Origin of the sequence: Marinomonas rhodophyticola, assembly GCF_026113935.1 — a bacterium.
GTDB lineage: Bacteria > Pseudomonadota > Gammaproteobacteria > Pseudomonadales > Marinomonadaceae > Marinomonas > Marinomonas rhodophyticola.
Map to the genome: position 1 here is coordinate 285313 of NZ_JAPEUL010000012.1, position 56806 is coordinate 342118.

Below are 56806 nucleotides of genomic sequence, written 5' to 3' on the forward strand. Positions count from 1 at the left end.
CATAGCGCACTGTTAGCCAGTTGCCTTGTAACTTAATGCTCTGAATATCTGATTGCGCTGGAATGGTTTGCAATAAGGCGCTGGAGACATCTGGTTCCGCGTAAAGTGGCGTACTGTTTAAGGTATAGCTTATTCCAATGCGAAACTGCGGATATAGACCTGTGATGTACGTCGTCGCGCTGGACTCGGGTGTGGTTTCTTCTGAAGAAGACTGCCAATACAGTGTGCTGTACACGCCCGCCGCAAAAAACGCGATGTAGGTCGCGGCTCGAAAAGCGGCTTTAGCCACATCTAGCCGAATAGGTTGACTTACTGGCTCATCATAGTATGAGTGTGTTGATTGCGCGTATTCCTCCTCGTCGTCTACGAAGGATTGATAAGGAGGAATATTGGTCGCTTTTTCTTTTGTATTCGTATTATCTGTGTAGCTAAAACCTTGTGTGTTGAAATCTTTTGACGCTTTGAATGCCTCTTCGTATAAGGCTTTGACACGTTTTTCGTTTAGGGTGTTTCGAGCCGCCTTGATGGCTTCGGCGCGGGTTTTTTCATGATGAGCGTTGTTGCGTTTCATTTCCTCATAGGCACGTTGACGCTCTCTGACAAAGGCCGCTTGTTCTTTATCTGTCGCCGTAGAAAAGTGGGTGTAACGATTTTTTGCCGCAGAGCTTTGAGTGTTTTCTTTGGTGAAGGTAAAAGGCTTCCAGTCCGTGACTTGTGCGCTTTGACGAATAGCATTGGTCACATTTTCATAAGCGGCTTGCAGTCGCTGAAAAAGCTCAGTCGTGTCTCTATCTGGGTTTTTGTCAGGATGATAACGTCTAGCCAACCGTCTAAACGCGATTTTTGCTTCCTGCTCACTGGCGGTAGTAGGAATCTCCAGTAGTTGATAATCGTCTATTAGGCTCATGGGATGTCAGCTACATAACCGTTTTTTGTCGTGGTGGGGTGAATATATAAACGCTCAATGCATTATGCACGATTTGTTGGCGTTGACAAAGGCGGAACTGTTTTATCCAAAAGAGTCAGGTAGTCAGTGGGTGACATGGGGCGGTATAGATGATATCCCTGTCCCACTTGGCAGTGCCAACTTTTAATAATTGCAGTATGCCGTCAGACTCAATGCCTTCGGCGACACTGATAATATCGAGGTTTTTACTCAGGTCTATCATGTTACGAGATAAAATTTGACTTTGGGTATCATCGAGTAAGTTCGTAATAAAAAATCGGTCTATTTTCAATTCATCCGTTTCTAAAGCCACAAGATTTTGCATGGAGCTATAGCCGACACCAAAATCATCAATGGCCAGTTTGAAACCAGCCTGATGTAGCTGTTTAACGTTATTGTGTACCAAGGCATTATTTTGAAAAACACTGGTTTCAGTGATTTCTATGGTGAACTTATTGGCCACTAATTGATACTTGCTTAAGTGTTCCAAGATTCGTTGGGCAAAATTTTCTTGTAGTAGGTCTAGTGCTGAAATGTTTATCGACAAGCGTTGTGTGGATAGTGCTTTGGGGTGTTGTGATGCCCATAAAAAAACACTTTCTAATAGTTTATCGGTGAGTTTATAAATAAGGCCTGTTTGTTCTGCAAGTGGAATGAATTCACCCGGTGAAACTTGTCCTATATGGTCATTGTGCCAACGAATGAGCACTTCACCTCCTACAATCTCATTTGTTGAGAGATCTACCTGAGGTTGAATATCAAAATACAAAATGTCGTGTTGGATGTCTTCTGTTAGTAGGGTAATTAAACGCAGTTGATGTGCATGGTTGTTCTTAAGATTGTCGGTGAAAGGAACCCAATTGCCGGAGGAGTAGGTGACAGAATCTTTCGCAATCAGAGCATTTTGATACAATTTATCAAGATCGGTGCCTTGAGATGGGTAAAGAGCACTGCCTATTTTATACTGATGCCGAAAATGAATTTTATTCACCAGCGTTGGATGGTCGAGAGTGTCTTGTATTTGCTGAATTTGCGTTTTGAGTGCTTCTGGCTGGGTGCTGATGAAAACAATATTTTTTGTTGTCATGCGGATGATCTTCATCGCGTTTTTCTTGGACAATGAAAAGGGTAATAATCCGTCCATTGTCATGGTTTGTTGATGCACCTTTAAAATAATTTCACACATAGCGGCATCGGCTTTTGCTGGGCCGAATGCTTGGCTTAATGTTTGGTGGTTCGTTAGGTCTATTATGACTAAGGCTAGTTTTTGGTTAGTTAGGCCTTGCTTTTCTAATTGGGCTGGTAGCTTGTCAAAATAGTAAGTCCGATTGGGCAAATGAGTTGCTAAATCGGTTAAAGCTTGTATTCGGCGGTCGCGTTCCATTTGTTTGGCTTTATCAGCAAACGCGAAAGCGAAACCGAGTAGTTGCACAATACAAGCGATGGGGAAAATGGCTTCTGTTGCAGGGGTGATTGGGAGTATTTTCCAAAAGATAAGCGTATTTAGTATGCTGCCAGTAAGCAAAAAAAACCAAGAGAATAGATAAAACCGCACTGGTGTAAAGCCTTTGTAATAGGCTTTTATTCCCCAAGTGATACATATAAAGAAGAGAAATACTTCGATGAACGCAAAAAGCAGTGCAAATATTTTTACAGAAAAAAGCTGTGTCGCAAGTAAAAAGGCGACAAATAGCCAATCACCGTACTGTTTGATGAGGGTGTTTGGGGCGGGTATCTGCGTTTCTTTTAGAAAATGTATGCTAAAACGAAACAGAATCCATGCCCCCAATCCAAAAACAACAAAGAGGTTGCTCGTGATCCATTGACTGATTGCCTGTGAGAAAATCCATCGGTTAAAACCTGTGATAGTAGAGAGTGAGATAAAGATAATCAGGTTTAATGCTAGGTAATAAATAAAACCAGGTTGTTTCAATAAGATGAAAAGAAAGACGTTATAAATCAATAATATACATAATGTGCTGATAATAAACGTCCAGAAAATCAATTTCTGCGCTTTTTGATTTGTCGCGGTTGAGCTATCCATTAGCTTGATTGGCGTCAGTAGCGGATGGTTGCCTTGTTTACGAATGAGTAGGCTTGTACTGTGTTGATTGGAGAGTGTGATTGGAATCCATATGCCATCATACTGACGGCTGTCTTTGCCCCAGTCTTGTAATGCGCCTCTTTTCCATTGCGATACGAGTTGTCCATCATGAAATAAGTAAAAGTCGAGCTGCTCTATGATGTAATAGCTAAAGGTAAGATAAAGAGTTTTTGTGCTTTCTTGTTCTGTGGCTTTGGGGAAAGTGAGCTTGTGCCAATACGCGTTTTCTGAGAAATTTTGTGATTCAGGATAAAGGTTATCGCTAAATTCATCGCTCAGAAAGGCGGCTTCAGCGGAAGTGGGGGTGATTTCTTTGAAGGTGGGAATGACGGATGGCGTGTATGAGTCGCCTCCAAAAGCATTCTGCACTGACAGCTGAGTCAGTAGTAAAAGACAAAATATAAGGGGATTGGCTGTCATTCCTGATGTGCCTCTTAGGCTTAACTTGGTTGCTGTTAAAAGACTTCACTTGCAATACGGTTGGCTTTCTTAAAATATAGGCGACATTTTTAATCAATGTATACTGTTTAGGATTTTTATGAGCGATAAACTTACTCACTTGGATAGTCAAGGCCATGCGCACATGGTGGATGTTTCTGATAAAGACATCACTAAGCGAACGGCGACCGCTAAGGCTATCGTTCTCATGAAGCCGATAACCCTAAAAAAGTGATAGAAGGTGGCTTACCAAAAGGAGATGTGTTGGCTACTGCACGTATAGCCGGTATCCAAGCGGCAAAGAAGACGGCCGATTTGATACCCCTATGTCACCCATTGATACTGACGAAAGTAACCGTAGATATTAATGTGGTGAGTGATTGTGAGCTTGAGGTGTTATGTACCTGCTCTTTATCTGGTAAAACTGGCGTTGAAATGGAGGCGTTAACGGGAGCCAGTATTGCCGCTTTGACCCTTTATGATATGTGCAAAGCGGTTGATAAAGGGATTGTGATTCAGGCGGTTTCTCTGTTAGAAAAAAAGGCGGCAAGAGTGGTGATTGGAGTAATAACAATGCCTAGTGTTAGAGTGGTTTTTTTTGCCTCATTAAAAGAGCGTATCGGCCAAAATGAGTATGTGGCTGAGATCGCGCTGCCATTAAGTATTGGTGATTTAAAGCACCTATTGGCAAGCCAACTTAATCAAGGCAGTGTGCTGCTTGAAAAGGGAATTCAATCTTCCATTGATTTTGAATTCGCTAGAGACGCAGACATGGTCTCTGAAACCGTGAAAGAGGTGGCTTTTTTCCCACCTGTAACCGGAGGCTAGATGATTCGTGTACAAGAAGAAGATTTTCACGTTGATGAGTTGTATCAAGGTCTCTTGAAAGCCAACAAGACAGGTGCCGTGGCTATGTTTGTTGGATTAGTGCGTCAGTTTTCAGACTTGCCAAAGGCGGTTTGTCATTTTGAGCTTGAGCATTATCCTGGAATGACGGAGCGAAATTTACAAAACATAGTCGATGAAGCCAATAAACGTTGGTCCTTACTTGATGTTTGCGTTGTACACCGCGTTGGCCGTTTATCAGTGGATGATCAAATTGTGTTTGTCGGGGTGAGCGCGGCCCATCGTGCGGAAGCGTTTCAGGCCTGTGATTTTGTTATGGATTATTTAAAGAGCCGAGCGGCGTTTTGGAAAAAAGAGTCTCAAGGCTCCCAAAGCCATTGGGTGGAAGCCAATGGTAGTGATGAAGTGAGCCTAGAGCGCTGGAAAAAGTAATTTGGCGTGTGCGTGACTAATGAGGGCGAAGGGTTTTCTTTCGTCCACTTGCATGACGCTCTCGGTATTCGGTATCAATGTATTTGTCTGTCGTCGCCATGCTCGCGTGCCCCGCGTCTTCTCTGACGTGTTCTTTTGGTCTGGTTTTAACATCTTCAGATATGCCTGTGTGTCGTAACCAGTGAACGGTTGCGACACGCAAATCATCAGCATCGGCACGCATGCCATCTTCACACATACGCTCATAGGCTTTGTCGAAACACAGCTGAACAATATTACGTACTTGCCGTGAGCTGGTCATAGCGCCTTGGCCTCTATTTTTAGGCACTAGAGGGGTGTTTTCAGCAATGGTTGGAAGCATGGGTAAGTCTCGAAAACGACGGTAGCGAATCAAGGCATTGAGCATATCGTCTGATACCGCAACTAGACGTTCTTTATTGCCCTTAGACAGCACTTTAAACCACCAATGCCCATCGGAGTCTTTAATGAAATCTCCCATCACTGGTGCTGATCGTTCGTCGGCCACTAATTCTGAAATTCGCAAATACATCCCCAGTAGGGCGTTCATAATAAACAGAGTGCGTTCGTGATTGACGGGGTCTTCTTCTGCAAGCATTTCAGCGGTTTCAATAACATAGTCCCACTGTAGGTTAGAAATTCGTCGCACTTGCTTACGCGTTACTTCTTTCTTAACAAATTTACTTTTTTGTCTAATTAAAGCAACTGGGTTTTGCTGCGCGGCATCTTCTTGCATAAGAAAACCATAATAAGACGATAGAATTGAGAATGTGGCGCGGATTGCCGCTTGAGACAACGAGTGCAATTTTGTTTTTGGTACGTCACCATTTTTGAATTCCAATTTGCTGACATGGGCCACAAAGGGTCGCCACTCTTTGTTTGCGATTCTTTGTCCCATGTGTAATTTAAAACGAGCAACGTTTTTTATGCCAATCCAACTTTCGGGAGGTGTTATGCAAAAGTGTATAAATTCTTCAATTTGATCGCGTCGCAATTGAGTAGTAGGGCAATTAGCAATATTCCATGACCACAGTAGTAGTCGTTCTACTTCTCGACGATACGAGTTGAAAGTAGCACGGGAGCCGTTGTAGCTATAGATAAAACATAAGGCAAGTTGGAGATCTCTGCGATACTCGGAATCACTAAGTTGAGGTGTCGATGCACTCAGATGAGTAAGAATACTATCAAACTGAGTGAAAGGGTTTGGTAGATTTTCTAAGTTATCGATTAAAGCAAGCGGCGTCATAATCTTTCATATCCAAATTGATGTCCTATATTAACAAAATTTTCGATGTATCCCACTGATTTATCATTCGCTACAAGCCTATCTTTAAAAAGTCGGTCTCAGTTTGTCTTTTTCTTCCTCATTTTTCAGCCTTTATGTCTCATTTATTTTGATTTCATTCTTTTTTATGTGATTTTGATGCAATTTGATACTTATTAATTCGTATTTGGAACAAAGGTGGAAGATAAGGTTTTGGGGTTTTTAAATTAAATTAAAAGACTATTATGAACTCATCGAAACACAATATGAATTGTGAATTAACATCAATATAGAATATCGAGGGAATAAATATGAAAACTTTTTCTAAATCAGCTATTACATTTTTTACTGCTTCTGTTATGGCAGCGTCTGCATTTGCTTCTGAATCAACAGATCGTGTGCAAAGCGCTAAAGGCAGTGTTGAAGCCTTGGGTGTTACGCTTGAAAACATGGGTGCTAACGTCGATACAAATGTCGATTTAAACGGTGCTTACACAGCGGATCAAAAAGCAGCTGTATACAAAGCTAAACACGCTGAACTACAAAGCCAGTTTAATACTTTGCATGCTCAGTCTGCTGAATAATTTAGGCTAAAAATATTTTTAATTATTAATTGAAGAGGGTTATATTATGAAAACGTTAAATAAAGCAGCATTGGCTATACTTGCAGCAACAGTTATGACAACTAGCGCATTTGCTAGTACAGAGGGTGCTACAGAGCGTGTTCAAAGCGCCAAAGGTAGTGTAGAAGCACTTTCTGTTACTCTTGAAAACATGGGGGCTGATGTAGACGCAAGTGTGGATATGAACGGTGCCTATACGGCCGATCAAAAAGTATCAATCTACAATGCAAAGCACGACGAACTACAAGCTCAATTTGATGCGTTACGCGCTCAATCAGCAGAGTGATACTGTGCAGTTCTTACAAAAAAGCCAAACATTTGTTTGGCTTTTTTATTGCTTTAATTTTCTTCTTCTAAATCTTCTTGTTTTTCTGCTTCATTTATTATTTTAAATTCTTCTATTGTATTATTTATGATGCTTTTTTCATTTTCTGTAGCATCTTTCTCTGCTCGGGTTATTAAATACTGAGCAGTCTTGTCTTTTCCTTGGCTGAAATCTAATAGTGCGCGGTAGTTTAATGCCATTGGTATATTGTTTCTGGATTGATAGTACTGAATATTAGCACGCCAAATTAGACGTTTTTCATAGATATAGTCAGATGATACGTTAATGGGTTTTGATTGGGTGGATTGTGCGTATAACATAGAGAAAAGGATGTTGTTGGGAGAAAGTTCTAATTGTCGGTTAATAATAACCAATCCTTCTTCTGCGTTATTTGCAGCGATAAAGCTTAGGGCTTGCAGGTAATCTGTAAACTTATTGTGCTTTTCTAGCTTGTTTAAGAAGCTTAGTGCACGTTCGGGTGACTGGACAATATAAGAAAAGAGTGCCTTGGCAAAGTTTCTGACATCATTGTCTTGGATTCTTTGGTCCAAGTACGCCAATGGTCTGTCTTCTAAGCCAGCTCTGTACGCAAGCAGACTAGCCCGGAAATAATCAAAGTCACTCTGGGGGCGACTGTTTAGTATACTTTCCTGAGTGTCTGTGCTGAATGAATCAGAGAGACGAGAGTTTGGTGATGGGTGGGTGGACAAAAACTCTAATTTTGGTCTGCCTAGGGCTTGTTTAAAAAAGGCTTGAAAGAGTTTGGTCATGCCTTCTGGTGGTAGACCGGCGTTAATTAGGTATTCTCGCCCACGTCTGTCTGCTTCCTGCTCTTGATTTCGACTGTAAGTTAGTGTGTTTTCGGCTTGGTTTGCGATACCACCTAACCATAGTGCAGTAGTCGCATCGCCACCTGCTCCGGCGAGAGCCGCTGCAATCCCAGCGCCTAACATGACTAACGTTTTGCTAAGCTCTTCACTAGAGTGTTTTGTTTGGCGTTCATAATGTCGAAGATCTAAATGGGCCACTTCGTGTGCTAATAATCCATAGAGCATGTCTTCACTGGTGATCATTTCCATAATATCGGAATAGATAAAAAGGTGATTGCCGGGAATGACAAAGGCGTTACTTTGGGTGCTATTGAGCAACGTCATTTCAACAGTGGTATTGTAAAGATTTGTCTGTGGCAGGATATGAGAAAGCGCATCTTTCAAATAGTCGTAAGCGGGTGGGAAATCGATTAAGGCGCGACTGCCATTCAGTTTTCTAAACCAGTGCTGTCCAAGTATGTAAGAGGGATTAGATAATGCCCTCTCGTCCTTGTTGGCTTCAAGATCCGGAAGGTTTGCATTTGACATACTTGAGAAAGTGCTTGTAAAAACAATGGCTAAGATGGTTAAGCTTGTTGTAACGTTTGAAAATAGTCTCATAATATGGCTAATGTATTTTTGAGTAAGTTATAAAATGAACGATCTATACGAAGAGTATGACGTAATCTTGGATGCAAGAGAAGATCGTTGTCCAATGCCTTTGCTAAAGACCAAGATGGCGTTAAGCAGAATGGCTGTCGGGGAGCGACTGTGTGTTATAGCGACAGACTCTGGTTCGTTAAAAGATATTCCTCAATATGTGACCTTGGTTGGATTGTCTTTATTGTCGATGCAGGAAGATAATGCTGTCTATACCTTTGTTATTCAGAAAAGCTGAAACGGATTCGATATGTTTAAAATTGTTGATACGCTGATTAAACGATATTTTTCAAATGAGGAAGTGGTTGTTTTCTTGCTTCTGATGATTGCGACCTTGTGTGTTTTTGCTTTTTGGGGTGGTATTTTAGCGCCGATACTGATTGCCATTGTGCTCGCCTTTCTACTGCAAGGCCTGGTGGATCGATTGCAAAGTTTGGGTCTTGGTCATGTTACTTCAGTGCTTCTTGTATTTTCTGCTTTTATAACCGCATGCGGTGTTTTCATCGGTGTTATGGTGCCGATTATTTGGCGTCAGGCTGTTCGCCTTGTGCAGGATGCGCCCCGCATGTTCACGGATATACGTCATGAGGTACAACTGTTTGCGGAAGGTCATCGGGATTTTGTTAGCGAAGCCGCCATTGATGAGGTGATTAACTCGCTAGCAAATGAATCAACAAATCTAGGGCAATGGCTGGTCTCTTTTTCGATTGCCAGTATTCCATCTTTGTTCTCGTTAATTATTTATTTGGTGCTTGTGCCTCTGGTCATGTTTTTTGCTCAAAGATCAGCAGAAAATTCTCACTTATATGACGTCATGGTTACCAAAAGAAAGAAAAATGATGCGTAATATCGCCCATGAAATGAATGAACAAATTGCTAATTATATTCGCGGTAAGTTCATCGAAATGCTAGTTGTGGGGATCGTAACCTATATTGTATTTTTGGTGTTTGGTTTGAAATACGCTGAATTGCTTGCTCTTTTGGTTGGACTGTCGGTGTTGATTCCATATATAGGCGCAGCGGCGGTGACAGTGCCTGTGGTACTCGTTGCTTTTTATCAGTACGGCACTCAGAGTGAGTTTGTGTATGTTGTGATCGCTTATTTAGTCGTACAAGCTTTAGATGGGAATGTACTTGTGCCTTTGTTGTTTTCTGAAGCGGTGAATTTGCACCCATTAGCCATCATTGTTGCTGTGTTGTTTTTTGGCGGTATATGGGGGTTTTGGGGCATCTTTTTTGCGATTCCCTTAGCCACCTTGGTGAAGGCCATCATTAATGCTTGGCCAGATCAGCAACAGTTGGCCTAACTTTTATCACAGTATATTACTGATAGCCCTTTCTTATTGCTAAGAAAGGGCTTTTTTTAGAGGATTACTTTCGCCAGCAGAATGCTGTATGGAGGAAGAACAACGGTATTGCCGTCGATGTACCCACTGTGTATTGCTTCAGGCAATATCAAAGCAGACAGTTTAAGTTCGACAGGTAAAATAATGTCTTGATTGGCGGTATTAATAGCGACGTAAAGCTGCTTACTCTTATAAGCACGCAGAAATGTCAGTGTGGTGTCATCGTTGTACATAAATTCAATGTCACCATGGCGTAATTCTGCGTGGTTGCGTCTTACATGAAGAAAGTCACGGTAGGCATGCAGAACGGAGTGGCGATTGCCTTCTTGTTCGTTAACGGCCAGTGGACGTTGGGTGTCAGCAATGGGTAACCAAGGCACCGTAGACTGGGTAAAGCCTCCCAGCGTTTCGTTTTTCCATGGAATAGGGGTTCGACAACCGTCACGTCCTTTGAATTCTGGCCAAAAAGCAATACCAAAAGGGTCTACTAGTTGATCTAACGTCAGTTCAGCTTCTGGTAGACCAAGTTCTTCACCTTGATATAAGCAAACGCTTCCTCTTAGGGTTAATAGCATGGCCATGTAGATTTTGCTTTTGGCAATGGCATCGTGGTTTTTTCCCCAGCGAGTTGCTACCCGTTCTACGTCATGATTGCCGATGGACCAACAGGGCCAACCATCTCCTAATCCGGCCTCTATCGTCTCCATGGTATTGCGAATGTGTGTCATTGAAGCATCATGAGTGAGGAGGTCGAACGAGTAACACATGTGTAGCTTATCTTTACCCTGGGTATACGCTGCCATGGTTTCTAAAGCAAAATCGCAACCGACTTCGCCAACTGTGGTGGTATTTGGGTATTTATCTAATAGACTGCGCAAGCGCTGCAGGAAGCCAATGTTTTCAGGTCTGGATTTATCATAAAGGTGTAGTTGATAGGCGTAAGGATTGTCTAGTCTGACACCAATACTTCCTTCTACGACGTCTTTTTTAGGTGGGTTATTTCTTAGCTCTATATCATGATAGTAATAGTTGGCTGTATCAAGACGGAAACCATCAACACCGCGTTTTAGCCAAAACTCGACAGTATCAAGTAGGGCATCGACGACATCAGGGTTGTGGAAGTTTAAATCAGGTTGGCTGTCTAAAAAGTTATGAAGATAATATTGGCGACGGCGGCTGTCCCAATGCCAAGCTGGACCACCAAAAACAGACAGCCAGTTGTTAGGTACCGTGCCATCAGGGTTGGCATCTGCCCAAATATACCAATCGGCTTTCGCGTTATCATGACTGCTGCGTGACTCGACAAACCATGGGTGTTGATCGGAGCTGTGGTTAAGCACTTGGTCTATCATCACTTTAAGGCCATGATGATGAGCAGACTCAATCAGCTGGTCGAAGTCTTCTAGCGTGCCAAAGATAGGATCAACGTTACAATAATCACTGACGTCGTAACCAAAGTCTTTCATCGGAGAAGTGAAGAAAGGCGATAGCCAAATCGCGTCGACCCCCAGTGAGGCAATATAACTCATTTTTTGGGTGACGCCTGGAAGGTCACCGATACCATCGTTGTTTGAATCGAAAAAGCTTCTAGGATAAACCTGATAAATTACCGCGCCGCGCCACCATTCTTGATTCATCATCATGATTCCTTCTCACTGTAATAGGGATGTTTTGGTGTCATTGCTAACAGAATTTCTTAGATTTATAGAGGATTGGTCCCATTCTCTGTCGTGCTTTTTTGACATAATTGCAGCATACTCAATGATTATAATTAATGCATGATTTTTGTTGCTTTATTTAGTGGCAATTTTGTTATTTTTTGGAGCTGTGATGTTCTCTGATAATGCTCGCCCTGTGGCTTGGCCTTTATTCTTTTTTTATTTTTTCTTTTGTGCATTAGTGGGCGTAATGATGCCCTATATCTCCCTGTATTATAAATCGATCGGTTTAACCGCGTCAGAGATTGGTAGGTTGATGTCGACCTTTACCTTGTCTGGCATCTTGATACCGCATTTTTGGGGGTGGCTGACTGCAAAAGTAGGGCTTCCTAAGCGCATATTACAAATTGGAATTTTAGGCTGTTTTATTGCTGTTATCCCATTTAATTGGAATGATCAATTTGAAACCTTGTGGCTATTAACCTGTACGATGGCTTTGTTTTATTCCGCTTTGATTCCGATGACGGATTCTTTGGCAGTGAGGAGTATTCGACACTTAGATGTGCCTTATACTCGTCTGCGGGTTGGTGGTTCAATTGGCTATGTGTTTGCTGTAACGGGAGCGGGCTTTTTAATTGGTCAGTTTGGTGTCGTAATCGTTATTCCTACTATGTGCGTATTTTTAGCACTGGCTGTAGTGACGTCATTTTTCCTTAAAGAGCAGGCCTATGAGGTCCAGACTCAAAAAGCCACTACGTCTTTTTTGGCTTTGGTGAGAACGCCAGAGTCTATGTTGTTTTTTGGGTTAGCGTTTTTGGCATTTATGTCTCATGCACCTTTTAATGTCTTTTTTGCGGTGCATTTGTCGAACTCGGGTTACAGCGGCCAATACATCGGTTTACTAATGGCGTTGGGGGTCGTTATTGAGATCGTATTATTCTTGTTTTTTGGCAATACGATCAAGCGTTTTGACGTGGTTCACATTATTACCTTGTGCTTTATTTGCGGCATGGTGCGTTGGTTTTTAGTGGGATGGTTTGCTTCCGTGGTATGGGTGCTGATTTTTACCCAACTGCTGCATAGTATAACCTTTGCTCTCTTTCATATGGTTTCTATCGAACAGATTCGGCGTCTATTTCCAGAGCGCTTCGCAGGTCAAGGTCAGGCTATGTATAGCGCCTTTGCCATCGGCTTGGGGGCGGTTTAGGAATGGTTGTTGCCGGCTATTTATGGGAATGGATTGGTGGCGCATGGGTGTTTACTTTGGCGTCTTGTGTGAGTGCGTTGGCGTTAGGCATTCTCTTGTTCAGCCAGCGTCGTTAGTGCATTTCTAAGTTTGTGCCGTCGCTTTTTAATAGTTCAATAAAGGCGATGGCGGCACGACTCAATGTTCTTTGTTTGTGATGTATGACACCGAGTTTTCTTTCCACGTTTAAATCAGGCAAGTTTAAGACAACCAACTTTTCATCGACGAGTGTTGAGGGAAGGAGTGACCAACCCCAGCCGATGTTTACTAGCATCGCCAATGTTTCTAGGTTGTTTGTATTCATTCTTACTTTCGGTTTTAGCCCCTGCTTTCCAAAGGCTTGTTCGGCAATTTGTCTAGTAAACGTGTTTTTATTGGGCAAAACGCAAGCATGTTGTGCTAATTCAATAAGAGTTAGGTTCTTATAAAAAGCGAGAGGGTGGTCTTTACTGACGACACAGGTCAGTGGATCAGACCATATAGGCAAGGATTCAATTAATGGGTTTTCTTTGTTTGACAAGGTAATAATCCCTAGCTCTGCTCGACCTTTCAAAACATCTTGGTAGGCTTCTTCAGATTGCACAAATTCAATTTCTAATTGCGCACTGGGGTAATCTTCTTGAAATCGTTTGAGAGATTTAGGTAAACGGTGCAAGCCAATATGATGTCCGGTAGATATGCGCAATTCACCACTGACGTCTTGCATCTGTAATGTCATGCTGCGTTTGATTTCTTGCAGGTCTTCAGCCATTTTTCTAGCTTTGGGCAGCAAGCGAATGCCCGCTTCAGTTAATTGTACTTGCCGCCCGATACGATCAAAAAGTTTTACACCAAGGCTGTTTTCAAGTGAGGCTACTCGTTTGCTAATGGCGGGTTGGGTAACAAAAAGTTGATCTCCTGCTTCTGAAAAAGAGCTGGTCTCGGCAACTTTTATAAACGTAAGTAGTTCCGCGATGTCTATCATTCCAAAAAATTATCCAAAACATGAAAAATATGAATTTGAGTAATTTAAGCCAAAGTTTTAGGATAGCGCAATAGATTTCTGAGGAGAGAGCGTATGTCTGGTAAAACCCTTTATGACAAGTTGTGGGATAGCCATCTTGTTCAGCAACGAGATGACGGCAGTGCATTGATTTATATCGATTTGCAGTTGCTTCATGAAGTGACATCACCACAAGCATTTGAAGGTCTTCGGTTGGCTGGTCGTAAGCCTTGGCGTGTGTCGTCAAGCTTAGCAACGCCGGACCATAACGTACCTACCACTAAGAAAGAGCGTATTTCTGGTGTGGATGGTATTGAAGATCCTGTTTCGAAAATTCAAGTCACTACCTTGGATGATAACTGCAATGAATTTGGTATTACTGAATTCAACATGAAAGACATCCGTCAAGGCATCGTACACGTTGTTGGGCCAGAACAAGGTGCGACGCTTCCTGGTATGACGGTGGTGTGTGGTGATTCTCATACTTCTACCCATGGTGCATTTGGTGCTTTGGCGCATGGTATCGGTACGTCTGAAGTTGAACACGTGTTAGCGACCCAGTGTTTAGTACAAAAGAAAAGCCGCAATATGCTCGTTCGTGTTGACGGTGAATTGTCACCTTGGGTTTCTGCGAAAGACGTTGTTTTGGCGATTATTGGCGCGATTGGGACTGCGGGTGGTACTGGTTATGCCATTGAATTTGGTGGCACAGGTATTCAGTCTTTATCCATGGAAGGCCGCATGACGGTATGTAACATGGCCATCGAAGCGGGCGCTCGCGTTGGTCTGATCGCTGTAGACGATACGACCATTGAGTACGTAAAAGGTCGTCCTTATGCGCCAAAAGGTGAGCATTGGGACATGGCTGTCGAAGCTTGGAAAGATCTTGTGTCTGATAAAGATGCAAAATTTGACGAAGTGGTTGTGTTAAAGGCTGAGGATATTAAGCCGCAGGTTACATGGGGAACCTCGCCAGAAATGGTGATCGCTATTGATGAGCCTATTCCTCGCGCCGAAGATCAAAAAGATCCAGTGAAAAAAGAAGGTTATGCACGTGCTTGGAAATACATGGGGCTTGAAGGTAAGACCATGTTATCTGACGTCATTCTAGACCGTGTTTTTATCGGCTCTTGTACTAACTCACGTATTGAAGATTTGCGCATTGCTGCGCAAGTGGTGAAAGGTCGTAAAGTGGCGTCTAGCTTGAAGCAAGCGATTGTGGTTCCTGGCTCTGGCTTGGTGAAAGCACAAGCAGAGAAAGAAGGTTTACATGAAATCTTCGAAGCCGCTGGGTTAGAATGGCGTGAGCCAGGTTGCTCTATGTGCTTGGCAATGAACGCCGACAAGCTAGGCGCTGGTGAACATTGTGCGTCTACTTCGAATCGTAACTTTGAAGGGCGTCAAGGCTTTGGTGGTCGTACGCATTTGGTGAAGCTCCTGCTATGGCGGCTGCGGCTGCGATTGCTGGCCACTTTGTTGATGTTAATGAGTTTGTTAAAAGTTAGGAGAGAAGAGCATGCGTCCCTTTACTAAACACACAGGTTTAGCCGCTCCTTTGGATTTGGCAAACGTTGATACGGACATGATTATTCCAAAACAGTTCTTGAAATCCATCAAGCGTACTGGTTTTGGTAAAAATTTATTTGATGAGCTTCGTTACGAAGACGAAGGACAGCCAGATCAAGAGTGTGATGGTCGTCCATTGCGCAAAGATTTTGTATTAAACCAAGACCGTTACAAAGGCGCTAGCGTGTTACTGGCTCGCCAAAACTTTGGTTGCGGCTCTAGCCGTGAACATGCTCCATGGGCCTTAGACGATTATGGTTTTCGTTCCATTATTGCGCCAAGCTTTGCAGATATTTTTTACAATAACTGTTTTAAAAATGGCTTGTTACCTATCGTGCTGCAAGCAGAGGAAGTGGATCAATTGTTTGCTGAGGTGGCGCTTCGTGAAGGCGCTCAAATCACGATTGATCTTGAAAGCCAAACCGTGACATCACCTTCTGGTGCAACATTCGAGTTTACGGTTGATAATTTCCGCAAACATTGTTTGTTGAATGGCTTGGACGATATCGGCTTGACGCTACAGCAAGATGCCGCTATTCAGCGTTATGAAGAAAAACGAATGAAAGATGCGCCATGGCTTTTTTTGCCACGCGGTCAATAAATAAAAGATATCGATTTTAAGGATAAGAAATGACTAAAAAAGTATTGGTTTTACCAGGTGACGGTATTGGCCCTGAGATCGTTACGCAAGCGGTTCGTGTACTGGATGCGGTAAATGAACAGTTCTCCCTGAATATTCAACATGAAAGTGCCTTGGTTGGTGGTGCTGCTTATGATGAGACTGGATCTCCTTTACCCGAAACCACGTTAGCAAAAGCGAAAGTAGCCGATGCCATTTTGCTTGGCGCAGTGGGTGGTCCTAAATGGGATAAATTGGATATGTCGGTTCGCCCTGAAAAAGGCTTACTTGGACTGCGTTCCAATCTTGATCTGTTTTCGAATCTTCGTCCTGCTATTTTGTACCCACAGTTGGCGGATGCCTCTAGCTTGAAACCAGAAATCGTTGCTGGCTTGGATATTCTTATTGTTCGTGAATTAACGGGTGGCATCTACTTCGGTCAGCCACGTGGTATTCGTACATTAGAAAATGGTGAACGCGAAGGCTTCAATACCTACGTTTATAACGAGTCTGAAATTCGCCGCATTGGCCGATCTGCTTTTGAAGCCGCTCGTCAACGAGGTAAACGTGTGTGCTCTATTGATAAATCCAACGTGCTAGAAGTGACCGTGCTCTGGAAAGAAGTCATGGAAGAAGTGGCCAAAGAGTATCCTGATGTCCAATTGAGCCATATGCTAGTTGATAATGCTGCGATGCAGCTTGTTCGTGCCCCAAAACAGTTTGATGTAATGGTTACTGGCAATATGTTTGGTGATATCCTTTCTGATGCTGCTGCAATGTTGACAGGTTCTATTGGTATGTTACCTTCTGCATCACTCAATGCTGAAGGTCGTGGTATGTATGAGCCATGTCACGGATCTGCGCCTGATATTGCCGGTAAAGGAATTGCGAACCCATTGGCGACGATTTTGTCTGTTGCTATGATGTTGCGTTATTCTTTAGATGCAAAAGACGCGGCGGATGCCATTGAAGCGGCGGTGAGTAAAGTTCTAGACTTGGGTCTAAGAACAGCAGATATAGCATCAAAAGGATGCGAAACAGTTAGTACGCAAGCCATGGGCGATGCGGTTCTAGCTGCATTAAAAGCTTAATATCACTGTGATATTGGGCATTCATTAGGGATACTGCTCTTGGTATGAGCGGCCCCACAAAAAAAGGTAACGTTAACCATGTCAAAACACACTGTAGGTTTAGTCGGATGGCGCGGAATGGTTGGTTCCGTGTTGATGCAACGTATGATGGAAGAAAAAGACTTTGATCATATTGATCCGGTTTTTTTCACTACGTCACAAACGGGGCAAAAAGGTCCAGAAATTGGTAAAGATATTCCATTGCTTCAAGATGCGAATGATATTGAATCGTTGAAAAAAATGGACATTATTATTACCTGTCAAGGCGGGGATTATACCAAGGCTATTTACCCTCAGTTGCGTAATGCGGGTTGGAAGGGGTACTGGATTGATGCCGCGTCTTCTTTGCGTATGGAAAAAGACGCTATTATCGTGCTTGATCCTGTTAACTTAAATGTAATCAAGCAAGGTTTGTCTAACGGCGTAAAAACCTTTGTAGGTGGTAATTGCACCGTGAGTTTGATGCTGTTGGCGCTGGGTGGTCTATTTGAAAAAGGCCATATCGAGTGGATGACGTCGATGACTTATCAGGCTGCCTCTGGTGGTGGTGCACGCCACATGCGTGAGTTGATCAATCAAATGGGCATGCTGCAGAATTCTGTTGCAGCAGAGCTTGCCGATCCTGCCAGCGCTATTTTAGAGATCGACCGTAAAGTTGCTGAGCAAATGCGCTCGAATACTATGCCTGTTGATCAGTTTGGCGTGCCGTTAGCGGGTTCGTTGATTCCATATATCGATTCTCAGCTCGATAATGGTCAAAGCCGTGAAGAGTGGAAAGCACAGGCTGAAGCGAATAAGATCCTAGGCAATACTGGCGCAATTATTCCTGTAGATGGCTTGTGCGTTCGTATCGGTGCGATGCGTTGTCACAGCCAAGCCTTCACTATCAAGTTGAACAAAGACATCCCTGTTGCGGATATCGAAGGTATCTTGGCACAACATAACGATTGGGTCAGTGTGGTGCCTAACGATAAGCAAGCAACGATGGAGCGTTTAACGCCAACAGCCGCCACGGGAACATTGAATATTCCGGTTGGCCGTATTCGTAAATTGAATATGGGGCCTGAGTATATCAGCGCTTTCTCTGTTGGTGATCGGAGTTGTTATGGGGGCGGCTGGTTCTTTACGTCGTATGCTACGAATTTTGCTCAATGACTAGCTTTATTGAGTAGGCTTGCTAATAAAAAGCGTCAGTCGTTTGTGACTGGCGCTTTTTTTTGCTTGCTAGGTAGCTCATGGCGTGTTGTTATGAAGAATGAAATGCATCGCTTAAAAGAAGAGCGGTATAAATAGATTTTTAGTACAACATTTTAGGAGGCGCAGTGTTGTCTCGATTGCCTAAATGGGTTGAGTATGGCGCGTTTTTGCTTGCGCTTGTTGCAGGTAGTGTTAACGCGGTTGCACTACTGGGCTTTCATCATCAAGCGGTGTCTCATTTATCAGGCACGGCGACACTCATTGGGAGTGTTTTGTTCAGTCAATCGTCAGATGCTTTGTTGCATTTAATCGGGATTCTACTCAGCTTTGTTATAGGGTCGGCGATTTCAGGTTATATGTTGACAGGTAGATCATTAAAGCTCGGGCGATTCTATGATGTCTTGCTAGTGTTGGAGGCTCTATTTTTATTGATCGCGATGTATTTATTGTTAAATAATCATACATCGGGGCATTATCTAGCCTCGGCGGCCTGTGGCCTACAAATGCGCTAGCGACTACTTACAGCGGCGCCATCGTACGAACCACCCATCTCACTGGTATTTTTACTGATTTAGGTATTATGTTAGGAGAGGCTTTACAAGGTAGTTCTAGATCGACGTAAAGCATGTTTATTTATTATTATTGTACTAGGCTTTATCTGTGGCGAGCTTTAGGGTCATGGTTGTTCTTGGCACTTAGTTTTTGGGCTTTATCCATACCGGCGCTTGTCTGCTTTGTGCTCGCTGTTCTGTATCGCTTTGTGGCAACCGCTTCTTAGAGTGAGGCGCAGAAATTTTTCACATTTGGTGATATCGATATGTAGATTTATCGTCTATGGTTAATGAAATGGATGGTTAATGGTGTGTATGATAAGTGTCTTTAAAATATAGTGTATTGAAAAATTTGCTAGATTTTTAGAGTTATGATATTGATGTGTAAAGTGTTTTGAGTAGGAGGGTAGTGGTTTTTGTAAATGCTTGGCTTTGTTCATGATCTTGAGCAAGTATTTACATTATCGGTATTGAAATTAAGTGAATTCATCCATAGATTATAGAAAGGGCACAGAGGAGAGCAGAAAGTAAGTTAATAAAAAACCTGATTACAACAGAAGGAAATTCTCCATGTATACATTGAATATCAGCGGTCACCACTGTCCAATCTGGTGAAGAAGTTCAAGAAGTAGTAAAAGAAAAAATGGATCACTTGTCACGTATTAATAATCATATTACGACGATTAATGTGACCTTAAATACAGAGAAGCATGGGACTCATGAATTAATAGTAGAAGCCAGTGTGCATATTCCTGGTCATGATCTTTTTGCAATGGTTCAAACGGAAAAACAGCTTAAACCTGCCCTTGATATGTTGGTCAGTAAGTTAGAGAAACAGTTGATTAAGCATAAGGCGAAGCCTAAGAATGCTGGTCGACAACACCACATTAACGCTAAGGATGTTGAAAGTCCTATCGAGCGCCAGTTACAGGCTGAATTTGATGAGCTTGTTGAGCGTGAAGTGATTTAGTTAACCTAACCTTATAGGATAAAGCCTCGCTTATAGCGGGGCTTTTTGTGCCTGCTTAAAAAATAGTGTGAAAAAATTCATCACTCTTTTTACAGTTATGTTTTCCTACCATAAGCTGGAAAATAAGAAAGGATAGGCGAAATGAAATTCAGTGCAAAAAAAGCGACGCCCGGTAAGGCATCGCTTTTTTATGTTACACATTATTTAATTGGTAATAATTAAATATTAGTAGCAGGGATAAACTCAACTGGAGCCATTGTCATTGCATCTAATGGTGGTGCGAAGTCTGTTAGGTGTATGCCATCAACCGCTGCTTTGTACTCTTCCAATGTTGGGAAACGTCCCAATATTGTAGAAAGCACAACAACTGGAGTTGAACCTAACAGTGACTCACCTTTCTTCTCGTTCGAGTCTGCTACAACACGACCTTGGAACAATCGAGTCGAAGTTGCAATAACCGTATCACCAGGCTCGGCTTTCTCTTGGTTACCCATGCATAAGTTACAACCAGGGCGCTCCAAGTAAAGGATGTTTTCGTACTTAGTACGTGCTTGACCTTTAGGATTGCTGTCGTCAAATTCGAAACCAGCGTATTTCTTAAGGATTTCCCAATCGCCTTCCGCTTTTAATTCATCAACGATGTTATAAGTTGGTGGTGCAACAACCAATGGCGCTTTGAATGTTACGCTGCCATTTTGTTTTTCGATGTTGCGTAACATTTGAGCGATGATTTGCATGTCACCTTTGTGAACCATGCAAGAGCCAACGAAGCCTAAATCAACCGGTTTATCTTTGTAGAAAGACACTTGGCGAATGACGTCATGTGTATAGCGCTTAGAAACATCATCGTTATTGACATCTGGATCGGCAATCATCGGTTCGATGATCTCGTCAAGATCAACAATAACTTCAGCATAGTATTTAGCGTTATTGTCTGGTACAAGAGCAGGCTGTTCGCCTGACTTGATGCCTGCAATGCGCTTATTAGCAAGATCGATTAGGTGATGAAGTGTTTTGGCTTCATTTTCCATGCCTTTGTCTATCATGATCTGGATGCGTTTTTTAGCCAGTTCTAAAGATTGGATTAGTGTGTCGTCTTTAGAAATACAGATAGAAGCTTTCGCTTTCATCTCGGCAGTCCAGTCAGTAAAGGTGAAGGCTTGGTCAGCCATCAATGTACCAATGTGAACTTCAATGACGCGGCCTTGGAAGACGTTTTCACCGCCAAACTGTTTAAGCATTTGAGCTTGCGTAGCATGGACGATGTCACGGAAGTCCATGTAGCTCTTCATTTTGCCCTTAAAAGTTACCTTGACGGATTCTGGGATTGGCATAGTGGCTTCACCTGTTGCCAGAGCCAACGCAACGGTTCCTGAGTCAGCGCCAAATGCAACGCCTTTAGACATACGAGTATGAGAGTCGCCACCAATGATAATCGCTGTATCATCAACAGTAATGTCGTTCAACACTTTGTGTATAACGTCTGTCATTGGAGGGTAGACGCCTTTGGGATCACGACCAGTGATTAATCCAAATTTGTGCATGAAAGACATCAGTTTAGGAATGTTGGCTTGTGCTTTTGAATCCCAAACAGATGCAGTGTGACAGCCTGATTGGTAGGCACCATCAACACTTGGAGAAATAACGGTAGCCGCCATAGACTCCAATTCTTGAGCCGTCATTAAGCCTGTTGTGTCCTGTGAGCCGACGATGTTTACTTTAACGCGAACATCTGAGCCGGCGTGAAGAGCTTTCTTCGATTTTACGCCTACTGCGTTTTTATTGAAGATTTTCTCAACGGCTGTCATGCCTTGATTGTCTTTAGAGATCTCTTTTGCTGGAGCGTAAACGGTTGGTGCTGTGATGCCCAAAGTTTCTGCCGCAAAGGTTTGAAGTTTCTTGCCGAATACCACAGCGTAGGAGCTGCCGGCTTTCATGAACTCAACTTGCTGAGGTGTAAAAGCGGAAGAAATATCCACTAACATTTTATCGCCGTTGTACAGTTTCTTTTCTTTGGTATTAATCGTTAATACTGTGCCTGTTTCAACAGAATAAGCTTGCTCAAGAACGACATCACCATTAGCGTCAAGTACAGGCTTGCCATTGGCATCCAGTTTTTTCACCCAGTTTTTAAGATCTAGACCAATACCACCTGTCACACCTACCGTTGTCATGAAGATAGGAGAAATGCCGTTTGTACCAGCGACGATAGGGGCAAAGTTTACAAATGGAATGTAAGGACTTGCTTGTTGGCCCGCCCAAAGTGCAACGTTGTTCACACCAGACATACGTGACGAACCAACGCCCATTGTGCCTTTTTCAGCGATAAGCATAACTTTCGCATTTGGGTGTTTAACTTGCAATGCTTTGATTTCTTGCTGAGCTTGTGGGGAGATCATGCATTTGCCATGAAGTTCACGGTCTGAGCGAGAGTGTGCTTGGTTGCCTGGAGAAAGCAAATCTGTAGAAATATCACCTTCCGCTGCGATGTAGGTTACTACTTCGATTTTTTCACTTATATCAGGAAGCTTGGTGAAGAACTCAGCTTTGGCGTAGCTTTCTAGAATGTCTTTGGCAATGGTATTACCCGCTTTGTAAGCGGATGCAATGCGTTCCATGTCAGCTTCGTATAGGAATACTTGTGTTTTCAACACGTCAGCAGCAGGTGCTGCGATAGCCAAATCATCGGATAATGCAAGATCAATTAAGACTTTAACAGAAGGGCCGCCTTTCATATGAGAAAGTAGCTCTAGAGCAAATTCTGGGGTGATTTCTTTTACGCTGGATTCGCCTAAAATGATTTCTTTTAAGAACTGGGCTTTAACAACTGCAGCGCTTGTGGTGCCTGGTAAGGTGTTATAAATGAAAAAAGAAAGAGATTCTTTACGGTGCTCGTGTTTTTCATCTTTGATTTGAGCAATGATTTCAGCAACCAAGTTGCCGTCATCAATGGGTTTAGGATGCAACCCTTGGCCTTTACGATTCTCTATTTCTTGTAAGTACTCTAAATATAAGCTCATTTGCACCTCTGAATAATAATTTACGATAACGTTATGTGCTAATAATGGAATGTAGGTTCACACTGTTTGTCTAATAGTGTGTCTAACTTTCCTGTGTCATTCCTTTGCTTAGCTTTTTCTATACAGATCGTTATTGGCATCAAGGGTTAGATACAATAATGTATCTAAAACAGGTCTTTCGAAATGCCTACAATATGTGTTTAGCATATTGAGTCCCTTGGGCTTTCATTTTCGACTTTACCGGTCGCAATGTTAGAAAACGTGGTTTGATTTAACAAATCAAACCAATCACTATCTTTACCATTTATTGTTGCACTTATTTTATATAAAAAAAGAACTAAAGGCTTACTCTAGGCCATAACAATTTCGAATAGGTGACATTTAGCGGAATTATTCTGATTTAGGCATGTCATCATGTTGCTGAATAATACGTACGACTCTAAAACCCCAATTACTGGCTTTTAATGTTGGCTCAGCTCGATATCGAGTGGCACTTCTACCTACTCTTGGAATGTCAAACCAAGATCCACCGCGCAAAACCCGACTGTCGCACTGGTCAGATAACCACACTTGATTTTTACTGGGCGCACCTTCATAGGAGTCGTGATAACAATCTTCTACCCATTCAGCAACGTTGCCATGCATATCAAATAAGCCGAGTGGATTACTTGCCTGACTGCCAACGGGGGCTGTAGAAACGCCATCCCATTGACTCCCGCAACTGTCACAAACACTGTAACCTGGTTTGACGCTGTTGCCATACCAAAAAGCAGTACTGGAATCAGCACGCGCAGAATATTCCCATTCTATTTCTGTCGGGAGGCGATATTCTTCGTTGGTTTGTTCAGACAGCCAAGCAGTATAGGCTTTAGCATCGTACCAACTCACGTTAATGACCGGACGTTGGCCGCGCCCCCATCCATTGTCTGGTGGTAAGTCACGTCCTGTTGCTTTGGCAAATCGATCATATTGATCAAAGGTCACTTCATGTTTACTGATAAAAAAACCATTGGGAATGTCAACTTCATGGACCGGCTTTTCATTATCGTCACCTATTCTATTTTGATCCCCCATCATAAATGTGGCCGGCGGGATTTTTTCTATCTTAGGAGCTGTACCGCCAGAGATGAGTGGCTCTTCTAGTGTTTGTGGTAGTGCTTCAAATGGTGTGCGCACTTCTACTTTTGGTTCAGGTGTTGGCGCATTCACCGTTTCTTCTTGCCGAGGCTCTGGCCATAAAACGACTGCAGCAATGATTCCTGAAGTCAGTGATGCTCCAGCGATAATCATCGTTTTCGAAGACGTATTGCGAATATAGCGCTTGATAGCGCGTTTTGTGTTTGAGCTGGCGTTAGCTTCGGGTTTGTAAAGGTTTGCCCGCAGCATCTGAATGACTTCGGTCAGAGATTTTGGTCTGTGGCGCTCGCTTTCGCGGCTCCATTTAAGAAGGCGGCTCCAAGTGGCATCACTTAAATTGGGGTGCGCATCAGGTAGATTGGTTGCAAAATCCTTATCAAGAATCGATTCTCCTAATAGTGCTGCCATTAACAGTTTCATAAAGGCAAAACTGTCGGAGATAGGGGCGCGTTTTTGTTCTTTTTTTGAGTATTCAGGTGGAAAAAGGCGCACATCCATTTCAGTTTCTTCAATACGCTTCATCCAATTGTAACAACCAAACCCTGTCATTACCCCCAAACCATTGACCACATGGATGGAATTTAAATCTAGATGCCCGTGAAAGAGTCCATTTTTATGAACCTGATCTAAAGCCTTCGCCATATTATCAAACAAGCCGATGACGACATTGAGTGGTGCCCCATCCGGGTATTTACCTAAAAAGCTGTATAAGTTCTCTCCACCACAGACAGCAGAGCATGAAAATACCCATAAATTAGAATAAAAAGGAGGGTAATTAGGGGTGATCGCAGGGTGTTTTACACTGGCGTATTTTCTTGCGTTCTGTAAAAAATCTTCAACCTTACCCTTTTTAGGTTGGAAGAAACGCAGTACAAAAGGTCGCCCACCTTGGTCGGCGACCCAAGTGGTTTTAGAGCTATCGACTGGGTAATTTAGAACGTAAGGGTCGAGTTCGACACCAACATGTTGTCCAATCTTTAGTTTTTGGGGGTCATAAAAATCATTCATTACGAATTTGATATCCAAATCAAGACGTTGCTGCCTAAGTGTTTAATACAGGGTATAATCACGTTTTTTAACACAAAAAGGTAGAGTAATGTTATCTGCATACCCAGAGCTTGTTGAATTTCTTCCATGCAAATCTCCTGAAGCATGGGTAAATTGGGCGATAGAGAATCAAACCTTGCTGTTAAATGATCACGCTCATTGTGAGAAAAAAGCCGCGTCAACGGCTATGAGTCTAATGTATCGCTATGTGGATCGCGATAACCTGTTGCATAAAATGTCCCGTTTAGCTCGGGAAGAGCTGTTGCATTTTGAGCAAGTGCACAAATTGATGCGCAAAAGAGGGATTGCTTATGAGCATCTAACCGCATCACGTTATGCGGATGGTATGCGTAAGCATATTAGAACTCATGAACCTGCACGCTTGGTTGATACGTTAATTATCGGTGCCTTTGTTGAAGCACGTTCTTGCGAACGCTTTGCTATATTGGCTCCTCACTTAGACGAAGAGTTGTCAAAGTTTTATATCTCCTTGCTTAAATCGGAAGCGCGTCATTTTGAAGACTATCTTGAACTTGCTCAGGAGTATGCCAACGAGGCAATTGATGATCGTGTTGCTTTTTTTAGAGAGTTGGAGCGCCAGTTAATTACGGAGCCTGATGTCGAATTTCGTGTGCACAGCGGGCCTCCAAGCGTTAATTAAGTTACAAATTTCCACAATCTATTTCTTCACTTAAATGGAGAGTTTTTAAGAGGCTGCTACACTAATATTTGAGGCCTTGTTGTCCACGCTGTGGACAACAGCCTCATGGTATTACTCGATACTCTGGAGAAATATGATGGGCCTACATAAGAGCGAAACCCTCCCAGATGTTACCTATTGGCTTGCCTTAGAGATTGCCAAAGTAGATCCTGTTGTTGATTTGGATGTGATGTATAAGGGGTCTTTAGAGCTGGACTTTTTATATCAACTGCTTACTTGCAAAGTGCAGCAGCATTGGTGGCAAACTTATGGCATTCAATTAAGCCCGGCCATTGTCAATAATGCCTTTTTTCGTGCAGTGGCCATGTTGCATAACCGGAACATAGAATTCAATCGATCTCGTAATTTAGAAGAGACGGTCTGGGTTCGGCAGCTGTTAAAGCGTTAAATCGGCGTCTTGGGTATAGCTGGATGTGGTGATGAGCATATTCAAAAGATATTTTTTGCTACGATATTCATTTAAAAGCGCCTCGGCGAACTTATTGACTGAGGCGCTTGATTTCTGTTATGACCTCATTCACGGCTATCTTGTGAGGGTTTCGCGGTGTATTTCTTTTAGTCCAATCAGTCCATGCTGTAGAAAATTCTCCACAGAAGTGCGATATTGGCGAAAAATGTTTCCTTCGATACTAGCGAGCCAAACAGCATTATCCCAGTCACCAAGTACACAGCGTAAGTAGTTGTCTGCTTGATGGGTTTCTGGACGATGGGTATGTCCATGAATAACCGTTTTGCAATGGTGGTGTTCCAAAGATGTTTTTACAGCGCTTTCCGTAACGTCCATGATGTCCATGGATTTTGCTGTCGCCATGGATTTACTATCATTGCGAAGCTGTGCTGCAAGCGCGATACGTTGCTCTAACGGCATGGCTAAAACATGTTCTTGCCAAGTTTTGGAGCGAACCGTTGTTCGAAAAGCTTGATACTCTGTATCTCCTAAACAATATTCGTCACCGTGGGTGAGAAGGACCGCGTTTCCGTTTATGGATAGCAGTGTTTGTTCATGCATAAAAGAGGCATTAACCCGAGATAACCATTCTTGACCAATGAGAAAATCTCTGTTGCCATGCAGAAAATACAGTTTAATGCCCGAATGCGTCAATTCAAGAAGCGCATTCTCTATTTGGGTGTTCCAATCGGCTTGGAAATCGTCACCGATCCAAGCTTCATAAAAATCACCTAGAATATACAGTTCTGCTTCTTCTTGGCGAGCAATCAGGTCTTTTGTCATTTGAACAAACGCCCGGATAAGATCCGGACGTTTGTCGCTCAAATGCAAATCTGAGATAAAATAACGAATCATTAGCCTTCGCTTTTTACCAATTCTGCACTTTCGATGATGACATCTTCAGCAGGCACATCTTGGTGACCTGATTTCATTGTCGTTTTTACTTCTTTGATTTTGTTAACGACATCCATACCGGCCGTTACCTTACCAAATACTGCGTATCCCCAACCGTCAGGTGTCTTGCTGCGATGGTTTAGGAAGCTATTGTCTGCCACGTTGATGAAAAACTGTGCAGAAGCAGAGTGAGGGTCCATGGTACGAGCCATTGCTAAAGTACCAATTTCATTCTTTAGGCCGTTGTCAGCTTCGTTCTCGATGGCCGTGCGGGACTCTTTTTGTGTCATGCCTGGCTCAAAACCGCCGCCTTGAATCATGAAGCCATTGATAACACGGTGAAAAATAACACCATTATAAAAGCCTGAAGTCACATAATCTTCAAAGTTTTTTGCCGATTTTGGCGCTTTTTCGTAATCCAGTTCAACGTGAATGTCACCGTGATTTGTGTGCAAAATAATCATTTAAGATTCCTTGTTTAATGAACAGTAAAGTTTCGTTTATCTAATCAATGTTGAGCATTTTATGTGTTTGTAAGCTAAGACGCCACCTTGGATGCGATAAACAATAGTGCAAAGTGGCTTGCTGGGTGTCAATGAGTGGAATTTGATCAGCTGTTAGGTGGCTTTGGTCCATTGGTTGCAGGTAAAAATGTGTAAAATCTAGGCTTTCAAATAAATCTGGTGAGATATGTGATTGCGGATAAACCAGCTTGAGTTCGTCACCTTTAGTTACCACTAAAGGTTTGGCTGTTTTTGGGCTTACACAAACCCAATCAATCCCTTGGGGTAATGCCATTGTGCCATTGGTTTCAATGGCGATGGTGTAGCCGTGACGTTTCATTTCAGAAATGAGTTCATCGTCGAGTTGAAGGGCGGGTTCACCGCCCGTAAAAACAACGTATTTATGTCCTTGGTTTTCAGGCCAAAGAGCATCGATATGGGAGCGTAATTGTTCGGCGGTGTTAAATTTTCCGCCATGCTGCCCGTCTGTACCAATAAAATCGGTGTCACAGAATTGACATTCGGATTTTGCGCGCGTTTTTTCAAGACCAGACCATAAGTTACAGCCGGTAAAACGACAAAATAGAGCAGGGCGTCCAGCGTGAGCGCCTTCGCCTTGTAATGAATAAAAGGCTTCTTTAATAGAATACATTTGGTTACACCTGTTACATCTCGAAAAACAGTCGAGGTAAGGGTTATAACTTTAGTTGAAAATTTAATGACTAAATTGGGCATTTGTGGAACAAAAACCAATTAGCACTAAAGCAAACACACTAAAATCAGAAATTAAGTTATTTGTACCGCTAAATGGTTAGATCTCGTAATCTAATGGATCTGTTTTACCTTGTTCAGCAAACGCTTCTAAACGTTCGTAGCAAGCGCCACATTTGCCACAAGATTTTTCACGTCCATTGTAACAGGTCCATGTATTGGCATAGTTAAGATTCATAGCCAATCCGGCTTTTAAAATCTCGCCTTTCGATGAATGCAAAAACGGTGTGACGATTTCCACCGATTGATAGTTGGCTATTTTAGATACCGCGTTCATGGCTTCCACAAATTCTGGACGGCAATCAGGATAGATATGATGATCGCCAGAGTGCGCACCGTAATAGACTTTGCCTGCTTCTAATGAAACGGCATAGGCAATTGCCATAGAAAGCAGAACCATATTGCGATTGGGTACGACAGTAGACTTCATGTTGTCGTCTTCGTAATGGCCTTCTGGAATCTCAGCATCGCTGGTCAAAGAAGAGTTTGCCATTAAGCTATTAATGGCAGTGATATCGACCACTTTATGGGAAATGCCCAATTCACGACAAACCTTTGTGGCCACGTCCAGTTCTTTGCTGTGCTTTTGCCCATAGTTAAAGGATAAAGCGTAAACATCCAATCCGTTTTGAATGGCCGTATTCAGAACAGTAAAAGAATCCATTCCTCCTGAATATACCACGACGGCTTTTTCAGACATGTTTGTGTCCTCGTAAAGGTCTTTTTGAATGAAAAAAGACCAGGTTAATAAAGCGTTGGAGTATAACAGAAGCGCGAGATACCAAACTAGGAAACTCTGCATAAGAAAGTATAAAGGGCTAGAGTAAAGATAAGGGCTTACAGTCAATTTCCATCTTTGTGTGCCGTCACCTATAATGCCACTCTTTCGGCTTTCTGTGTGTTGATTAGGTCGCTGTCTCCGTTTTGATGGCCATCATCACGCCGATGATTTTGATGCCGAATCAGCATATGGATTTTCGTTATCAAATCCTTGGTTGCTTGGTGCGTTAGCGGCTTTTATCGTGGGTATTTGGCGTCAGCAGCAATTGTTAACTATTCTAGTGGACGTTCTGGTTTTTTTCGTGGCGAAATACGGATTTTCATTATAAAAAAAACAGAAAAAGACCGAAAAGATTTTCTGCTCAATATCCTATGCAAACCTAAATACTATATACTTACCGATCAAAGTAACAATATTGTTAGACCAACACTTATCGGGACTTACATCAAACATGTCAGAAACGTCTAAACCAGGTAATTTCATTACCCAAATCATTGATAAAGATAACGAATCAGGTAAACATGGCGGTAAGGTTCTTACTCGCTTTCCACCTGAACCAAATGGCTACTTACACATTGGTCATGCGAAATCTATTTGCCTTAATTTCGGCTTAGCGCAGCGTTACAACGGTCAATGTAATCTACGTTTTGATGACACCAACCCTGAGAAGGAAAGTGTTGAATACATAGAGTCTATTAAACGTGATGTGGAATGGCTTGGTTTTCAATGGAGCGGCGAGCCTAAATTTGCCTCGGATTATTTCGACGAGTTATTTGATTTTGCGGTACAGCTCATTCAAGCAGGCAAAGCCTATGCTTGTGAGTTAAACGCAGAGCAGATGCGTGAATACCGTGGCACATTAAAGGAGCCTGGTAAAAACAGCCCATTCCGTGATCGTACCGTTGAAGAAAACATGGCTATCTTTATGGACATGAAAAACGGTAAGTATAAAGATGGCGAAGTGGTTCTGCGAGCCAAGATTGATATGGCGAGATCCCAAACATAAATATGCGTGATCCGATCATTTATCGCGTTCGTCATGTACACCATCACCAAACGGGTGATAAGTGGTGCGTGTACCCAATGTATGACTTTACGCATTGCTTGTCCGATGCATTGGAAAATATTACGCATTCTGTTTGTACGCTGGAATTCCAAGATCACCGACCATTATATGATTGGGTTCTAGAAACATTAAATACAGCGCATCCGCAGCAAATTGAATTCGCGCGTTTGAACTTAAACTACACAGTGACGAGTAAGCGTAAGCTTAAGCAACTAGTGGATGACAAACATGTTCATGGCTGGGACGACCCTCGTATGCCAACGATTTCTGGTCTGCGTCGTCGTGGTTACACGGCGTTGTCTATTCGAAATTTCTGTGAGCGTATTGGGGTGACCAAATCTGACGGTGTTGTGGATGTTGGTATGCTAGAACACGCCATTCGTGAAGATTTGGATGCAAGCGCAAATCGTGTCATGGTGGTGTTAAATCCAATTAAGGTGACCTTGACCAACTATCCGGCAGACAAAGAAGAAATCTTCACGGTTGGCAATCATCCAAAAAACGAAGAAGCGGGTACTCGTGAAGTGCCATTTAGTAAAGAGCTGTACATAGATGCGGCCGATTTTGCTGAAGTGCCACCTCGCAAATGGAAACGTTTGACACTGGATGGTGCGGTTCGCCTTCGTGGTGGCTACGTCATTATTTGTGATGAAGCAATTAAGAATGAAGCGGGTGAAGTGGTAGAGGCTCTTATGTCGCTACGATGAGAAAACACTTGGTGTAAATCCAGAAGACTACAAACCAAAAGGTGTTATTCATTGGGTGAGCGCTAAGCACGCTGTAGACGCGACCGTGAATCTTTATGATCGTTTGTTTGTCAATGAGGCGCCGGATGCCAATTATGAAGATAAAACCTTTTTGGACTTTATCAATCCAGATTCTTTGACTGTGCTAACCAATGCCAAAGTTGAGCCTTCATTGATGACGTCTGATAAAGGTCAGAGCTTCCAGTTCGAGCGTGAAGGGTATTTCTGCCGAGATTTAAAAGAAGACGGTTTAGTATTTAACCGTACGGTAACATTGCGTGACTCTTGGGCAAAGATCGAAGCAAAAGGAAATTAAGCGCATGCTGAAGATTTATAATACCCTCAGTGGTAAAAAAGAAGTTTTCAAACCTATTGTTGAAGGCAAAGTCGGCATGTATGTCTGTGGCAATACCGTCTATGACTTTTGTCACATTGGGCATGCACGCGCGATGATTTCCTTTGACGTTATTTCGCGTTTTATTCGTCATCTTGGTTATGAGCTGAATTATGTTCGTAACATTACGGATGTTGATGACAAGATCATCAAACGTGCTGAAGAGAATAATGAATCAACCCAGTCTTTGACTGAGCGAATGATTACGGCACAGCGCGAAGATGAACTGCGTCTTGGAAACAAAATGCCAGACCGTGAGCCGAAAGCCACTGAGTTTATGCAAGAAATTATTGATATGGTGCAAATCCTTATTGATAAAGGTTTTGCTTATCATGGCACTTCTGGCGACGTTTATTATCGAGCGACTAAATTCAAAGATTACGGCAAATTAAATAACCGCAAACTTGAAGATATGTTGGCTGGTGCTCGAATTGATGTCGAGGTGGCAAAAGAGCATCCAGCAGATTTCGTGTTGTGGAAACAAGCGAAAGCTGGCGAAGTGTCTTGGCCTTCACCTTGGGGGGATGGTCGTCCTGGTTGGCACATTGAATGTTCTGCCATGTCGACTAATTGCCTGGGTAGTCACTTTGATATTCATGGTGGCGGTCCTGACCTTAAGTTTCCACACCATGAAAATGAAATTGCTCAGTCAGAAGCGGCAACCGGTAAGGACTATGTTAACTACTGGATGCATTGTGGTGCGGTTCGTGTGAATAACGAAAAGATGTCCAAGTCTTTGGGTAACTTCTTCACGGTGCGTGATGTATTGGCCAAGTTTAATCCTGAGGTGGTTCGCTACCTGATGGTGTCTAGTCAGTACCGCAGTGCCATTGATTATTCAGATCAAAGTTTGCATGATGCAAAAGTGGCGTTAGAGCGTCTTTATACGGCATTGCGTCATCAGCCTATTGCAGAATCCTATGTATCGACAGAATTTACTGCTCGGTTCGAAGAAGCAATGAAGGATGATTTTAATACCGCTGTGGCGGTTTCTGTTTTGTTTGAATTGGTTCGAGATTTAAATAAAGCGAAAACTGAGGACGCGGATAAAGCATCAAAATTGGCTGCGGAATTACGTTCTTTGGCGGAATTGCTTGGATTGCTTCACCAAGATCCAGAATACTTTTTGCAAAATAGTACGGTGTCCGAAGGGCTGAGCGAAGCAGCAATACAGGCTTTGATTGATGAAAGAGCGCAGGCGCGAAAAGACAAAAATTTTGCGCGCGGTGATGAGATTCGTGATGAATTAGCCAGTCAAGGTATTGAGCTTTTGGATAGTCGTGAAGGAACAACTTGGACTAGGCATTAAGCGTCTTTCGCAAAAGTCGAACAAAAGAGTGGGCTAAAATAAAGAAAAAGGCGATGGTTGCATCGCCTTTTTATTGGTTTATTGTTTACGTTATTGGTTTAGTCTTTCACAACTTTGACGGCCAGTACGTCGCACGGTGCGCCATGAAGTACGCCGTTGGCAGTAGAGCCTAATAAAAGTGCTAGTCCATGACGGCCATGGCTACCTACCACAATAAGATCGACTCTTTTTTCTTCGGCAATGCGGTGTATTTCGCTTTCTATGCCGCCTTGGGAAATGCAGCTCTCGCTAACAGGAATATCGAGCTGGGCCTCTAGGATGGCGATACGTTCTTTAGCGGTTTCTTGCAATTGTGCTTGAATATCCGTTATGTCGATTGGCACATCGCCGCCGTAGGCATAGTTTAAGGACTCAATGACATGGAGTATGGTCAGTTCAGCGCCAGTTGCTTTGCATAATGCGACAGCCTTATTGGCAACCTTAATGCTTTCATCGGTTAGATCAACAGCGAGTAGAATTCTGTTATACATCATAGAACACCTCCAAAAAATTGGCTTGATTAACTTATTTTAGTTGAAAACTCGAGAGACATGAAAATATGACTGCTCTTATTGTTATTTTTATTACACTATCATTAATGGGGTCGGCATTATGGATCATGCCACATAAAAAAGAGCGTCAACGCATGGCATTACGTATGCATGCTCGAAAGCTGGGTCTTACCGTTCAGCTTACATCAATTGACCTTCCTGACAAGTGGGATAAGTCAATCAACCGACAAAAAACAATCGCTTATTCTTTTTATCGTTTAAAGCCTATTGCTACTTTGCCGCCGCAGCTTTTGTTATTACCTTTCGAGGTATGGAAATATCATGCCTTGGCTGATGGGTGGTGGTCTAGTAAATTTTTTGAATTGAATAGCGCATCTAAAAATACATTGGAACGTTATGGTCACTTGCTCACTGCGGTAAAAATTACCCCAGAGTATGTCGCATTGTATTGGAGTGAAGCCGGAGATGAAGAGGTGCTAGCGGCGCTGACAACGTTGATTTTTTCATTGGCAGAATTGAAAACCGTCAATACTTAAAAGCAGTCCCTGTTAGGGGAGGATTTTTAGCGCCGATTAGTTTTTTTATGCGTGTCTAAATTGTGTATCAGTTCGCTTAGTACTTCTTCTGGATTGTCGCTGTCCTTCATGGCTTCAATTTTAGGTGATAAAATTTGCCGAATTCGATCCGTAACAAAGTTTTTTAACGCATTTTTTTCGGGGCGCTCTGTCGCATCGGATTTAAGGTGTGACAGAATGACACCATAAAGCGTTTGAGCAACGCGCATGTCGCCACTGGCAAAGTTTTTATTGGCTTGAACTATTTGGCGATTCAATTGAATCCATAGGTTGAGCCAGCGTAGATACTCATAGCATGCTTGGTAATGCGAATGGCTGATGCGGCCTTTTCGACGAAGATAGAGTAACATTTTTGCCAGTTTTGTTAGGCGTTCTCTATAATTGGTTTTTTCCTGAAAGCTGAATAGCTCTGGTTCCGGGTTAAATGTATGTGGGTCATTATTACGGTTTTCTTCGGCAGTGGCGATACGAATTTCTATTTTCTCTGGGTCGTCGGAATATTGCAGAAGCTCGCGAAGTGTGTCTAGATAGAAGTCATAAAGCACATCCGTCGCGATGGTGTCTGTGTTAATATCTCTTAAACCGCGGATATGTTGCTCAGCACGATCTGCTCGATTAGATAGTTGTAGTTGTTTAACGCGTCGCTGCGTAATTTCTTTTTCTTTTGGTGTGCACGTGATCCAATAACAACAGACAAAAGCACAATGATGATCAAAAATGCAATTGTTAATATTTGAAGGGTAGCCATGATTGTCCTTAAGCAATGAATTCAGTATGTTAAATAAGAAATACTAAGTTCAGCAAGATTTAATGTGAAACAATACAGGGATCGCTTGTCATATAAAAGGTGTTTGCTTAATATCAGCGCCCCTAGAGATGAAACTTCGTGCAACGTGGATTTGCAGACCTACTTTATTAAAAGGCTTACACAGTTCAATGGGAAAATCACTGGTTATCGTGGAATCGCCGGCTAAGGCGAAAACCATCAACAAATACCTAGGCAACGACTTTATTGTCAAATCGAGTGTAGGACACATTCGAGATTTGCCAACTGGTACAACTGCCACCTCTACGCCTCAAGAGCGCGCAAAGCAAGCTGCTTTGACACGTAAGATGAGTCCAGAAGAAAAACTTGAGTATAAAAGTAGTAAATCCCGTCAACAGTTAATTTCTAGAATGGGTGTGGATCCAGAACATAACTGGAAAGCGCACTATGAAATTTTGCCGAGTAAAGAAAAAGTTGTCGATGAATTAAAACGACTTGCTAAGAATGCTGACACCATCTATCTCGCAACCGATTTGGATAGAGAGGGGGAGGCGATTGCTTGGCATTTGCGTGAAGCTATTGGTGGCGATGATAGTCGTTATAAGCGCGTCGTTTTTAACGAAATTACTAAAAAAGCCATAAAAGCGGCGTTTGAAACGCCATCTGAATTGGATATGAACCGAGTCAATGCGCAGCAAGCGCGTCGTTTCTTGGATCGTGTAGTTGGCTTTATGGTGTCGCCTTTGCTTTGGGCAAAAGTGGCCAGAGGCTCTCTGCGGGTCGTGTTCAGTCTGTGGCTGTGCGCTTGATTGTAGAGCGTGAAAAAGAGATTCGTGCATTTGTTCCTGATGAGTTTTGGGAACTTGATGCAATGCTAGCGACGCCTTCGAAGGAGGTGATCAAATTCGAGGCGGCGAAATATCAAGATAAAGAATATCGTCCCGTTAATAAGGCGCAATCTGATGAGCATGTTGCACGTTTGATTGATGCTAAATATCTGGTTAGCAGCCGAGAAGACAAACCGACAAGCAGCAAGCCTTCTGCGCCTTTCATTACGTCTACGTTGCAACAAGCGGCAAGTACACGTTTAGGTTATGGCGTTAAAAAGACCATGATGCTTGCTCAGCGTCTGTATGAAGGTGGTTATATTACGTATATGCGTACTGACTCGACGAATTTGAGTGTCGATGCAGTCGAGGCATTAAGAGGTTATATACTGTCTAATTTTGGTGAAGCGTATTTGCCTGAAGAGCCGATTCGTTATAGCAGTAAAGAAGGCGCGCAAGAGGCCCATGAAGCCATTCGTCCTTCTGACGTCACCGTTCGTGTTGATGATTTACAAGGCATGGAGAAGGACGCTCATCGTTTGTACGACCTGATCCGTAGTCAGTTTATGGCGTGTCAAATGACGCCTGCAGAATATACGTCAACAACGATTACGGTTACTTCTGGGGATTATGAATTTAAAGCCAAAGGGCGAATCTTACGTTTTGACGGTTATACGCGTGCAATGCATACCGTGGCTAAAAAAGGGGAAGACAATATTCTTCCGGATGTTGGTCAGGGAGAATACCTGGATCTTAAAGAGCTTTTGCCTGAGCAGCATTTTACTAAACCAGTTGCTCGCTTTAGCGAAGCCAGTTTGGTGAAAGAGCTTGAGAAACGTGGTATTGGTCGACCTTCAACATATGCTTCTATCATTTCTACCATTCAAGATCGTGGTTATGTTCGGGTTGAAAATCGCCGTTTTTATGCCGAAAAAATGGGAGATATTGTCACTGAGCGTTTGGTGGATAGCTTCAGTTCCTTGATGAATTTTAGTTTTACGGCACAAATGGAAGAGCAATTAGACGATATTGCTGAAGGTCATAAAGATTGGATTAAAACACTGAATGCGTTTTATAAAGATTTTAGTACGGTACTGGCTAAAGCGGAGTCGCCTGATGGTGGTATGATGCTCAATGAGCCGACGCCGACGGATATTGCGTGTCCAACATGCTCTCGTCCGATGCAGATTCGTACAGCCAGTACAGGAGTGTTCTTGTCATGTTCAGGCTACGCTTTGCCGCCAAAAGAGCGCTGTAAAGCAACCATTAACCTTATTCGTGGTGATGAGGTTATTGCTGTTGATGATGAAGAAGGTGAATCTAAAGCGCTTATTAATAAACATCGCTGTCAGATCTGTGGCTCGGCCATGGATAGCTATTTGATGGATGAAAACCGTAAGTTGCATGTTTGTGGTAACAATCCGTCCTGTTCTGGTTACGAGGTAGAGAAGGGCTCCTTTAAAATTAAGGGATACGATGGTCCTACCCTTGAGTGCGACAAGTGTGGCTCTGAAATGCAACTTAAGACAGGTCGTTTTGGTAAGTATTTCGGTTGTACTAATGAGAGCTGTAAAAACACTCGTAAGCTTCTTAAAAATGGCGAAGCTGCGCCACCTAAGATGGATCCTGTGCCTATGCCAGATTTGGCTTGCCAGAAGGTTGAGGATCATTATGTGTTACGTGATGGGGCGACGGGCTTATTTTTAGCTGCAAGCCAATTCCCGCGTAAACGTGAGACACGTGCGCCTTTAGTGGAAGAATTGCTGCCTTACATGGATCAGATTGATCCTAAATATCACTTTTTTGCGGATGCACCAAAGAAAGACCCTGAAGGTCGTCCTGCTATTATTCGTTACAGTCGTAAGACAAAAGAGCAATACGTCATGACGGAAGAGGAAGGTAAGCCAACTGGTTGGAAGGCATTTTATGTTGGCTCTAAATGGGTGATTGAAGAAGGTAAGAAAAAATGAGCGGTGTTACCTTGGCAAGTTTGACAAACCAAAAGCTGGATACGGCAAGACGCTTTATTCAGCAAAGTCAAATCAGTGAAGAAGCATGGCTTAATGTCGGCCCGGAAAGTTCAGCGATTTTTCAGTTAAGAAGCGCGCTGAATGGTTTGTTAAAAGAAGTGTCGACGACGTATTCATTATCTGGTTCTTTAGATGTGCCTAGCATGCTACGCGAAGCTGAAAAAAAACAGATAATGGTTCCGGTGCTGACTGAGCTGGCGGATTTGTTTTCACGCCCCGAGTCTTGGTGTTCTCAGCTGAATCAAGCTTATTTGGTGCAATTTGAATGTCGTGGCTCTTTGTCTTCTCCGGTTCAAAGCGATAATTTGATTGGTCGCGGTAGTGATAACGGAGCATCTGTGAGTTTTTATTTAACCAAATTGGTTGAGTTGGTTTTGCGTTTTAGAGAAGAGTCATCAGAGTATTGAATATGAAAGAGTCCTACCTAGAAATTGTTGAGCTGGAGAATGGTGATATCGTGCTTCGTCCAGCCAGCGAGGATGGTGAGGAAACCGTTCCTTTGGCAATATTGCAGATCCTGGATGATACTCGATCTTATCTAAAGAATCGTTATTTTGAGTTGGCAAAATGCATGTTTCACGCGGGCATTGATTTTGTTTATTCTGAAGACGCCTTCTTTGATGAAGATTCAGATTATCTTGATGATGAGGAATTTCGACCAAAAATTCTGCATTAGTTTGTGAGCGAGTATAAGCACAAATAAAAAAGCGATGCTTAAGCTTCGCTTTTTTATTTGTGCATTGAAGAGCGTTTAAATACCTTGTCGAATCACGCCAACGGATAAGCCTTCTATCGCAAAGTCTTCGCTTTCAAGGTCAACGATGATGTCAGTAAACTCTTCGTTTTCAGGAATTAGTCGAACAATTTTGCCATTTTGTTCAAAGCGTTTAACGGTGACTTCATCGCCAATGCGTGCAACCACTATTTGTCCATTACGGACTGTGGTTGTTTTATGTACGGCGAGTAGATCACCTTCCATGATGCCGATATTTTTCATGCTGGTTCCTGATACAGACAAGAAATAATCTGCTTGTGGAGAAAACATGCTGGCAGGTATGTTCACGTGTGAGGCGATGTTCTCTTGGGCTAAAATAGGATAGCCAGCAGCAACTTTGCCAATGACAGGTAGGCCAAGGTCTTCTGTTAGATCGTCATTAGAAGCTCGCTCAACTAAGCGTATCCCTCTTGAGGCGCCAGACAGCATTTCAATTGCGCCTTTTTTGCATAAGGCTTTGAGATGCTCTTCAGCCGCATTAGGGGATTTAAACCCTAATCGGTGCGCTATTTCTGCTCTCGTTGGCGGAAACCCTGTTTCACCAATAAATTCGCGAATGGTTTCTAGTACGTCAGATTGTCTTTTGGTTAGTTTAATCATAAGTTGTCTGGTTGTTTATACAGTAACTGTTATTATATACAGCATTCTTAACGATACTCAATGATATAAATGCTTTCAGATGAACTAAAAACACAAATTCAACTTGCATACCGAGCTTCTTTGGATGCCAAGTCCCATAAACCAAGGTCTGGACAGCGTCAAATGATTGCTGCGATCGCGCGAACCTTGGGTAACATTAATCGCGGCTCAGAGGGTGAGCGATTAGGAGAAAAGCATGTTGCTGTGATTGAAGCAGGAACGGGGACGGGGAAAACCTTGTCGTATTGCCTGGCTGCTATTCCAATTGCCAAAGCGCGAGGGTTAAAATTAATTATTTCCACTGCCACTGTCGCGCTGCAAGAGCAAATCTTACACAAAGAGTTGCCAGATCTGTTAGAGCACACCCAGCTTAGCTTTAAATACACGCTTGCCAAAGGGCGTGGACGTTACCTGTGTTTGAATAATCTGGAAGGTTTTCTCAATTCTGAAGAGCAAGCAATGGACGATATGTTCGCAGGTCTTTTTGAACAACATCTTCATTCAGATGATATTAATACCGTGCTTTATCAAGAAATGGACGCTGCTTTGCAAAAAGGTGAGTGGGACGGCGATAAAGACAACTGGGCAGGTATCGTTCGTGATCAAGATTGGCGACGCTTAACGACCGATCATCAACAATGTACAAATCGTAATTGTGCGAATTACTCCGCCTGCCCATTTTTTAAGGCGCGTGCCGAGATCGAAGTGGCGGATGTTATTGTAGCCAATCATGACCTTGTGCTCGCTGATTTGTCATTGGGGGGCGGCGCTATTTTGACGCCACCAAAAGATACAATATATGTATTTGATGAAGGGCATCACCTGCCGGATAAAGCGATCGGGCATTTCCGCCATGAAGTGCGTTTGCAACAAAGTATTACTTGGTTGCGCCAGTTAGAAAAAAACTTAGTGAATTTAAAACAAGAGTTAACGGATGACGTGAGCGTCACCGGCCAGCTTTTATTAAAGATACCTCAGCAAATACAGAGTATTGTGAACTTTATTCAATATGCGCAGCAAGGTTTAGCGCCTTATATTCAAGGCTTGGGGTTGGATCAAGATAATAATCAGCATCGCTTCGAGTTTGGTCAAATTCCAGACGAATTGCGGCAATTGGCTTATAGCTTGCAAACGTCTTATCAAAAGTTATTTAACAATATTGAAAGTATTCAGGACGAATGCAAGAAGACAAAACAAAATGAAGGGATGGGTGTGACGCCTGAAACCGCCGAAACGTGGCAGCCTATTTTGGGTGTTATTCTTGGTCGCTTAGAGCAATGTGTTGGTTTGTGGCGATTATACTCTGCTGTTGATGATCAGAACTTTCCCCCAAATGCTCGTTGGTTGGTGTTATCCGGCCAGGGGATGGAGCAAGATATTGAATTGGGCGGTTCGCCTATTCTTGCCGCGAATACATTAAGACAACAATTATGGGATAAGTGTTTTGGTGCGGTGGTGACCTCTGCAACGCTGACCGCTCTTAACCAGTTCCATCGTTTTAATATGCGCTCTGGAGTGCCCTATGAAAGTGAATATTTACGGGTATTGAGTCCGTTTGACTTTCAAAAAAATGGTTTGCTGATTGTGCCCAATATGGTGAATGAGTCCCAATAGAGTAGAGCAGCATACCGCTGAGATCATTACCTACTTGAACGAGCATGTTGATGTTGAGAAAGGCAGTTTGGCGTTGTTTTCGTCTCGTCGGCAAATGGAAGAAGTGGCGCAGTCTTTGTCTTCTAAGCTGCAAGAAATCTTGTTGATGCAAGGAGAGCAATCCAAGCGCGTCATTTTGGATTCTCATAAAGCGCGTATTGATGAGGGTAAAGGCAGCTTGTTGCTCGGATTGGCAAGCTTTGCAGAGGGTGTAGACTTGCCAGGAAAGTACTTAACCTGCGTATATATTGCGAAGATTCCTTTTGCTGTGCCGGACGACCCCGTTGAAGCCACTCTGGCTGAATGGATACAAAAGCGTGGTGGCAACCCGTTTATGGAGATCACCATTCCCGACGCTTCATTGCGTTTAGTTCAAGCCACAGGCAGGCTGCTGAGAAGTGAACAAGACGCTGGTGAAATACATATTTTAGATAAGCGATTGCGCACCAAGCGTTATGGGTCGCAATTAATTAACAGCTTGCCACCTTATAAGTATCAATAGACTGACAAAGCGTAAGCAAGGGGTGATAAAGCTTTACCAATTAGGTACACTCTTTGCAAAGATCATTAACCTCAAAACATAGAAGCGTAAAGATTCCAATATGGAAAACCAAATTCAAGAAGCACCATCAGAAATTAGCACAAAACCAAAACGCACCCGTCGCCCAAACAAGCGACCAAGAAATAATGATGAGGCTCAAAATGGAGTTCAATCCAATACCCAAGTTGGTCATGAAGCCGTGACGACGGGTAGTGGAAAAAATGCTATTTGGTCCATAGAGGATTTTCCGGTTGCTAAGGTAGATGGAAAGTTGCGCTTTCATGATTTAAATCTACCTGATCGTGTGATTAAGTCTATCGCGGAAATGGGTTTTGAGTATTGCAGTGAAATTCAAGCTGAAACTCTGCCTATGACCTTACTGGGTTATGACATTATCGGACAGGCCCAAACTGGAACGGGTAAAACGGCTGCATTTTTGATAGCGATGATCAGTGATTTTCTGGATTATCCCCTTGAAGAGAAGCGTCCTAATAACGTTGCTCGCGGTTTGATTATTGCGCCTACTCGTGAGCTGGCCATTCAAATTGCGGATGAAGCGGTAAAGCTGACATCAAACTGCCATTTGAATGTGGTGACTTTGGTCGGCGGATTGAGTTACGAAAAGCAAAAGATCGCCTTGGAAACCGAAAATGTTGATATTTTGGTGGCGACACCAGGGCGTTTGTTGGACTTCGCGCGCAGCCGTAAGGTGCAATTGGGTAAAGTGGAATGTTTGGTGTTGGATGAAGCCGACCGTATGCTGTCGATGGGCTTTATTCCTGATGTAAAAAGTATTATTCGTATGACGCCGCATAAAGAATTAAGGCAAACCATGCTATTTAGTGCGACTTTCCCGAAAGACATTCAGGCGCTTGCGCAGCAATGGACGTATTTTCCAAAAGAAGTCTCTGTGGTGCCAAAAGAAGCCACCAATCAGAACATTGATCAGGTGATTTATACGGTTGAAGCGGATCAAAAATGGCCCGTTTTAAAACAGCTGATTAATGAAAATGGCGGTCAGCGTACGATTATTTTTGCTAATCGTCGTGATGAAACGCGTGATTTATACGAGCGTCTACGTAAAGCAAACATCAACTGTGCGATCTTATCTGGCGAAGTGGCTCAAGATAAGCGAGTTAAGACATTAAACAACTTCAAAGAGGGTATCATTCAGGTGCTGGTGGCAACGGATGTTGCAGGTCGTGGTATTCATGTTGATAACGTAGAACTCGTTGTTAACTATTCATTACCGGAAGACCCTGAAGATTATGTGCATCGCATCGGCCGTACTGGCCGCGGTGGTGAAACGGGCAAATCGGTCAGTTTTGCGAGCGAGGACGATGCGTTCATGATCCCTGAAATTGAAAGGGTTGTGGGCGAGAGCATTCGCTGTGAGTACATGGTTGATACCTCGCTATAAAGATCGCTTAATTTTTAAGTGAGATAAAATGAATTTAGAGCACCATTTTGCCAGTCTGGGGGAGGCGTTTTCTTCGAAAACCCTTGTCCAGCCACTTCTTGAGCAGCGATTGGTAGAGTTTAATCAATCGCTCGCTTCTTTTCTGTCCATTGATATTAAATCCACTGAAACCAAACGCATTTTGAGTGGCGAAGACGCATTGCCGCTCAGTCTAAGCATGGTGTACGCCGGTCACCAGTTTGGTGGCTTTTCGCCTCAACTAGGAGATGGTCGAGGCGTTTTGTTAGGTGAGGTTCGTGGTCAAGATGGCCTTTTGTATGATTTGCACATGAAAGGGGCTGGGCCGACACCTTATTCTCGTCGAGGCGATGGTCGTGCTGTGTTGCGTTCTTGTATTCGTGAATACTTAGCCAGTGAGGCCATGACGGCGCTCTCTATCCCTTCGTCTCGCGCTTTAGCGCTTTACGACAGCAGAGAAGCTGTGTATCGAGAAACGCCAGAGGCGGGGGCGATGTTATTAAGAGTTGCGCAAGGTCATATCCGCTTCGGTCATTTTGAATACTTTTTTTATCAAGGTAAGCAGGCGGAGCTGGATCAGCTTATTGAATATTGTCTTACACACTATTACCCCGAGTGTTTGGCCGCTGAGTCTCCCCTAGAAAGTATGTTGATTGAAGTGGTTAAGCGTACCGCTAGAATAATGGCGAAGTGGCAATCTGTTGGTTTTCAACATGGCGTGATGAACACCGATAATTTCTCGTTCACCGGAGAGACGATTGACTACGGTCCTTATGGTTTTATGGAGGATTATGAACCCGATTGGGTTTGCAATCATTCTGACCACGAGGGGCGTTATGCCTTTTCTCGGCAGCCTGGTGTGGGTTTATGGAATCTTAACTGTTTGATGCGTTGCTTTTCAAAACACCTTGAGCGCGATCAGCTTATTGCCATTTTGCAATGTTATGAGCCAGAGTTGCAGTCTCATTACGATGTTCTGATGATGAGTAAGATGGGGTTAGATTCAGCGCATGATGTTCATGCTTTATTGCCGTCATTGTTGTCAATATTGGCATCAGAAAAAATGGATTATAATGTTTTTTTCCGTTTGTTGAGTCATCTTGAGCAAGGCGTTTACACGCCTATATTAGATGAGGTGGTTGATCGCGAAAAAATGTCAGTTTGGCTTGCGCAATATGAGGCTGCGCGGATCAAAAGTGTGTATGCCTGGTCTCAGGTGAATGCCTCTATGTTGGCGGTTAATCCGAAGTTTATACTCAGGAATTATTTGGCACATGAGGCAATTCTTTCCGCTGAACGAGGAGATTACTTGCCCTTTCGACGTTTGTTGCATGTGCTTACTCATCCTTTTGATGAACATCCAGAATCCGACAGTCTTGCGCAAAGATCGCCAGAATGGGGTAGATCATTAGAAGTAAGCTGTTCGTCTTAGTTTGGTTCATTTTTTTATAATTGGACGATATTTTTAAAGAGAAATAGTCAATATGAAGCATTCTGTATGTGTATTGGGTGGTGGTAGTTTTGGTACGGCTTTGGCGAATATTATGGCGAAAAATGGCCATCAGGTGAGCCAGTGGATGCGTAATGAAGAGCAGGTGGAAGAGATTAATTTAACCGGCTTGAATAGTCGTTATTTGCCTAATGCGCCTTTGCATCGAGAATTGTTAGCAACCAGTAATTTAGAGCAAGCCATTCGAGACAGTGATACTGTTTTTGTATCAATTCCGTCCAAATCTTTTGAACAAGTTGTGCAGCGCATTGAACCTTTGTTGACGGCAGATAAAATATTAATTAGCACCACAAAGGGATTTAATCCAAATCGTTTTGAACTTATGAGTGATGTTTTGCGTCGAAACCCTATAACGCAAAAGATTGGTGTTCTGAGTGGTCCGAATTTGGCGAAAGAAATAGCCGCAGGTCAAATGACTGGAACAGTTATTGCCAGTGCGGACGATCAAGTTCGCCGTAGAGTGATTGAATTACTCAAATCCCCGACGTTTCGTGTATATGAAAACAAAGACAGTAAGGGGGTTGAATTAGCGGGCGCTCTAAAAAATATTTATGCGATTGTGTGTGGTCTTGCCAAAGCGCTCAATGTAGGGGAGAACACCATGTCGATGATTATGACGCGCAGTCTGGCTGAGATGAGCCGATTTGCTGTGCATTTTGGTGCAAATCCAATGACGTTTCTCGGACTGGCAGGAATGGGGGATTTGATTGCGACTTGTACTTCGCCGTTGAGTCGAAACTATCGAGTAGGTTTTGCTATTGGTTCCGGTCATAATTTGGACGAAGCCGTTGGGGGACTTGGCGAGGTTGCTGAAGGGGTGAATACTTTAAAAATGGTGGTTGATGAAGCTCATAAGCATGGGCTCTATATGCCGCTTGCTGAGGGTTTGTCTAAATTATTGTTTGAAAATGCCCAGTTGGAGTCGTTGATTGGTTCAATGATGACGGGGGAGCAAAAATGGGATGTCGAATTTGCGACAAACGAGGAGAATGACAATGTCTAAGCCAGGTTATGCTGATCAAGGTTTTTGGTTTCGGGTAATTTTCATGTTGCTGTATTGGGTTGTGCTAAATATTGCGGTGACTGTGTTTGGTATTTTGCTGTTGCTAGTGAGCTTGGTCAAATTAGGTTCAAAACATGAGCCTATCATGCTGTCTTCTTGGCTAAACAGTGTTACCGCTTTTATTGGTCAAATATTTTCTTTTTTGTCTTTCCAGTCAGAAGAAAAGCCTTTTCCATTTCAACCTTGGCCCTCGGAAGGTGTGGATGAGGAAGCTTAAGCGTCTCTATGTTTTACGCCACGGCAATGCCCAGCCATATGGTTATGCTCATGATGAAAGTCGTGAGCTTACTGAGCTTGGAGTGGCTGAGGTAAAAATGGCGGCACAAGCATTTCGTGAACGAGGTGAGGCAATTGATGTGGTTTTCGTGAGTCCTTATGTTCGGACCAGCAAACGGCAAAGACTTTTTTAGCCAGTCTAGATACTTCGGTTGAAATGAAAGATTGCCCTTTCATTACTCCTAATGGCCAAAAAATTGATGTGGCGTTATGGTTAAATGATCTGCCTTATGAGTCAATTTTATTGGTTACGCACCAACCGTTTTCTCATCAATTTGTGGATTATTTGGTGGATCAGCCTTTACCTATCAATTTCGCTATGACTACTGGGACTTTGGCCTCGGTTGAAGGGGAGTTATTTGCTGGGGCCTGTTGCCAATTTCGTTGGTGTTTTTCGCCATCATGAATGATTGAAGTAAATTTTTTGGATTGGTAAAGAGCAAATATGGGAAATGATATTGTTTATAAGCTTGCGCACACGGAAATAGCTGGGTTGCAGTGGCTGCCTAAAAATTCATCCGCTTTTAAAGTTTTGTCCTTGCATGGCTGGCTTGATAACGCAGCGAGCTTTTCTAATTTGTCTCCTCATTTGTCTGATTTCTCCCATATCGCGTTAGATCTCGCAGGGCATGGTCTGTCTTTGCATCGGCCAGCAGGAAGTTTTTATCACCTGTGGGATTATGTTTTAGATGTGGTGTCTATATTGAACCAGTCTAAACAGAGCGTGTGGTTAATCGGGCACAGTATGGGAGGGGCGGTAGCGATGTTGGTCGCGGCCATTGCGCCAGACAAAGTCCGAGGCCTAATTGTGTTAGATAATATGGGGCCTTTGACGGGAACACCTGCTGATCGTGTAGTGACGTTGCAAAGGGCTGTCAATAAAATGGCTAAATTTCGTTTAGGCAGAGAAACCAGCTATCTAACGAAAGAGGACATGGTGCTTGCGCGAATGGAGGGTTTTACCCAGCTGTCTAAATCGGCTTCGAAAATTTTGGTAGATCGTGGTGCTAAACAAAATGTGGACGATGCCTGGGTGTGGCGACACGATGCTAAACTGACGTTTCCGTCCCCATTTCGCATGGATGAAGAGGGTGTTGAGGCTTTCATTCAAGAGATTAAGTGTCCTACCTTAGCTCTGGTTGCTAAGTCTGGTATTTATCAAAATGATCGCAACCTAGTTGAAAAGCGTGCGGCTCAGTTTCCATGGATAAAGCTCAAATGGCTTGACGGTAATCATCATTTTCACCTCGAACCTGAAACATGTTTTGCTGTTGCGACGGAAATTCATCGATTTATCGATCTAAATTAATAGGGTGTCTTTGTTGTTTGGTATTGTGCAAAGTTATCCATCCCGGATTGGGTGAAAGGAAGGTTATATGCTTACGTTACGTGTGGTGTCATTTTCTTTATTGGCTTTTTTTAGTGGCTTCTCGACGGCTGGGATTTTAGGGATAGAGCCATACCGAGATGCTCAGTTGGTGAAGAGTAACTCGCAAACAGGGCAGTTTACTGAAATACCGCTTGGCAAAATAAGTCGCGCCGGAAGCGGTTGGGAGCCAGAGAGTGTTGAGCGGGTGGAAGGTGATCTTTTCTCATCACTCTATAAGATTCATCGTAATGCGGTGTTGTCTGATGTTTATGCACACTACCGCACACAAATGGCGGTTGATGGTCGAATGGTCTTATTTGAGTGCGATAGTCGTAGCTGTGGTAGCAGTAATGCATGGGCGAATAACTTTTTCGGTGACTACCTTCTTTATGGCCCAGATCAAAGTCAATTTTTGTTAGTGGTCAAAAATCCACAAGATATTTATCAAGTCTTGTACATAAACCGTCGTGGTGCTGGCGATGTCATGGTTCGCTTGGATGAAGTGAAGTCGGCGCGAGCAAACGGAACTGAATTTGAGATAGTGGCTCAAATGGACGTTCAAGATATCCCCAGGATACGACGCTTTGTTAGTGCATTATCGGCTGATCAAAACTTAGTCGGTTTTGTGACGAGTCAAAAAACCGCTGGATTGAGTGCGCTTGAGTCTGGTGATCAACTTATTTCTATTATGCAAGCGGGTTTAGGGGATAGGTTTAAGGATAGGGTTCGTTTTGTTAATTTGGCGGATTTAGGTCGTGAATCACTTGGTATTAATCGTGTGTCCTTTGTTTATGTACGTCCATAGGGGGTATTGGTGAACTCGAAAAAAACAGTTGCTCTGATATTGGGTAGTGGAGCAGCGCGTGGTCATGCGCATATTGGTGTTATTCAGGCCATTGAAGAGCGCGGCTATGAGATTATTAGTATTTCGGGTTGCTCGATTGGCGCTATCGTCGGCGGTGTTTTTGCGGCAGGTAAACTGCCTGAGTATCGTGAGTGGGCTGAATCGTTAGATCGGGTGAGTGTGTTGCGTTTGTTGGATATGTCCTTTTTGAATGGTGGTTACATAAAGGGCGACCGTTTCTTTGAAAAGGTCCAAAGTATGATAGGAACGCCTGTGATTGAGTCTTTGCCGATAGACTACACGTCTGTTGCGGTCGATTTGTTGAATCAAAAAGAGTTTTGGTTTCAGCGAGGAGATCTGATCAGTGCAATGCGGGCCTCATCCGCCATTCCTTCGATAGTGTCGCCTGTGCCGTTAAATGGTCGAATGTACGTTGATGGTGGGGTATTGAATCCGCTGCCTATTATCCCTTCTGTGCCTGCTGGAGCGGATTATATTATTGCGGTGGATCTGAATGGGCCAGCGGAAGGTATGTTAGAAGACGCGCCTGAGGCAACGTCTAGTGCGCCTGCTTGGTGGTTGAACGCGAAAGGTTTTTTTGTAAAAGAAAAAGGCGACGATTTGGAGGAAAAGCCCAAGTATTCACCTGAAAGCTGGGGGCGTCTTCAAACAATTAATATGATGTTTGAAACCATGCAGGAGTCCCTTACGCAATACAAGTTGGCTGGCTACCCGCCTGACTTGCTTATTTCTATGCCAAAAGATATTTCAGGCTTTTATGAGTTTTGGCGGGCAAAGGAGTTGATTGATTTTGGTTACGAAGTGGCTCTCAAGGCGATTGACGGTTTGGAATCGCCGACGTCGAGTTATTTTTCATTTCCAAAAGGGTATTAACGGTCTTTACGCCATTTAGTCTTTAGCCTATTGGGTTGATGTCGAGTCTCACGCAACAGACGTGAGAGTGATATCAATGGCAACCCAATAAGGCTGTTAGGGTCGTCTCCTTCCATTTTATCGAATAAGCAGACACCTAGGCCTTCACATTTAAAGCTTCCAGCGCAATCAAGTGGTTGCTCAAGTAAAACGTATTGGCGAATTTCATTGAGAGTAAGCGTTCTAAAATAAACGTGATATTCGCTTAGTGTATATTGATACGACTGGTCTTGTTGATTAAATACGCATAACCCTGTTAGGAAACTGACTTTTTTACCGCTAAAACGACTTAGTTGACTTATCGCATTGTCTACGGTGTGAGGTTTGCCTAAAATTTTATTATTTAAAACGGCCACTTGATCAGAGGTGATAATGATCCCATTGGGTGTGTGATCCGTCCCCCGTCGTTCACGGTCCACAGCAAACGCTTTGGCAATGCTTAGGCGCTTGACTAAATCAACAGCAGATTCTGGGTGTAACGGGGTTTCGTCAATGTTGGGGGAGTGGCATTCAAAGGGGACGCCTAAGCGTTTGAGAAGGTCTTTTCGGTAGGGTGAGGAGGACCCTAATATGAGTTTATTTGGCATTGTTTTTTCATCGTTTTAATAAAATGAGAGTGTATTTTACTTTTTTTTGCTTCCATTGGCGTAAAAAAGAGAAAAAAGTGCTTTAAGGGCAGTTAGACTTTGACAAAATGGGTCCTTAGCAATATTATCCCCCGCCATGTTGAATGATACGTTACCTAAATATTTTGACCCTCGAAAATACGCAAGCAATGAGCAAGCGTTCGAAGGGTACTTGCCCCTTAATGAATTTAAGGAGCTTTGTGCTATATTAGCCTCTGATGAGGGTAATGCTTTTATTCATCTAGACTTTAGAGTTGATGAGGATAGGCGTTACATTGCTACTGGATTATTAACCGCTCAAGTACAAGTTGTTTGTCAGCGTTGTATGGGAGCCGTTACACATGATCTAGCGTTGGATTTATCCTTGGGGTTCGTCTACGACGAAGACCATGCGAAAAACCTACCGTACAATTACGATCCTGTTGTCATGACCGATGGTGAAGTAATTTTAGCAGATATGGTAGAGCAAGAAATTATACTTGCCTTACCCATTGTCGCTTATCACGAAGAAAGTGGTTGCAACCCAACAGCTGTAAAGTATGCCTCGTCTACCGATGACGCACCGGATGACGAAAAACCGAATCCATTTAGTATATTGGCCCAATTAAAGGCCAAGTAAAGTTAGGAGCTCCAAAAATGGCAGTACAAAAAAGTAAAGTAACTCGTTCACGTCGCGGCCAGCGCCGTTCTCACGATGCTTTGACTGGTCCAACTCTTTCTGTAGAAAAGACTACTGGTGAGATTCACCGTCGTCACCACATTTCTGCTGATGGTTTCTACCGTGGTCGTCAAGTTATCACCCCTAAAGGTGAGTAACTAAGATACCCATGATCAGGGTAGCTTTAGACGCTATGGGCGGGGACTTAGGTCCCCGCATTGCATTTGACGGTGCAATAGAGATTCTTTCTCGCCATGAAGATGTCGTCATTACTGTGTATTATTCCCCTCATTCTGGTTTGGATCTTCCTAAGCCTCATAAACGTTTGTCTTTGATTGCTTGCTCCGATGTGATTGATGGAGATGAAGAAATTGTTTTGTCTTTATTTCGTCGTCGCAATAGTACGCTTTACCAATCTTTGAATGCCTTAGTGAATAGGTCTTCGGATGTTGTTGTCACCTTAGGCAATACAGGTGCTATGGTGGCGCTTGCTCGTCATTTGTTGGGGGTGTTGCGTCCTAAACTTTATCCGGCTTTAATTAGAGAACTTTATTCTAATCCACTTCGATGTTTGGTGGATTTGGGAGCGAATGTTCATTGTCCGCCATCTATGTTAGTAGGTTTTGCTGAGCTTGGTGCAGCGTATGTTGAAGCTTTGAGTGGTGAGGCTCCAAAAGTTGGTCTGTTGAACGTCGGTGTTGAAAGCTCTAAGGGGAGTGCGGTTATTCGAGAGACAAATAGGCTTTTAGCCAGTAAAGTGTGGCCGACTTATCTTGGGTATGCGGAAGGCACAGAGCTATTTGAAGGGGAGAAAAATGTCATTGTTTGCGATGGCATGGTTGGGAATGCCGTATTAAAGGCATCTGAGGGTCTGCTTTCCTTTATGATGAACAAATTTAAAAAAGCAGAAGGGGCGTCCTCGTTATTTGAGACTTTTTACCAAACTGAGCGTAGGCATGGGGCCTGCCTTGTGGGTGTGCGTGGCAATTTGGTAAAGGGTCATGGTCGTTCTGATTTGCCGGCTATGGTAGGCGCGATAGAATATGGTATCGATATTGCGCGAGCGAATTTGTATTCAGCGATTGAAACGCGTCTTTGTAATGAAGCTTTAGAGTCAGGAGATTAAATGAGCAGTAAATTAGCTTTTGTTTTTCCAGGGCAAGGTTCTCAGCAATTGGGAATGTTGGCGGATTTGGCAGAAAAACATGATGTAATAGAGCAAACGTTCGCACAGGCATCTGCTGTGCTTGGTTACGATTTGTGGGATCTTGTGCAAAACGACGCAGAGAAATTGAGCCAAACAGACAAAACACAGCCTGCGCTTTTGACCGCAAGTGTTGCTTTGTGGCGTTTGTGGGAGCAGCAGGGTGGTGAAAAGCCTGCGTATGTTGCTGGCCACAGTCTTGGAGAATATTCTGCTTTAGTGTGTGCGGGCGTAATAGCGTTTACTGATGCTGTAGAACTTGTTAAATTACGCGGTGAATACATGCAGCAAGCGGTGCCAGCAGGTGAAGGAGCAATGGCTGCAATTATTGGTCTGGACGATGATAAGGTCGTGGCTGCATGCGACGCTGCGCCTGGGATCGTGAGTGCGGTCAATTTCAATTCTCCTGGTCAGGTGGTTATTGCTGGTCATGTTGCTGCGGTAGAAGCGGCTATGGTGAATTCGAAAGAAGCGGGTGCTAAACGAGCACTGCCGTTGCCTGTTAGTGTGCCTTCGCATTGCGAGTTAATGATTCCAGCGGGTAAAAAGTTGGCGGAAAAACTTGAAACAATTACGTTTCATTCGCCTTCTTGCACTTTGGTGCAAAATGTTACCGCTCAGGCAGTATCAGATCCTGCCGTGATCAAAGCCAATCTTGTGTCTCAGTTGAGCGAGCCAGTATTGTGGACGCAATCCGTTATGTTGCTGGCTGAATTGGGTGTGACCTCTACAATAGAGTGTGGTCCTGGTAAAGTGCTTAGTGGCTTGAATAAACGCATTGTTAAAGGTTTGGAAACTGTTTCGCTTGGTGATCTAGCTGGCTTTGAAGCGGCTTTACCTGCGTAAATAGAGTTTTTATTTGTTCGAAAAGTATTCGATTCAAACTATATTGTTGGAGACAAGCATGAGTCTTGAAGGAAAAGTGGCTCTGGTAACAGGCGCTACTCGCGGTATTGGTAAAGCGATTGCTGTCGCTCTAGTTGAGCAAGGTGCGACTGTTATTGGTACAGCAACGAGTGAGTCTGGTGCGCAAAGTATTAGTGAATACCTTGGCGTTAATGGTAAAGGTTGGGTGCTAGATGTATCATCAAGCGAATCAGTTGATGTTGTTGTAAAAGAGATTACAGCAGAGTTTGGGGCGCCAACTATTTTGGTAAATAACGCGGGTATTACTCGTGATAACCTCATGATGCGGATGAAAGAAGAGGAGTGGGATCAAGTAGTAAATACGAATCTAACGTCTGTATTTCGTGTTACAAAAGCTTGCTTGCGCGGCATGACTAAAGCAAAGTTTGGCCGTGTTATTAGCATCAGCTCGGTTGTTGGCTCTATGGGCAACGGCGGGCAAACGAATTATTCTGCAGCAAAAGCAGGTCTAGAAGGTTTTAGCCGTTCTCTAGCAGCAGAAATTGCGTCTCGTGGTATCACAGTGAATTGTGTTGCACCAGGGTTCATTGAAACCGACATGACTAAGGTCTTACCTGAGGAGCATAAAGCCAAATTGGTTGAAAAAGTGCCTTCATCACGACTTGGTCAACCAGAAGAAATTGCGGCGGCAGTCGCGTTTTTGGCGTCAAATGGCGCCGCTTACATCACCGGAGAGACATTACATGTCAATGGCGGTATGTATATGTCGTAATTTGAGTTGAATTTTATGTTTAATTCAACGAAAATACATCTCCGGTTCATGTCGAGAATCACGCCTTTTAGGTGATCGAATTTTATAATATGCTCACACTGAGCTGTTAATGAGTAGAGTAGGAACTTCTAATGAGTAGCATTGAAGAACGCGTTAAAAAAATCGTTTGTGAACAACTAGGCGTTAAAGAAGAAGATGTTGTTGCTTCAGCATCTTTTGTTGATGACCTAGGTGCAGATTCCCTAGATACAGTTGAGCTTGTAATGGCTCTTGAAGAGGAATTTGATACTGAAATTCCTGATGAAGAAGCTGAAAAAATCACTACCGTACAAGCAGCGAACGACTACATCAACGCTAACTTGTAATATATTGGTGAACTGAGTTTTCCGAAAAGCCGCTTGTATTCGTTACAGCGGCTTTTCTTATTAATAGCCCTGAGAGTTGAGGGCGAATTGCTGGAGAAATCTTATGTCTCGTCGTCGGGTTGTAGTCACAGGAATGGGAATGGTGACACCCCTTGGCAATAATGTGAAAGATACGTGGGATAACATATTGGAAGGTAAAAGTGGTGTATCGGAGATCACCTCTTTTGACGCAAGCCAATTTTCCACTCGTTTTGCGGCACAAGTAACTGGTTTTGATGCGACTCAGTATATGAGCGTGAAAGAAGCCCGCAAGATGGATCTTTTTATTCAGTATGGTATCGCTGCTGCCGTGCAGGCTTTGGATGATGCTAATCTTAATTCCGATACGGCGAATTTAAGCCGAGTTGGTTGTGCGATAGGTTCTGGCATTGGTGGCTTACCAATGATTGAGAAAAATCTAGAGCTATTGAATGAATCAGGTCCAAAGCGTATTTCTCCTTTTTTTGTTCCAGGCGCGATTATTAATATGATTTCAGGTCATGTTGCGATTCGTTTTGGTTTTAAAGGCCCCAATATATCGATTGTGACTGCCTGTACCACTGGTACACATAACATTGGTATGGCGGGCCGTATGATTGCATATGGTGACGCTGATGTGATGATTGCCGGTGGCGCTGAAATGGCGATTACGCCACTTGGTATTGGTGGCTTTGGTGCTGCTAGAGCACTGTCGACGCGAAATGATGATTATAAAACAGCAAGTCGTCCATGGGATAAAAATCGTGATGGTTTTGTCATGGGAGACGGTGCCGGTATCTTGGTGCTAGAAGAATACGAGCATGCCCTAGCACGTGGAGCAAAAATCTACGCTGAATTGGCTGGCTTTGGTATGAGTGATGACGCTTATCATATGACAGCGCCACCAGAAGGTGGAGAGGGTGCAGCTTCGGCTATGAGGGCAGCATTAAAAGACGCTAAGCTAGAGCCGTTGGATATCGATTATATAAACGCTCACGGTACATCTACTCCAGCTGGTGATTTAGCTGAGACTCAGGCCGTTAAGGCTGTGATGGGGGCGGATGCATCTGATGTTGCTATCAGCTCCACTAAGTCCATGATAGGGCATTTATTGGGGGCATCCGGCGCGGTTGAGTCGATTTTTTCGATATTAGCCATTCGTGATCAAGTTGCTCCACCTACCATTAACTTAGAAGAGCCAGGTGAGGGTTGCGATTTAAATTATGTTCCAGGAACCCCGCAAAAACGCAAAATAGACGTTGTTTTAAATAACTCGTTTGGTTTTGGTGGTACAAACGGTACCTTGGTGTTTAAGAAAATATCTTGAAATCGTTATCTTAAGAGCAATTTGGCTTTGTTCTTTTTGGGTAATAACGGTCGGTCTATCACCGACCGTTTTCGTTAACTATAGCTAATGAATTTGGGTTGTTACGCCGCGTAATATATTGATTTGTTCCTGAATATCGTAGCTTTTATTTTGGCTATCTAGATCATAAAGGTGTTCTTCCAGCTGTTGATAAAGCGCAATTTCCTCATCACCTAAAAAGTGTAAGCATTCTCCGCCGACAAACCACAATAGTTCCCGTTTGATCAGCGGGACTAGGTTTGCGTAGCAACGTATGAAGCGTGATAATACTTCTTGGGCATCAAAGCTGTAGTCGTGGGAGGTATTCTGTATGTTTTTTATTAGTTGGTCCCATGTTTCTAAGAAGTCTAATTCTTCTTCAGCCAGTTCTGGTTGGTTAAAAGGAGCATGTTCTGCAATGCGCTGACGCAAATCAGCAAAAGCGTTAAGTATGTATTGTGTGCGTGATTCCACGTAATAAAAACCTATTCAAGTAAGTAACTATTTTAGTCGGCATTGCCGTACGAGAACTTCAATTATGACATATGCAATCGAAATTAGTGACCTTAAAAAACGCTATGGAAGTGGTTTTGAGGCGTTAAAAGGTATCGATTTAAAAGTTGAAAAGGGAGATTTCTTTGCGTTATTGGGGCCAAATGGCGCTGGTAAGTCTACCACTATAGGTATTTTGTGCTCTTTGGTGAATAAAACATCAGGTAGTGTTTCTATTTTTGGTACAGATATTGATGAAGATTTTGCCAGAGCAAAAAAATACTTAGGTGTGGTACCACAAGAATTTAATTTTAATGTATTTGAAACTGTTTTTAATGTGGTTGTTACTCAAGCCGGTTTCTATGGAATAAGTCGTTCCGTTGCTGAGGAGAGGGCTGAGAAATATTTAAAGCAGCTTGATCTTTGGGATAAAAAGAAATGATCAATCCCGTATGCTGTCTGGAGGAATGAAGAGGCGGTTAATGATAGCGAGGGCCTTGATACATGAGCCTGAGGTACTTATTTTAGATGAACCTACAGCTGGCGTGGATATTGAGTTGCGTCGTTCTATGTGGGAGTTCATTAAAAAATTAAACGAGCAAGGCACGACGATTATTTTAACGACGCATTACCTAGAGGAAGCTGAGCAGTTATGTCGTAATATTGCGATTATCAATGCAGGAGAAATTGTCGAAAATACCAGTGTGAAAGCGTTATTGAAAACTCTGAATCAAGAGACGTTTATTCTGGATTTGGATTCATGCTTACCGACTGGTTGGTCTTTACCCGGTTTTAGTGTTGTGGTAGGTAAAGATGCAAGTTCAGTAGAGGTTGAAGTTGTTAAGGGGCAATCAATCAACGCTATTTTTAAAGCGTTGGATGCCATATCGATTAATGTTGTTAGCATGCGCAATAAGTCTAATCGACTCGAAGAAGCCTCTTCGTTAAATTAATTAAAGGCTAGATAGATGAAAAATTCGGAAATTTGGGTCGCATTTTATACGATTTTAGTGAGAGAGATTCGTCGTTTTACTCGAATTTGGCCACAAACATTATTGCCTCCTGCCATTACGATGACATTATACTTTGCTATTTTTGGCAATTTGATCGGTGATCGAATCGGGCAGATGGGCGGTTTTAGTTATATGCAGTATATTGTGCCAGGCCTGATTATGATGTCTGTCATTACTAACTCTTACTCAAACGTTTCGTCATCGTTTTTCTCTGCAAAATTCCAGCATAGTGTGCAAGAGTTATTGGTATCACCTACCCCAAATTGGGTAATATTACTCGGTTATACATTAGGTGGTGTAGCGCGAGGGTTGTGCGTTGGCTTAATTGTCACCGTGCTGTCGTTGTTTTTTACGCATTTGGCATTAGAAAATTTGTTTTTAACTGTTTTAGTAGTGTGTTTGACGGCCATTATGTTTTCTCTCGGTGGCTTTGTTAATGCCATTTATGCGAGAAATTTTGACGATGTTTCTATTGTGCCCACTTTTATTTTGACGCCGTTAACCTATCTTGGTGGTGTGTTCTACTCGATTGATTTATTGCCAGACTTTTGGCAGTCGGTTTCTTTGTTAAACCCAGTTTTATATATGGTGAATGCATTTCGCTTTGGCGTATTAGGCGTTTCTGATATTAATGTGTATTGGGCGCTGGTGATTGTTAGTGTTTTTATTGTGGTGTTGTTTGGTTTTGGTCTGCGTTTGCTCAATCAGGGCAAAGGTATTAGAAATTGAGGTAATGTATATGGGCTTTTTACCCTTAGGTCAGCAAACAGAGTATGTTTCTGAGTATGATGCAGGGTTGCTTTTTCCCATTGCGAGAGTGGACAAATGGACTGAAATGGGGATTGAATCTGAGCGCTTGCCATTTTATGGTGAGGACGTTTGGAATGCTTATGAATTGTCATGGTTAAACTTAAAAGGTAAGCCGATCGTTGCTTTGGCCGAATTTCGTTTGCCTTGTGACTCGCCAAATATTATTGAGTCTAAATCGTTTAAATTGTATTTGAATTCATTGAATCAAATGCGTTATGAGTCTGCTGAAGTGGTGCAGGCGATTCTTGAAAAGGATTTATCTGCCGCCGCAGGGGCGAC

General features: G+C 43.1%; 51 protein-coding genes and 9 pseudogenes (2 of these 60 running past the window's edge). 43 read left to right on the top strand and 17 right to left on the bottom strand.

Annotated elements, in window-relative coordinates; genetic code table 11:
- Both ONZ52_RS23540 and ONZ52_RS23545 read right to left on the bottom strand, forming a co-directional pair.
- On the bottom strand, positions 1-907 hold the 5' portion of the coding sequence (locus ONZ52_RS23540) for a J domain-containing protein (protein ID WP_265220999.1). It extends 404 nt beyond the left edge of the window; the window shows 907 of its 1311 coding nt (coding positions 1-907); it begins with the start codon at positions 905-907; its stop codon lies off the left edge, out of view.
- Between the two features lie 115 nt (positions 908-1022).
- Positions 1023-3470, bottom strand: coding sequence for an EAL domain-containing protein (locus ONZ52_RS23545; protein WP_265221000.1), 2448 nt, complete (start codon positions 3468-3470; stop codon positions 1023-1025).
- Positions 3471-3588: 118 nt separating this feature from the next.
- On the opposite strand from ONZ52_RS23545, the pseudogene moaC reads away from it, so the two are divergent.
- From moaC to ONZ52_RS23560, 3 genes and pseudogenes are all read left to right on the top strand, one after another.
- Positions 3589-4069: pseudogene (gene moaC, locus ONZ52_RS23550) on the top strand (cyclic pyranopterin monophosphate synthase MoaC).
- Positions 4062-4316 carry a MoaD/ThiS family protein gene (locus tag ONZ52_RS23555; RefSeq protein WP_265221001.1) on the top strand — a complete coding sequence of 85 codons (255 nt, stop codon included), beginning with the start codon at positions 4062-4064 and terminating at the stop codon, positions 4314-4316. Before moaC ends, ONZ52_RS23555 begins: the two are co-directional and overlap by 8 nt.
- Complete coding sequence (locus ONZ52_RS23560) at positions 4317-4766, top strand: molybdenum cofactor biosynthesis protein MoaE (RefSeq protein WP_265221002.1); 450 nt, start codon at positions 4317-4319, stop codon at positions 4764-4766. It begins immediately after the preceding gene.
- A gap of 16 nt (positions 4767-4782) precedes the next feature.
- Here the strand turns inward: ONZ52_RS23560 and ONZ52_RS23565 are convergent, their stop codons facing one another.
- Positions 4783-6030 (bottom strand): tyrosine-type recombinase/integrase, encoded by a 1248-nt coding sequence (locus ONZ52_RS23565; protein ID WP_265221003.1) that lies wholly within the window; start codon positions 6028-6030, stop codon positions 4783-4785.
- A gap of 329 nt (positions 6031-6359) precedes the next feature.
- Between ONZ52_RS23565 and ONZ52_RS23570 the strand changes: the two genes are divergently transcribed.
- Together ONZ52_RS23570 and ONZ52_RS23575 are read left to right on the top strand one after the other, a co-directional pair.
- A complete protein-coding gene (locus tag ONZ52_RS23570; RefSeq protein ID WP_265221004.1) occupies positions 6360-6632 on the top strand; it encodes a hypothetical protein in 273 nt (90 codons plus the stop codon).
- Positions 6633-6678: 46 nt separating this feature from the next.
- On the top strand, positions 6679-6957 hold the full coding sequence (locus ONZ52_RS23575) for a hypothetical protein (RefSeq protein WP_265221005.1): 279 nt from the start codon (positions 6679-6681) through the stop codon (positions 6955-6957).
- Positions 6958-7010: 53 nt separating this feature from the next.
- Here the strand turns inward: ONZ52_RS23575 and ONZ52_RS23580 are convergent, their stop codons facing one another.
- Positions 7011-8354: a M48 family metalloprotease gene (locus ONZ52_RS23580; protein ID WP_265221006.1), complete on the bottom strand. Its 1344-nt coding sequence runs from the start codon at positions 8352-8354 to the stop codon at positions 7011-7013.
- Positions 8355-8460: 106 nt separating this feature from the next.
- Here ONZ52_RS23580 and ONZ52_RS23585 point away from each other — a divergent pair, with 106 nt between their 5' ends.
- Together ONZ52_RS23585 and ONZ52_RS23590 are read left to right on the top strand one after the other, a co-directional pair.
- Positions 8461-8703, top strand: coding sequence for a sulfurtransferase TusA family protein (locus tag ONZ52_RS23585; RefSeq protein ID WP_265221007.1), 243 nt, complete (start codon positions 8461-8463; stop codon positions 8701-8703).
- An 84-nt stretch (positions 8704-8787) separates the two neighbouring features.
- A pseudogene (locus ONZ52_RS23590) lies at positions 8788-9772 on the top strand (AI-2E family transporter).
- A 56-nt stretch (positions 9773-9828) separates the two neighbouring features.
- Here ONZ52_RS23590 and ONZ52_RS23595 read toward each other — a convergent pair.
- The gene (locus tag ONZ52_RS23595; protein WP_265221008.1) at positions 9829-11454 is read right to left on the bottom strand and encodes an alpha-amylase family glycosyl hydrolase; all 1626 of its coding nucleotides are present in this window, start codon (positions 11452-11454) and stop codon (positions 9829-9831) included.
- Positions 11455-11641: 187 nt separating this feature from the next.
- Between ONZ52_RS23595 and ONZ52_RS23600 the strand changes: the two genes are divergently transcribed.
- Positions 11642-12676, top strand: a complete 1035-nt coding sequence (locus tag ONZ52_RS23600; RefSeq protein ID WP_265221009.1) for an MFS transporter — start codon at positions 11642-11644, stop codon at positions 12674-12676.
- A gap of 112 nt (positions 12677-12788) precedes the next feature.
- Here the strand turns inward: ONZ52_RS23600 and ONZ52_RS23605 are convergent, their stop codons facing one another.
- A complete protein-coding gene (locus ONZ52_RS23605; protein ID WP_265221010.1) occupies positions 12789-13679 on the bottom strand; it encodes a LysR family transcriptional regulator in 891 nt (296 codons plus the stop codon).
- Between the two features lie 93 nt (positions 13680-13772).
- Between ONZ52_RS23605 and leuC the strand changes: the two are divergent.
- The 6 genes and pseudogenes from leuC to ONZ52_RS23635 all read left to right on the top strand — a co-directional run bounded on the left by leuC (position 13773) and on the right by ONZ52_RS23635 (position 19730).
- Positions 13773-15202 (top strand): annotated as a pseudogene (leuC, locus tag ONZ52_RS23610) (3-isopropylmalate dehydratase large subunit).
- Positions 15203-15213: 11 nt separating this feature from the next.
- Positions 15214-15864, top strand: coding sequence for a 3-isopropylmalate dehydratase small subunit (gene leuD / locus ONZ52_RS23615; RefSeq protein WP_265221011.1), 651 nt, complete (start codon positions 15214-15216; stop codon positions 15862-15864).
- Between the two features lie 29 nt (positions 15865-15893).
- Complete coding sequence (gene leuB, locus ONZ52_RS23620) at positions 15894-16973, top strand: 3-isopropylmalate dehydrogenase (protein ID WP_265221012.1); 1080 nt, start codon at positions 15894-15896, stop codon at positions 16971-16973.
- Between the two features lie 78 nt (positions 16974-17051).
- Positions 17052-18171 (top strand): annotated as a pseudogene (asd, locus tag ONZ52_RS23625) (aspartate-semialdehyde dehydrogenase).
- Between the two features lie 163 nt (positions 18172-18334).
- Positions 18335-18831: pseudogene (locus ONZ52_RS23630) on the top strand (YoaK family protein).
- A 572-nt stretch (positions 18832-19403) separates the two neighbouring features.
- Positions 19404-19730, top strand: a complete 327-nt coding sequence (locus ONZ52_RS23635; protein ID WP_265221014.1) for an HPF/RaiA family ribosome-associated protein — start codon at positions 19404-19406, stop codon at positions 19728-19730.
- 218 nt (positions 19731-19948) lie between these two features.
- Here ONZ52_RS23635 and ONZ52_RS23640 read toward each other — a convergent pair whose 3' ends face one another.
- Both ONZ52_RS23640 and ONZ52_RS23645 read right to left on the bottom strand, forming a co-directional pair.
- Complete coding sequence (locus ONZ52_RS23640) at positions 19949-22750, bottom strand: bifunctional aconitate hydratase 2/2-methylisocitrate dehydratase (RefSeq protein WP_265221015.1); 2802 nt, start codon at positions 22748-22750, stop codon at positions 19949-19951.
- A gap of 390 nt (positions 22751-23140) precedes the next feature.
- On the bottom strand, positions 23141-24895 hold the full coding sequence (locus ONZ52_RS23645) for a formylglycine-generating enzyme family protein (protein ID WP_265221016.1): 1755 nt from the start codon (positions 24893-24895) through the stop codon (positions 23141-23143).
- A gap of 88 nt (positions 24896-24983) precedes the next feature.
- Here ONZ52_RS23645 and ONZ52_RS23650 point away from each other — a divergent pair, with 88 nt between their 5' ends.
- Positions 24984-25595 carry a MiaE family protein gene (locus ONZ52_RS23650; RefSeq protein ID WP_265221017.1) on the top strand — a complete coding sequence of 204 codons (612 nt, stop codon included), beginning with the start codon at positions 24984-24986 and terminating at the stop codon, positions 25593-25595.
- A 133-nt stretch (positions 25596-25728) separates the two neighbouring features.
- Positions 25729-26043: a hypothetical protein gene (locus ONZ52_RS23655; protein WP_265221018.1), complete on the top strand. Its 315-nt coding sequence runs from the start codon at positions 25729-25731 to the stop codon at positions 26041-26043.
- Positions 26044-26178: 135 nt separating this feature from the next.
- Here ONZ52_RS23655 and ONZ52_RS23660 read toward each other — a convergent pair whose 3' ends face one another.
- From ONZ52_RS23660 to queC, 4 genes are all read right to left on the bottom strand, one after another.
- A complete protein-coding gene (locus tag ONZ52_RS23660; protein ID WP_265221019.1) occupies positions 26179-26958 on the bottom strand; it encodes a UDP-2,3-diacylglucosamine diphosphatase in 780 nt (259 codons plus the stop codon).
- Positions 26958-27461, bottom strand: coding sequence for a peptidylprolyl isomerase (locus ONZ52_RS23665; RefSeq protein ID WP_111607821.1), 504 nt, complete (start codon positions 27459-27461; stop codon positions 26958-26960). Before ONZ52_RS23665 ends, ONZ52_RS23660 begins: the two co-directional genes overlap by 1 nt.
- A 40-nt stretch (positions 27462-27501) precedes the next feature.
- Positions 27502-28152: a 7-carboxy-7-deazaguanine synthase gene (gene queE / locus ONZ52_RS23670; protein ID WP_265221020.1), complete on the bottom strand. Its 651-nt coding sequence runs from the start codon at positions 28150-28152 to the stop codon at positions 27502-27504.
- A 159-nt stretch (positions 28153-28311) separates the two neighbouring features.
- Positions 28312-28971 (bottom strand): 7-cyano-7-deazaguanine synthase QueC, encoded by a 660-nt coding sequence (gene queC / locus ONZ52_RS23675; RefSeq protein WP_265221021.1) that lies wholly within the window; start codon positions 28969-28971, stop codon positions 28312-28314.
- A 532-nt stretch (positions 28972-29503) separates the two neighbouring features.
- Between queC and ONZ52_RS23680 the strand changes: the two are divergent.
- Both ONZ52_RS23680 and cysS read left to right on the top strand, forming a co-directional pair.
- A pseudogene (locus ONZ52_RS23680) lies at positions 29504-31180 on the top strand (glutamine--tRNA ligase/YqeY domain fusion protein).
- Between the two features lie 4 nt (positions 31181-31184).
- Complete coding sequence (gene cysS / locus ONZ52_RS23685; RefSeq protein ID WP_265221022.1) at positions 31185-32567, top strand: cysteine--tRNA ligase; 1383 nt, start codon at positions 31185-31187, stop codon at positions 32565-32567.
- A gap of 98 nt (positions 32568-32665) precedes the next feature.
- Here the strand turns inward: cysS and ONZ52_RS23690 are convergent, their stop codons facing one another.
- Complete coding sequence (locus ONZ52_RS23690) at positions 32666-33100, bottom strand: universal stress protein (RefSeq protein WP_265221023.1); 435 nt, start codon at positions 33098-33100, stop codon at positions 32666-32668.
- 65 nt (positions 33101-33165) lie between these two features.
- Between ONZ52_RS23690 and ONZ52_RS23695 the strand changes: the two genes are divergently transcribed.
- Complete coding sequence (locus ONZ52_RS23695; RefSeq protein WP_265221024.1) at positions 33166-33654, top strand: hypothetical protein; 489 nt, start codon at positions 33166-33168, stop codon at positions 33652-33654.
- Between the two features lie 26 nt (positions 33655-33680).
- Here ONZ52_RS23695 and ONZ52_RS23700 read toward each other — a convergent pair whose 3' ends face one another.
- On the bottom strand, positions 33681-34457 hold the full coding sequence (locus ONZ52_RS23700) for a DNA topoisomerase I (RefSeq protein WP_265221025.1): 777 nt from the start codon (positions 34455-34457) through the stop codon (positions 33681-33683).
- A gap of 172 nt (positions 34458-34629) precedes the next feature.
- On the opposite strand from ONZ52_RS23700, the pseudogene topA reads away from it, so the two are divergent.
- The 3 genes and pseudogenes from topA to ONZ52_RS23715 all read left to right on the top strand — a co-directional run bounded on the left by topA (position 34630) and on the right by ONZ52_RS23715 (position 37992).
- Positions 34630-37256 (top strand): annotated as a pseudogene (gene topA, locus ONZ52_RS23705) (type I DNA topoisomerase).
- Positions 37253-37723, top strand: coding sequence for a DUF6586 family protein (locus tag ONZ52_RS23710; protein ID WP_265221026.1), 471 nt, complete (start codon positions 37253-37255; stop codon positions 37721-37723). The pseudogene topA and the gene ONZ52_RS23710 overlap by 4 nt, the downstream one beginning before the upstream one ends.
- 2 nt (positions 37724-37725) lie before the next feature.
- A complete protein-coding gene (locus ONZ52_RS23715) occupies positions 37726-37992 on the top strand; it encodes a hypothetical protein (RefSeq protein ID WP_265221027.1) in 267 nt (88 codons plus the stop codon).
- Positions 37993-38067: 75 nt separating this feature from the next.
- Here the strand turns inward: ONZ52_RS23715 and lexA are convergent, their stop codons facing one another.
- The gene (gene lexA, locus ONZ52_RS23720) at positions 38068-38691 is read right to left on the bottom strand and encodes a transcriptional repressor LexA (protein WP_265221028.1); all 624 of its coding nucleotides are present in this window, start codon (positions 38689-38691) and stop codon (positions 38068-38070) included.
- Positions 38692-38760: 69 nt separating this feature from the next.
- Between lexA and ONZ52_RS23725 the strand changes: the two genes are divergently transcribed.
- The 11 genes from ONZ52_RS23725 to ONZ52_RS23775 all read left to right on the top strand — a co-directional run bounded on the left by ONZ52_RS23725 (position 38761) and on the right by ONZ52_RS23775 (position 48318).
- Positions 38761-40344: a DEAD/DEAH box helicase gene (locus ONZ52_RS23725; RefSeq protein WP_265221029.1), complete on the top strand. Its 1584-nt coding sequence runs from the start codon at positions 38761-38763 to the stop codon at positions 40342-40344.
- A complete protein-coding gene (locus ONZ52_RS23730) occupies positions 40331-40885 on the top strand; it encodes a helicase C-terminal domain-containing protein (RefSeq protein WP_265221030.1) in 555 nt (184 codons plus the stop codon). The genes ONZ52_RS23725 and ONZ52_RS23730 overlap by 14 nt, the downstream gene beginning before the upstream one ends.
- A gap of 100 nt (positions 40886-40985) precedes the next feature.
- Positions 40986-42344: a DEAD/DEAH box helicase gene (locus ONZ52_RS23735; RefSeq protein WP_265221031.1), complete on the top strand. Its 1359-nt coding sequence runs from the start codon at positions 40986-40988 to the stop codon at positions 42342-42344.
- 28 nt (positions 42345-42372) lie between these two features.
- Positions 42373-43794 (top strand): protein adenylyltransferase SelO, encoded by a 1422-nt coding sequence (locus ONZ52_RS23740; protein WP_265221032.1) that lies wholly within the window; start codon positions 42373-42375, stop codon positions 43792-43794.
- A 52-nt stretch (positions 43795-43846) separates the two neighbouring features.
- A complete protein-coding gene (locus ONZ52_RS23745; protein WP_265221033.1) occupies positions 43847-44875 on the top strand; it encodes an NAD(P)H-dependent glycerol-3-phosphate dehydrogenase in 1029 nt (342 codons plus the stop codon).
- Complete coding sequence (locus ONZ52_RS23750) at positions 44868-45152, top strand: DUF4389 domain-containing protein (RefSeq protein WP_265221034.1); 285 nt, start codon at positions 44868-44870, stop codon at positions 45150-45152. The genes ONZ52_RS23745 and ONZ52_RS23750 overlap by 8 nt, the downstream gene beginning before the upstream one ends.
- A complete protein-coding gene (locus ONZ52_RS23755; RefSeq protein ID WP_265221035.1) occupies positions 45139-45345 on the top strand; it encodes a histidine phosphatase family protein in 207 nt (68 codons plus the stop codon). Before ONZ52_RS23750 ends, ONZ52_RS23755 begins: the two co-directional genes overlap by 14 nt.
- A 23-nt stretch (positions 45346-45368) precedes the next feature.
- Positions 45369-45617: a hypothetical protein gene (locus tag ONZ52_RS23760; RefSeq protein ID WP_265221037.1), complete on the top strand. Its 249-nt coding sequence runs from the start codon at positions 45369-45371 to the stop codon at positions 45615-45617.
- 39 nt (positions 45618-45656) lie between these two features.
- Positions 45657-46520, top strand: a complete 864-nt coding sequence (locus ONZ52_RS23765) for an alpha/beta fold hydrolase (protein ID WP_265221038.1) — start codon at positions 45657-45659, stop codon at positions 46518-46520.
- A gap of 67 nt (positions 46521-46587) precedes the next feature.
- The gene (locus ONZ52_RS23770; RefSeq protein ID WP_265221039.1) at positions 46588-47385 is read left to right on the top strand and encodes a DUF4892 domain-containing protein; all 798 of its coding nucleotides are present in this window, start codon (positions 46588-46590) and stop codon (positions 47383-47385) included.
- Positions 47386-47394: 9 nt separating this feature from the next.
- Positions 47395-48318: a patatin-like phospholipase family protein gene (locus ONZ52_RS23775; RefSeq protein WP_321160409.1), complete on the top strand. Its 924-nt coding sequence runs from the start codon at positions 47395-47397 to the stop codon at positions 48316-48318.
- Here ONZ52_RS23775 and ONZ52_RS23780 read toward each other — a convergent pair.
- Positions 48315-48944, bottom strand: a complete 630-nt coding sequence (locus ONZ52_RS23780) for a Maf family protein (protein ID WP_265221041.1) — start codon at positions 48942-48944, stop codon at positions 48315-48317. The two genes, ONZ52_RS23775 and ONZ52_RS23780, sit on opposite strands and share 4 nt — an antisense overlap.
- Before the next feature lie 136 nt (positions 48945-49080).
- On the opposite strand from ONZ52_RS23780, the gene ONZ52_RS23785 reads away from it, so the two are divergent.
- The 7 genes from ONZ52_RS23785 to fabF all read left to right on the top strand — a co-directional run bounded on the left by ONZ52_RS23785 (position 49081) and on the right by fabF (position 54194).
- Positions 49081-49602, top strand: coding sequence for a YceD family protein (locus ONZ52_RS23785; RefSeq protein WP_265221042.1), 522 nt, complete (start codon positions 49081-49083; stop codon positions 49600-49602).
- A gap of 17 nt (positions 49603-49619) precedes the next feature.
- Positions 49620-49799, top strand: coding sequence for a 50S ribosomal protein L32 (gene rpmF, locus ONZ52_RS23790; protein WP_265221043.1), 180 nt, complete (start codon positions 49620-49622; stop codon positions 49797-49799).
- Positions 49800-49810: 11 nt separating this feature from the next.
- Complete coding sequence (locus ONZ52_RS23795; protein ID WP_265221044.1) at positions 49811-50767, top strand: fatty acid synthesis protein; 957 nt, start codon at positions 49811-49813, stop codon at positions 50765-50767.
- A complete protein-coding gene (fabD, locus tag ONZ52_RS23800) occupies positions 50768-51691 on the top strand; it encodes an ACP S-malonyltransferase (protein WP_265221045.1) in 924 nt (307 codons plus the stop codon).
- Positions 51692-51749: 58 nt separating this feature from the next.
- Positions 51750-52484 carry a 3-oxoacyl-ACP reductase FabG gene (gene fabG, locus ONZ52_RS23805; protein ID WP_265221046.1) on the top strand — a complete coding sequence of 245 codons (735 nt, stop codon included), beginning with the start codon at positions 51750-51752 and terminating at the stop codon, positions 52482-52484.
- A gap of 131 nt (positions 52485-52615) precedes the next feature.
- Positions 52616-52849 (top strand): acyl carrier protein, encoded by a 234-nt coding sequence (acpP, locus tag ONZ52_RS23810; RefSeq protein WP_012069834.1) that lies wholly within the window; start codon positions 52616-52618, stop codon positions 52847-52849.
- 103 nt (positions 52850-52952) lie between these two features.
- Positions 52953-54194: a beta-ketoacyl-ACP synthase II gene (gene fabF, locus ONZ52_RS23815; protein WP_265221047.1), complete on the top strand. Its 1242-nt coding sequence runs from the start codon at positions 52953-52955 to the stop codon at positions 54192-54194.
- A gap of 84 nt (positions 54195-54278) precedes the next feature.
- On the opposite strand, the gene ONZ52_RS23820 is transcribed toward fabF, so the two are convergent.
- A complete protein-coding gene (locus ONZ52_RS23820) occupies positions 54279-54686 on the bottom strand; it encodes a PA2817 family protein (protein WP_265221048.1) in 408 nt (135 codons plus the stop codon).
- A gap of 64 nt (positions 54687-54750) precedes the next feature.
- Between ONZ52_RS23820 and ONZ52_RS23825 the strand changes: the two are divergent.
- From ONZ52_RS23825 to queF, 3 genes and pseudogenes are all read left to right on the top strand, one after another.
- Positions 54751-55668, top strand: a pseudogene (locus tag ONZ52_RS23825) (ABC transporter ATP-binding protein).
- A 4-nt stretch (positions 55669-55672) separates the two neighbouring features.
- Positions 55673-56446 carry an ABC transporter permease gene (locus tag ONZ52_RS23830; RefSeq protein WP_265221049.1) on the top strand — a complete coding sequence of 258 codons (774 nt, stop codon included), beginning with the start codon at positions 55673-55675 and terminating at the stop codon, positions 56444-56446.
- Positions 56447-56456: 10 nt separating this feature from the next.
- Positions 56457-56806 (top strand): annotated as a pseudogene (queF, locus tag ONZ52_RS23835) (NADPH-dependent 7-cyano-7-deazaguanine reductase QueF); it runs 467 nt beyond the window's last position.

What these genes read in the sequence shown, in the direction of transcription:
- ONZ52_RS23545 (WP_265221000.1), bottom strand. Translation starts at nt 3,470, where the DNA reads ATGACAGCCAATCCCCTTATATTTTGTCTTTTACTACTGACTCAGCTG.
- ONZ52_RS23555 (WP_265221001.1), top strand. Translation starts at nt 4,062, where the DNA reads ATGCCTAGTGTTAGAGTGGTTTTTTTTGCCTCATTAAAAGAGCGTATC.
- ONZ52_RS23560 (WP_265221002.1), top strand. Translation starts at nt 4,317, where the DNA reads ATGATTCGTGTACAAGAAGAAGATTTTCACGTTGATGAGTTGTATCAA.
- ONZ52_RS23565 (WP_265221003.1), bottom strand. Translation starts at nt 6,030, where the DNA reads ATGACGCCGCTTGCTTTAATCGATAACTTAGAAAATCTACCAAACCCT.
- ONZ52_RS23570 (WP_265221004.1), top strand. Translation starts at nt 6,360, where the DNA reads ATGAAAACTTTTTCTAAATCAGCTATTACATTTTTTACTGCTTCTGTT.
- ONZ52_RS23575 (WP_265221005.1), top strand. Translation starts at nt 6,679, where the DNA reads ATGAAAACGTTAAATAAAGCAGCATTGGCTATACTTGCAGCAACAGTT.
- ONZ52_RS23580 (WP_265221006.1), bottom strand. Translation starts at nt 8,354, where the DNA reads ATGTCAAATGCAAACCTTCCGGATCTTGAAGCCAACAAGGACGAGAGG.
- ONZ52_RS23585 (WP_265221007.1), top strand. Translation starts at nt 8,461, where the DNA reads ATGAACGATCTATACGAAGAGTATGACGTAATCTTGGATGCAAGAGAA.
- ONZ52_RS23595 (WP_265221008.1), bottom strand. Translation starts at nt 11,454, where the DNA reads ATGATGATGAATCAAGAATGGTGGCGCGGCGCGGTAATTTATCAGGTT.
- ONZ52_RS23600 (WP_265221009.1), top strand. Translation starts at nt 11,642, where the DNA reads ATGTTCTCTGATAATGCTCGCCCTGTGGCTTGGCCTTTATTCTTTTTT.
- ONZ52_RS23605 (WP_265221010.1), bottom strand. Translation starts at nt 13,679, where the DNA reads ATGATAGACATCGCGGAACTACTTACGTTTATAAAAGTTGCCGAGACC.
- leuD (WP_265221011.1), top strand. Translation starts at nt 15,214, where the DNA reads ATGCGTCCCTTTACTAAACACACAGGTTTAGCCGCTCCTTTGGATTTG.
- leuB (WP_265221012.1), top strand. Translation starts at nt 15,894, where the DNA reads ATGACTAAAAAAGTATTGGTTTTACCAGGTGACGGTATTGGCCCTGAG.
- ONZ52_RS23635 (WP_265221014.1), top strand. Translation starts at nt 19,404, where the DNA reads ATGGATCACTTGTCACGTATTAATAATCATATTACGACGATTAATGTG.
- ONZ52_RS23640 (WP_265221015.1), bottom strand. Translation starts at nt 22,750, where the DNA reads ATGAGCTTATATTTAGAGTACTTACAAGAAATAGAGAATCGTAAAGGC.
- ONZ52_RS23645 (WP_265221016.1), bottom strand. Translation starts at nt 24,895, where the DNA reads ATGAATGATTTTTATGACCCCCAAAAACTAAAGATTGGACAACATGTT.
- ONZ52_RS23650 (WP_265221017.1), top strand. Translation starts at nt 24,984, where the DNA reads ATGTTATCTGCATACCCAGAGCTTGTTGAATTTCTTCCATGCAAATCT.
- ONZ52_RS23655 (WP_265221018.1), top strand. Translation starts at nt 25,729, where the DNA reads ATGATGGGCCTACATAAGAGCGAAACCCTCCCAGATGTTACCTATTGG.
- ONZ52_RS23660 (WP_265221019.1), bottom strand. Translation starts at nt 26,958, where the DNA reads ATGATTCGTTATTTTATCTCAGATTTGCATTTGAGCGACAAACGTCCG.
- ONZ52_RS23665 (WP_111607821.1), bottom strand. Translation starts at nt 27,461, where the DNA reads ATGATTATTTTGCACACAAATCACGGTGACATTCACGTTGAACTGGAT.
- queE (WP_265221020.1), bottom strand. Translation starts at nt 28,152, where the DNA reads ATGTATTCTATTAAAGAAGCCTTTTATTCATTACAAGGCGAAGGCGCT.
- queC (WP_265221021.1), bottom strand. Translation starts at nt 28,971, where the DNA reads ATGTCTGAAAAAGCCGTCGTGGTATATTCAGGAGGAATGGATTCTTTT.
- cysS (WP_265221022.1), top strand. Translation starts at nt 31,185, where the DNA reads ATGCTGAAGATTTATAATACCCTCAGTGGTAAAAAAGAAGTTTTCAAA.
- ONZ52_RS23690 (WP_265221023.1), bottom strand. Translation starts at nt 33,100, where the DNA reads ATGATGTATAACAGAATTCTACTCGCTGTTGATCTAACCGATGAAAGC.
- ONZ52_RS23695 (WP_265221024.1), top strand. Translation starts at nt 33,166, where the DNA reads ATGACTGCTCTTATTGTTATTTTTATTACACTATCATTAATGGGGTCG.
- ONZ52_RS23710 (WP_265221026.1), top strand. Translation starts at nt 37,253, where the DNA reads ATGAGCGGTGTTACCTTGGCAAGTTTGACAAACCAAAAGCTGGATACG.
- ONZ52_RS23715 (WP_265221027.1), top strand. Translation starts at nt 37,726, where the DNA reads ATGAAAGAGTCCTACCTAGAAATTGTTGAGCTGGAGAATGGTGATATC.
- lexA (WP_265221028.1), bottom strand. Translation starts at nt 38,691, where the DNA reads ATGATTAAACTAACCAAAAGACAATCTGACGTACTAGAAACCATTCGC.
- ONZ52_RS23725 (WP_265221029.1), top strand. Translation starts at nt 38,761, where the DNA reads ATGCTTTCAGATGAACTAAAAACACAAATTCAACTTGCATACCGAGCT.
- ONZ52_RS23730 (WP_265221030.1), top strand. Translation starts at nt 40,331, where the DNA reads ATGAGTCCCAATAGAGTAGAGCAGCATACCGCTGAGATCATTACCTAC.
- ONZ52_RS23735 (WP_265221031.1), top strand. Translation starts at nt 40,986, where the DNA reads ATGGAAAACCAAATTCAAGAAGCACCATCAGAAATTAGCACAAAACCA.
- ONZ52_RS23740 (WP_265221032.1), top strand. Translation starts at nt 42,373, where the DNA reads ATGAATTTAGAGCACCATTTTGCCAGTCTGGGGGAGGCGTTTTCTTCG.
- ONZ52_RS23745 (WP_265221033.1), top strand. Translation starts at nt 43,847, where the DNA reads ATGAAGCATTCTGTATGTGTATTGGGTGGTGGTAGTTTTGGTACGGCT.
- ONZ52_RS23750 (WP_265221034.1), top strand. Translation starts at nt 44,868, where the DNA reads ATGTCTAAGCCAGGTTATGCTGATCAAGGTTTTTGGTTTCGGGTAATT.
- ONZ52_RS23755 (WP_265221035.1), top strand. Translation starts at nt 45,139, where the DNA reads ATGAGGAAGCTTAAGCGTCTCTATGTTTTACGCCACGGCAATGCCCAG.
- ONZ52_RS23760 (WP_265221037.1), top strand. Translation starts at nt 45,369, where the DNA reads ATGAAAGATTGCCCTTTCATTACTCCTAATGGCCAAAAAATTGATGTG.
- ONZ52_RS23765 (WP_265221038.1), top strand. Translation starts at nt 45,657, where the DNA reads ATGGGAAATGATATTGTTTATAAGCTTGCGCACACGGAAATAGCTGGG.
- ONZ52_RS23770 (WP_265221039.1), top strand. Translation starts at nt 46,588, where the DNA reads ATGCTTACGTTACGTGTGGTGTCATTTTCTTTATTGGCTTTTTTTAGT.
- ONZ52_RS23780 (WP_265221041.1), bottom strand. Translation starts at nt 48,944, where the DNA reads ATGCCAAATAAACTCATATTAGGGTCCTCCTCACCCTACCGAAAAGAC.
- ONZ52_RS23785 (WP_265221042.1), top strand. Translation starts at nt 49,081, where the DNA reads ATGTTGAATGATACGTTACCTAAATATTTTGACCCTCGAAAATACGCA.
- rpmF (WP_265221043.1), top strand. Translation starts at nt 49,620, where the DNA reads ATGGCAGTACAAAAAAGTAAAGTAACTCGTTCACGTCGCGGCCAGCGC.
- ONZ52_RS23795 (WP_265221044.1), top strand. Translation starts at nt 49,811, where the DNA reads ATGATCAGGGTAGCTTTAGACGCTATGGGCGGGGACTTAGGTCCCCGC.
- fabD (WP_265221045.1), top strand. Translation starts at nt 50,768, where the DNA reads ATGAGCAGTAAATTAGCTTTTGTTTTTCCAGGGCAAGGTTCTCAGCAA.
- fabG (WP_265221046.1), top strand. Translation starts at nt 51,750, where the DNA reads ATGAGTCTTGAAGGAAAAGTGGCTCTGGTAACAGGCGCTACTCGCGGT.
- acpP (WP_012069834.1), top strand. Translation starts at nt 52,616, where the DNA reads ATGAGTAGCATTGAAGAACGCGTTAAAAAAATCGTTTGTGAACAACTA.
- fabF (WP_265221047.1), top strand. Translation starts at nt 52,953, where the DNA reads ATGTCTCGTCGTCGGGTTGTAGTCACAGGAATGGGAATGGTGACACCC.
- ONZ52_RS23830 (WP_265221049.1), top strand. Translation starts at nt 55,673, where the DNA reads ATGAAAAATTCGGAAATTTGGGTCGCATTTTATACGATTTTAGTGAGA.